40 protein-coding genes, 1 tRNA gene and 1 pseudogene are annotated in these 47,293 nt (G+C 58.2%); 16 read left to right on the forward strand and 26 right to left on the reverse strand.

The annotated features are described in order from the left end of the window. Window positions 1-88 precede the first annotated feature (88 nt). Complete coding sequence (locus tag BY454_RS13265) at window positions 89-4,048, reverse strand: hypothetical protein (RefSeq protein ID WP_104417026.1); 3,960 nt, start codon at window positions 4,046-4,048, stop codon at window positions 89-91. Between the two features lie 349 nt (window positions 4,049-4,397). Here BY454_RS13265 and BY454_RS13270 point away from each other — a divergent pair, with 349 nt between their 5' ends. After that, on the forward strand, window positions 4,398-6,002 hold the full coding sequence (locus BY454_RS13270) for a methyl-accepting chemotaxis protein (RefSeq protein ID WP_104417027.1): 1,605 nt from the start codon (window positions 4,398-4,400) through the stop codon (window positions 6,000-6,002). Window positions 6,003-6,118: 116 nt separating this feature from the next. Further along, window positions 6,119-6,195: transfer RNA gene (locus BY454_RS13275), tRNA-Met, on the forward strand. A 73-nt stretch (window positions 6,196-6,268) separates the two neighbouring features. Here BY454_RS13275 and BY454_RS13280 read toward each other — a convergent pair. Then, window positions 6,269-6,829, reverse strand: a complete 561-nt coding sequence (locus tag BY454_RS13280; protein WP_258075658.1) for an acyl-CoA thioesterase — start codon at window positions 6,827-6,829, stop codon at window positions 6,269-6,271. Between the two features lie 185 nt (window positions 6,830-7,014). On the opposite strand from BY454_RS13280, the gene msrA reads away from it, so the two are divergent. The 4 genes from msrA to BY454_RS13300 are packed head-to-tail and all read left to right on the forward strand — an operon-like array spanning window position 7,015 to window position 12,281. Further along, a complete protein-coding gene (msrA, locus tag BY454_RS13285) occupies window positions 7,015-8,229 on the forward strand; it encodes a peptide-methionine (S)-S-oxide reductase MsrA (RefSeq protein WP_104417028.1) in 1,215 nt (404 codons plus the stop codon). Window position 8,230: 1 nt separating this feature from the next. Then, complete coding sequence (locus BY454_RS13290; RefSeq protein ID WP_104417029.1) at window positions 8,231-8,908, forward strand: ABC transporter ATP-binding protein; 678 nt, start codon at window positions 8,231-8,233, stop codon at window positions 8,906-8,908. Between the two features lie 5 nt (window positions 8,909-8,913). After that, window positions 8,914-11,193, forward strand: a complete 2,280-nt coding sequence (locus BY454_RS13295) for an FtsX-like permease family protein (RefSeq protein WP_104417030.1) — start codon at window positions 8,914-8,916, stop codon at window positions 11,191-11,193. Beyond that, window positions 11,190-12,281, forward strand: coding sequence for a lipocalin-like domain-containing protein (locus tag BY454_RS13300; RefSeq protein ID WP_104417031.1), 1,092 nt, complete (start codon window positions 11,190-11,192; stop codon window positions 12,279-12,281). Before BY454_RS13295 ends, BY454_RS13300 begins: the two co-directional genes overlap by 4 nt. Window positions 12,282-12,292: 11 nt before the next feature. On the opposite strand, the gene ilvD is transcribed toward BY454_RS13300, so the two are convergent. The 16 genes from ilvD to rpsB all read right to left on the reverse strand — a co-directional run bounded on the left by ilvD (window position 12,293) and on the right by rpsB (window position 28,517). After that, window positions 12,293-13,969 carry a dihydroxy-acid dehydratase gene (gene ilvD / locus BY454_RS13305; RefSeq protein ID WP_104417032.1) on the reverse strand — a complete coding sequence of 559 codons (1,677 nt, stop codon included), beginning with the start codon at window positions 13,967-13,969 and terminating at the stop codon, window positions 12,293-12,295. Between the two features lie 29 nt (window positions 13,970-13,998). Beyond that, complete coding sequence (gene rnhB / locus BY454_RS13310; RefSeq protein ID WP_104417033.1) at window positions 13,999-14,673, reverse strand: ribonuclease HII; 675 nt, start codon at window positions 14,671-14,673, stop codon at window positions 13,999-14,001. Next, entirely contained in the window at window positions 14,673-15,854 is a 1,182-nt protein-coding gene (lpxB, locus tag BY454_RS13315; RefSeq protein WP_258075659.1) for a lipid-A-disaccharide synthase, read from the reverse strand. Before lpxB ends, rnhB begins: the two co-directional genes overlap by 1 nt. Window positions 15,855-15,872: 18 nt before the next feature. Then, on the reverse strand, window positions 15,873-16,664 hold the full coding sequence (gene lpxA / locus BY454_RS13320) for an acyl-ACP--UDP-N-acetylglucosamine O-acyltransferase (RefSeq protein WP_104417034.1): 792 nt from the start codon (window positions 16,662-16,664) through the stop codon (window positions 15,873-15,875). After that, entirely contained in the window at window positions 16,664-17,101 is a 438-nt protein-coding gene (gene fabZ / locus BY454_RS13325) for a 3-hydroxyacyl-ACP dehydratase FabZ (protein ID WP_104417035.1), read from the reverse strand. The genes lpxA and fabZ overlap by 1 nt, the downstream gene beginning before the upstream one ends. Window positions 17,102-17,112: 11 nt before the next feature. Continuing rightward, window positions 17,113-18,138, reverse strand: coding sequence for a UDP-3-O-(3-hydroxymyristoyl)glucosamine N-acyltransferase (lpxD, locus tag BY454_RS13330; protein WP_104417036.1), 1,026 nt, complete (start codon window positions 18,136-18,138; stop codon window positions 17,113-17,115). Between the two features lie 40 nt (window positions 18,139-18,178). Beyond that, window positions 18,179-18,679, reverse strand: coding sequence for an OmpH family outer membrane protein (locus BY454_RS13335; RefSeq protein WP_104417037.1), 501 nt, complete (start codon window positions 18,677-18,679; stop codon window positions 18,179-18,181). A gap of 44 nt (window positions 18,680-18,723) precedes the next feature. Further along, the gene (gene bamA, locus BY454_RS13340) at window positions 18,724-21,039 is read right to left on the reverse strand and encodes an outer membrane protein assembly factor BamA (protein ID WP_104417038.1); all 2,316 of its coding nucleotides are present in this window, start codon (window positions 21,037-21,039) and stop codon (window positions 18,724-18,726) included. A 43-nt stretch (window positions 21,040-21,082) separates the two neighbouring features. Next, window positions 21,083-22,432 carry an RIP metalloprotease RseP gene (rseP, locus tag BY454_RS13345; protein ID WP_104417039.1) on the reverse strand — a complete coding sequence of 450 codons (1,350 nt, stop codon included), beginning with the start codon at window positions 22,430-22,432 and terminating at the stop codon, window positions 21,083-21,085. Between the two features lie 23 nt (window positions 22,433-22,455). Then, window positions 22,456-23,634, reverse strand: coding sequence for a 1-deoxy-D-xylulose-5-phosphate reductoisomerase (gene ispC / locus BY454_RS13350; RefSeq protein ID WP_104417040.1), 1,179 nt, complete (start codon window positions 23,632-23,634; stop codon window positions 22,456-22,458). After that, a complete protein-coding gene (locus tag BY454_RS13355) occupies window positions 23,631-24,467 on the reverse strand; it encodes a phosphatidate cytidylyltransferase (RefSeq protein WP_104417041.1) in 837 nt (278 codons plus the stop codon). The genes ispC and BY454_RS13355 overlap by 4 nt, the downstream gene beginning before the upstream one ends. Window positions 24,468-24,488: 21 nt before the next feature. Beyond that, window positions 24,489-25,259, reverse strand: a complete 771-nt coding sequence (locus BY454_RS13360; RefSeq protein WP_104417042.1) for an isoprenyl transferase — start codon at window positions 25,257-25,259, stop codon at window positions 24,489-24,491. A 62-nt stretch (window positions 25,260-25,321) separates the two neighbouring features. Then, entirely contained in the window at window positions 25,322-25,879 is a 558-nt protein-coding gene (gene frr / locus BY454_RS13365) for a ribosome recycling factor (RefSeq protein ID WP_104417043.1), read from the reverse strand. 19 nt (window positions 25,880-25,898) lie between these two features. Then, window positions 25,899-26,627, reverse strand: a complete 729-nt coding sequence (gene pyrH / locus BY454_RS13370) for a UMP kinase (RefSeq protein ID WP_104417044.1) — start codon at window positions 26,625-26,627, stop codon at window positions 25,899-25,901. Between the two features lie 177 nt (window positions 26,628-26,804). After that, window positions 26,805-27,674 (reverse strand): translation elongation factor Ts, encoded by an 870-nt coding sequence (gene tsf, locus BY454_RS13375; RefSeq protein ID WP_104417045.1) that lies wholly within the window; start codon window positions 27,672-27,674, stop codon window positions 26,805-26,807. Between the two features lie 90 nt (window positions 27,675-27,764). Beyond that, window positions 27,765-28,517 (reverse strand): 30S ribosomal protein S2, encoded by a 753-nt coding sequence (gene rpsB / locus BY454_RS13380; RefSeq protein WP_104417046.1) that lies wholly within the window; start codon window positions 28,515-28,517, stop codon window positions 27,765-27,767. A gap of 265 nt (window positions 28,518-28,782) precedes the next feature. Between rpsB and map the strand changes: the two genes are divergently transcribed. From map to dapE, 6 genes are all read left to right on the forward strand, one after another. Continuing rightward, window positions 28,783-29,553, forward strand: coding sequence for a type I methionyl aminopeptidase (gene map / locus BY454_RS13385; protein ID WP_104417047.1), 771 nt, complete (start codon window positions 28,783-28,785; stop codon window positions 29,551-29,553). Further along, on the forward strand, window positions 29,554-32,205 hold the full coding sequence (locus tag BY454_RS13390; protein ID WP_104417048.1) for a [protein-PII] uridylyltransferase: 2,652 nt from the start codon (window positions 29,554-29,556) through the stop codon (window positions 32,203-32,205). Next, window positions 32,202-33,404 (forward strand): succinyldiaminopimelate transaminase, encoded by a 1,203-nt coding sequence (gene dapC / locus BY454_RS13395; protein WP_104425565.1) that lies wholly within the window; start codon window positions 32,202-32,204, stop codon window positions 33,402-33,404. Before BY454_RS13390 ends, dapC begins: the two co-directional genes overlap by 4 nt. After that, window positions 33,401-33,742 carry an ArsC family reductase gene (locus BY454_RS13400; RefSeq protein ID WP_104417050.1) on the forward strand — a complete coding sequence of 114 codons (342 nt, stop codon included), beginning with the start codon at window positions 33,401-33,403 and terminating at the stop codon, window positions 33,740-33,742. The genes dapC and BY454_RS13400 overlap by 4 nt, the downstream gene beginning before the upstream one ends. A 233-nt stretch (window positions 33,743-33,975) precedes the next feature. Next, window positions 33,976-35,004: a 2,3,4,5-tetrahydropyridine-2,6-dicarboxylate N-succinyltransferase gene (dapD, locus tag BY454_RS13405; RefSeq protein WP_104417051.1), complete on the forward strand. Its 1,029-nt coding sequence runs from the start codon at window positions 33,976-33,978 to the stop codon at window positions 35,002-35,004. Window positions 35,005-35,285: 281 nt separating this feature from the next. Then, window positions 35,286-36,416: a succinyl-diaminopimelate desuccinylase gene (dapE, locus tag BY454_RS13410; protein ID WP_104417052.1), complete on the forward strand. Its 1,131-nt coding sequence runs from the start codon at window positions 35,286-35,288 to the stop codon at window positions 36,414-36,416. 15 nt (window positions 36,417-36,431) lie between these two features. Here the strand turns inward: dapE and BY454_RS13415 are convergent, their stop codons facing one another. After that, complete coding sequence (locus BY454_RS13415; RefSeq protein WP_104417053.1) at window positions 36,432-36,650, reverse strand: SlyX family protein; 219 nt, start codon at window positions 36,648-36,650, stop codon at window positions 36,432-36,434. Window positions 36,651-36,770: 120 nt separating this feature from the next. Here BY454_RS13415 and BY454_RS17145 point away from each other — a divergent pair, with 120 nt between their 5' ends. After that, on the forward strand, window positions 36,771-37,307 hold the full coding sequence (locus BY454_RS17145) for a cold-shock protein (RefSeq protein WP_104417054.1): 537 nt from the start codon (window positions 36,771-36,773) through the stop codon (window positions 37,305-37,307). Between the two features lie 94 nt (window positions 37,308-37,401). On the opposite strand, the gene BY454_RS13425 is transcribed toward BY454_RS17145, so the two are convergent. Then, the gene (locus tag BY454_RS13425) at window positions 37,402-37,776 is read right to left on the reverse strand and encodes a hypothetical protein (RefSeq protein ID WP_104417055.1); all 375 of its coding nucleotides are present in this window, start codon (window positions 37,774-37,776) and stop codon (window positions 37,402-37,404) included. Continuing rightward, window positions 37,748-39,151, reverse strand: a complete 1,404-nt coding sequence (locus tag BY454_RS13430; RefSeq protein WP_104417056.1) for a hypothetical protein — start codon at window positions 39,149-39,151, stop codon at window positions 37,748-37,750. The genes BY454_RS13425 and BY454_RS13430 overlap by 29 nt, the downstream gene beginning before the upstream one ends. 199 nt (window positions 39,152-39,350) lie before the next feature. On the opposite strand from BY454_RS13430, the gene hipB reads away from it, so the two are divergent. Continuing rightward, a complete protein-coding gene (gene hipB, locus BY454_RS13435; protein WP_104417057.1) occupies window positions 39,351-39,599 on the forward strand; it encodes a type II toxin-antitoxin system antitoxin HipB in 249 nt (82 codons plus the stop codon). Window positions 39,600-39,602: 3 nt separating this feature from the next. Further along, window positions 39,603-40,922: a type II toxin-antitoxin system HipA family toxin gene (locus BY454_RS13440; protein WP_104417058.1), complete on the forward strand. Its 1,320-nt coding sequence runs from the start codon at window positions 39,603-39,605 to the stop codon at window positions 40,920-40,922. A gap of 22 nt (window positions 40,923-40,944) precedes the next feature. Here BY454_RS13440 and BY454_RS13445 read toward each other — a convergent pair whose 3' ends face one another. The 5 genes from BY454_RS13445 to BY454_RS13465 are packed head-to-tail and all read right to left on the reverse strand — an operon-like array spanning window position 40,945 to window position 46,133. Then, on the reverse strand, window positions 40,945-41,385 hold the full coding sequence (locus BY454_RS13445) for a VOC family protein (RefSeq protein WP_104417059.1): 441 nt from the start codon (window positions 41,383-41,385) through the stop codon (window positions 40,945-40,947). Between the two features lie 57 nt (window positions 41,386-41,442). Beyond that, complete coding sequence (locus BY454_RS13450; protein WP_104417060.1) at window positions 41,443-43,173, reverse strand: sugar phosphorylase; 1,731 nt, start codon at window positions 43,171-43,173, stop codon at window positions 41,443-41,445. Beyond that, window positions 43,170-44,393: a glycosyl transferase gene (locus BY454_RS13455; RefSeq protein ID WP_104417061.1), complete on the reverse strand. Its 1,224-nt coding sequence runs from the start codon at window positions 44,391-44,393 to the stop codon at window positions 43,170-43,172. Before BY454_RS13455 ends, BY454_RS13450 begins: the two co-directional genes overlap by 4 nt. 13 nt (window positions 44,394-44,406) lie before the next feature. Further along, window positions 44,407-45,210, reverse strand: coding sequence for an HAD-IIB family hydrolase (locus BY454_RS13460; RefSeq protein WP_104417062.1), 804 nt, complete (start codon window positions 45,208-45,210; stop codon window positions 44,407-44,409). Continuing rightward, the gene (locus BY454_RS13465; protein WP_104417063.1) at window positions 45,192-46,133 is read right to left on the reverse strand and encodes a hypothetical protein; all 942 of its coding nucleotides are present in this window, start codon (window positions 46,131-46,133) and stop codon (window positions 45,192-45,194) included. Before BY454_RS13465 ends, BY454_RS13460 begins: the two co-directional genes overlap by 19 nt. Window positions 46,134-46,218: 85 nt before the next feature. On the opposite strand from BY454_RS13465, the pseudogene BY454_RS13470 reads away from it, so the two are divergent. Beyond that, window positions 46,219-47,205 (forward strand): annotated as a pseudogene (locus BY454_RS13470) (protein adenylyltransferase SelO); the annotation flags it as partial. Between the last annotated feature and the right edge of the window lie 88 nt (window positions 47,206-47,293).

A 47,293-nucleotide genomic window follows, 5' to 3' on the forward strand; every position in this document is an offset into this window, starting at 1 on the left:
CCCCGCGTCGCTACGCTCCGATGGGTGGCAGCCTTGCTCCGGTCCGGGTGGCAGGCTTCACGTGGAATGGGTGGCAACCTTCAGCGGTTTACGCAATTAACCGCTGGTCCAAACTCAGCCCCGAATCGTCGGCAATACAGGATTGAGTGGCTCGATAGTCGTCCAGGCTAATGAGGCCTGGACTCACAGTCCGCTCTTCAATATCAATATCCAGCTCGGACCAATCGGGATTCATCACCCCAAAACGCTGAGCCCACCGGAAGAAGTGAACAAGCCTTTCGCCAAAATAGCGGTTGTTCCGTGACGACTCTCGTTTGTACTCCAGCATACCGGCACACAATTCGGTGAGTTCGTCGCTATCCAGTGCGACAAAATCGACCGAATACGCCAACTCCGCAAAAGGGCCGGATAGCGCAGACCAGTAATCCTTTAGGGAGGATTGAGCATAGGGTTTAAAGACCTGACCCTTTTTCCCTTTGCCTCCGCGAGTAAGGTCTACAATCCAATAACCAATCAGCAGCATGGCTGAAGATAATGCATTCCTATTTTCGTGACACTGCTTTTCGATCGTCCGCGCGGTCTGCTCAGCTTTGCGCTTGGTCGGCTCGTATGCTTTCAGACATTCATAAATGCTGTCTTTGAAAGATGCCGCTTGCTTTTGCAGCCGACATTTATCCCGCTCAAACCTCATGCCAGGCTTGATACTAGCGTCCACATTCTCAGCCATTACATGCGACTTATCGTCATCAGGTCTCTTAACAAACTTTCGCTCAGTCAGTCGCAACCCGTCGCTCCATGAAAAACTGGTGGGCGGCACTCGTCCGCTCAGAGCTCCAGCAACCATTCCTGGGAGCTGCACCAAATTGCACTGATCAATAATGCCGCTTACCCAATGGAGGATTTCCGAAACACTTGTGATGGCACTCCCGTGATGCTCTTGGTGAAGTTCAAGAAGAGCAGCCACTTCCTTAACGTCGTCCAGCGATGACTCAGCAACGTGACGAGCTAACTCCAATCCATAGGCCAGTAGCGATCCCGTCTTATAGCTGACTTTATGACGTTGGACGGGTGCTTGAAAATCTGACGGGATCAGCGTTTCGCTGTATTCAAGATAAATCTGTTTACCATGTTGCACGATCCGGCAGTGCCGGCCTTGTGAAATGTCCTGCAGAAGGCGCCTATAACCAATGCGCTTTTCCACAGCAAACAGTAAACAACCCACGACTAGCGCTTTGCTCTTAGTCAGATCAGACTTCTGAACACGACTGCGGACTTCATCCGCCCATCGCTGCATAGCTGGAAATAAAGCGAGAGACTGAGCAACTGTCTCAGACAGGTGTGTTTGTTCTTGCTGGAGCCGAGTGAGGCGTTTAGTGAACTTACTGCCAGGCTCCAGTGATGACCGGTTAACGATTTTTGCAAGGACTCGATACCGCAATGATGCTTGAGGATGAGGCATCTGATCCGACCGGGACAACATTTGATTGATCAATTGCCTCAGCTCATCCGCTTGCAACTCGTCGATGCCTCTATTATCCAGGAAAAGATCAATCTCATCCCTAGCCTCCCGAATCGCTTTTTGTACCCGGATTTTACGGCGTCGTGCGCGATACTTGAGACCAAACACGGTCGGCTCTCTGTATCGGCTTTCGTTGGCTGCCAGAGATAGTAGTGGAGGGGTTTCCCCGCCACTATTGGGCGGTATTTGAAATCCTAACTTTTCAAAAATGGCATTTAAGGTATCCAAACTCTCAGCTGCATCCGCACTCCAGCATCTGGCCGAGAAATCGCCGTATGTCCCTACCCCTCTCTCAGAGTGCCCCATCCAACCCTCGATCAACTCAGCGTTGATGCCGGCACTTGAGAGTTGCTGTGCATACCGATGCCGAAATAGGTTATCGGGCAGCGCCCATTCGAACAGCGCCCCTTCCAGTTGGTCGGCATCTGCCATGGAATGCCATTTAACTTGTCGATCAAGCAAAAAGAAAAAAGGCATCTTGGCAGCTTTGCCACTGGCCATTGCGTCCAGACTGTCCGCCAACTCCGAACGGTGTTTTCTGATGCTTGCCGACAAAGCCAGTAGATGCTCTCGATACTCCCTGACTATAACCCTCGCCTTTTCTGGAAGGGGCACGAGCCGCCCTGCGTGCAACTCGTCGTCCGTTTTATCATTTATATATACGCAGCCTACTTCTAAGTTAAAAAAGGCCGATGACTCGAATGGGTCTCTTAGTGGTCGTGCTCCCGTAGCTGCGTAGAGAGCCATCACTACATATTGGGCCAAGGCATTGTGATAGGCCGAGAAATTTTTCTCGCGGGCAAGATTGAGTTTTCTGGTGGCACTATGAACCTCCTCGACCAGCAAGGATTCAAAAGGAACTAACCGACTGCCGATGAAATTCAGATTCGAAGCTCGATTTTCCCGATCATGAATGGTCAGCCCCAAACCTTTCTCTATCGCCTTTACATCCCAGGAATCATAGCTACAAGCACCTGGTAACGCTGATTTGGGGTGAGAGGTTAAAAGACGGGCAAAGCGGCTGTCTGCGGTATCATTAAAGACCCGCTGAGGGGTTCTATTAGCCAGCATTCCGCTTTTTATGCGACCCAATAGCTTGTCGTCACAGCGATTAAACCACTGTTCACTCGATATTTCCTGGTAGTTAGCCCATAACTGTCCCAGTGTTGAAGGGAACGTTTCGGAACTCTTTGATGCCCTCAGTAACACCGACTGAATAAACGTCGGGACTTCAAATTCTAGGACCTCATCCACCGGGTGAACCAAATGCTGGGTTTGTTCATCTGGCCGCCAACCGCTGTGTCGTCGAGGAGCCGCCCTCTTCAACAGCTTAAAATCTTCAACCAAGCTCCATTCATCGATATGGTTGTCGCCAATCGTTATCCGCTCAACAAATGCCAGAGTGCGTGACAGTGTTAGAGCAATCCAAACGTAGGCACCTGCCAACTTATCGGTGAGTTCAGGAGCCTCGAGTTGCTTGGCAATCCACTCATCAATTCCCGCTATTTCGGGTGGCAGCAGCCGGCTCCATGACCAAGGCAGATAATGGGCGAGCTCTATATTCTGAATCAGAACACTTTTTGAACTTAAAGTTTGCTCGCCGGCGGTGTCGGTGGGATCCACTTCAACGAGTAGGCTGTCGCCACTATCCTCATCGCCCTCTGAAGGAGCAACAAGAATCTCAAAACGGGCATCATCTAACTCAAAGGTCACATCTGACGTTCTTGGAGCGTAGTGCTGCCGGAGATATTGAAGGTCCGGCACACTACCCGTTTTTAAGCCCACGGGTTTGTTGTGACCCTCAGCAATTGCCTGAATGCAGTTTAAAAAATGACTGGATCTGCCCTTGGCTTCCGATCGAACACGTTGAGTCGCATTCTTGACGGCGCTCGTAAACTGAAGATAGTTTCCAGATCGATTTTGAAGTTGGCTATCGGCAATACTCAGAAAACGATCAATCAGAGCCCACTTCTGGTCTCTTTCATCCAAAATTAAAAAGGAAGCCGCTCCCGCAATATTAGAATCGGCAACATTCTGGTAGCGCACCACCCGTTCAACCGCCTGCAAGACCAACCAGAGCCTGATTGCCCGCCTCAAACGAAAAGCCCGCCCCTCTTCGCATCTCGAGAGCGGATGAATCAGCATCGTCAGAAGATAGATGTTATTGGACTTTGGCCCGTATCGCCGAACGGTTCGTTTGGCGGAACCTTGATGACTTAAAGGTTGGTATTGCTTACTGAGCTCATCGTTAGAGTGAAAAGCTCTTGAGAGCTCCAAAAGATCCCTGGCAAATTGATTATCAGACCACTGCTGTAAAATCTGAATGGACTCAGGAAACGACGCCTCTTCTATGAGGTTAGGAATCCCAACTATTTTAGGGTTGAGGTTGAGGGTGTAATAACAGAGCTCGACAGGGTATTCTAAGCTCTCGTTGATTGCCCACCGGCAGAGGTACTCAAACCTCTCGCCGAGCCTTACGGTCATTTCTGTGGCGAGGTCTTGGTGTTCTCTGTGCCCATCCTGAATCACGTCATTAGTTCCTAATTGTTCCTACGTCCATTTGTAGGATAGCTCAGAATCCTCCCTATATGATGATTTCAGGCATTTTTTCGCAAATTAGGGACAATTAACCAATATCTCATCTGTCATTCTCATAACCTTGGTTCGAATCCAGCCCCCGCTACCAATTGAAATAAGGCCGGCTAATGCCGGCCTTATTGCGTTCTGCGGGGGGCTTTTCTGTTCCCACCTATCTACCCACACTTCTATCGAAATTAACGACACTCTTGATCTGGGCCAATAGGGCTGTACCACCGCCTGTGCAACAATCCTTCCTAATAATAGAAATTATATACATCATTTATGGAAGGAAGACAGCATGCGTCCACGAGCCCTTGTATCCCATACCATTCAGCTCGTCCTGCGTTCCATCGGCGTGCGCAAACTTGATCATCAATTCTTTCTTTCCTACACGCTGATCTTCCTCTGCGCCCTGGGTTCGGCATCGTTCCTGTATTTCAGTACAGACCCGGGCGAGGCCCGGTCATTGAATGTGGCCGGCGCACAACGCATGCTCAGTCAGCGGGTCGCCAAGGAAGTCCAGATGGTGGCTGCCGGCGTGGAAGAGCCCGCCCAGGCCCAAAAAACCATTGAGCAATGGGAGCGTGCCCATGGCTGGTTGCTGAACGGCAGTGAAGAGGCTGGCGTTCCGGCCGTAAAGGACCCAGAGATCCGCGCCCAACTGGAGAGCGTGTTCGCGCTCTGGCAAGAGTACCGGCCTGCTCTGGTTGATTACATGAATGCCCCGGACACCCAAACGCTCAAACAACTACAAGAGATGTCACCACGTGTCCTGTCGGAGATGAACGAGGCGGTTGGCATGATGTCCACGCTTGCCGACCGCAATACCCAGTTCAATCAGATCATGTCCATTTCCATGGTCCTGGCCATTCTGATGCTGGTCATCCTGGGCCGGATGTTCGGCCTCACCTACCTGATGGATCAGATACACATGCTGCAGAACCGGCTCCTTGCCCTGGCCAATGGCGACTTCCGTCAGACCATGGAGCACGAATTCAAGGACAATGAGATTGCCGAAATCGTCGAAGCCTACAACACCATGAGACGCCAGATCGGCGAACTGGTTGGCGGTGTCCGGGACGCCGCCAGGCAGATTGATGACAGCACGGCGCAGGCTGCCGACATCATCGAGCAGTCACGACAGGGAGTCGACCACCAGCGTTCTGACACCGACCAGGTGGCCACCGCTGTCAACGAAATGAGCGCCACGGTTCAGGAGGTCGCCCGAAACACCAGTGACGCAGCCGAGGCCACCGTTCGGGCAGAACAGCAGACGGATGCCGGACAGCGTACAGTCTCCAGCGCCGCGCAAAGGGTGCATGCCCTCTCTGCCCGCATGGCTGAACTCAAGGAACTCACCACCCGCCTGCAAGATGAAAGCCGGGAAGTGGGAACCGTATTGTCAGTGATCACAGACATTGCGGATCAGACCAACCTGCTGGCCCTGAACGCGGCGATTGAAGCCGCCCGGGCCGGCGAAGCCGGGCGGGGGTTCGCGGTTGTGGCCGATGAGGTTCGTGGACTGGCCCGTAGAACCCAGGAATCCATTGGCAAAATCGATGACATCGTAGGCCGCTTCCAGGCCGGCACCGGTGAAGTCGCCGAAGCCATGCAAAAAGGCCAGGAAGAGGCCCATCAAGGCGCGGACGCCATGAGTGAAGCCGAGGCCGCCTTGCGGGAAATCGCCGACACGGTCACCACCATCCGTTCCATGGCTGACCAGATTGCCACAGCAACTGAAGAGCAGAGCCAGGTGGCGGACGAAATCGACCAGCGGGTGATCAAGATTGCCGAAGTGGCCGACCAGAACACTGCGGGCATGACAGAGACCGTGACCGCCACCGGTACCATTCAGGCGCAGGTCCGGCGACTGCGAGGATTGGTCGAAAACCTGAAAGTCTAAGCTCGCAGGGCCCCGGCCTGCCTGAAATTGTTTGCGGGAATAGTTGACAGTCACACACTGCCTCTGTACTATTCGCACCACGTTGATCGGCGCACACCGGTTAACAACCAGTTTGATGCGGGGTGGAGCAGTCTGGTAGCTCGTCGGGCTCATAACCCGAAGGTCGTTGGTTCGAATCCAGCCCCCGCTACCAATTGAAATAAGGCCGGCTAATGCCGGCCTTATTTGTTTCCACAGATCTAAGTCCGATAGCGTTCGAACTCCCCCTATTTCGCCACCTTGCAGTTCTCCCCGGCCAACGAATCATCGTCGACTTCATAGTCGATTTCCTGCCTCGCCCGGTCCAGGTCATGGCGCTGTAATTTGCGCACTTTGCGTCTCAGCCGCCCTTCCAGAAACCGCCGGACTTCTTCATCGCTTTCCAGTAACAGGCCGGGAATCGATTCCGGAGTTTTGGTTTCCGGATTGAGTGCAACCATGGTGAAATAGGAGGTATTGGTGTGCCGGATGGCCCCGGTTTTGAAGTTTTCGGAAACAACCCGGATACCGATTTCCATCGAGGACTTGCCGGTATAGTTCACTGACGAATACAGCGTCAGAATTTCTCCGACCTCGACCGGGTTCAGGAAATCCACCTTATCCACTGACGCGGTCACACAGTAACATTTGGAGTGAGACGCCGCGCAGGCATAGGCGATTTTGTCCATCAGAGACAGCACCACACCGCCATGGACTTTTCCGCCAAAATTCTCATAGGAAGGAACCATCAGTTCCCTCAGGACAATTTGCGATGATTTTACCGGGTAGAATTCATCACTTTTTCTCACGTGAGGTCCCCTGTCCGCTTTTTGTTGTGCCCGGAGAATAACATGCACGGAAACCCAACAAGGTTATTGAGTCGTACAACTACGGACACCCGATGACCCTGCGGGCTTTTGAGGAATTATCTTTCATTCCTCAGGTCAGAACAGGTAAGTCACCTTCGACGATCCAGATAATTCGGGATGGTTTTATGAAACGTGTACCACTTCCTTTGCAACTGTTGTTCGCCGCCACCCTGGCTCTTCTGGCTGGCTGCCAGGCCGGTGCCAGCGATGCCAAATCCGGGGACACTTCCTTTGCGCCAGACGATCCTTCTCTGGCCGTCGCCACTTTTGCCGGCGGCTGCTTCTGGTGTGTGGAACAGGCTTATGAAGAACGGGTCCCCGGCGTTGTTGAAGCCGTGTCAGGGTATAGCGGTGGAAGCGAAAAGAACCCGACCTATGAGCAGGTCTCGAGTGGGCAGACCGGCCATACAGAGTCTGTTCAGGTTTACTACGACCCAGACGTGATCACCTATGAGGGCCTGCTGCAGGCGCTCTGGCGGACCATGGACCCCACCGATCCCAATGGTCAGTTCGTCGACCGGGGCCAGCAGTACCGCCCGGCCATTTTTTACCACAACGCTGAACAGAAACGCATCGCGGAAGCTTCGAAGCAGGCACTGGCCGAATCCGGCCGATACGACGATCCGGTGATTATCGACATCGTGCCCTTTGAAGCCTTCTACGAAGCGGAAAAATACCATCAGGATTACTACCGCAAGAATCCGGTGCGCTACAAGATCTACACCTACAATTCCGGCCGCTACCAGTTCATCGAGGACGTATGGGGAGACGACCAGGAAGTGGATTACAGCCAGTATCGCCCTGAGCAAACCAGCAGCGACGAGAATGGCAACAGCAACGCCGCCATGGAGGCAAACAGCAACGGCTTTGATGCCAGCAGCTTTGAAAAACCGTCCGATAAAGTGCTGAAAGAACGCCTGACGCCGATGCAATACGAGGTCACCCAGCTGGACGGCACCGAACCGGCGTTCCAGAATGAGTATTACGATGAGAAACGGGCGGGCCTGTATGTCGATATTGTCTCTGGTGAACCCCTGTTCTCTTCCAGTGACAAGTATAAGTCCAACACCGGCTGGCCCAGCTTTGTCCGGCCCATCGAACCGGGTGTTGTGGTCGAGAAAGAAGACCGTTCCTGGTTTGGCGTGCGCACGGAAATCCGAAGCAAAGTGGCCGACTCTCACCTTGGCCACGTGTTCACCGATGGTCCGCCGCCAACCGGGCTTCGCTACTGCATGAACTCTGCCGCTCTGCGCTTTATCCCCAAGGAAGACATGGCGGCCGAGGGCTACGGCCAGTACCTGGATCAGGTTGGACCAACCATGGACGTTGAAACCAAATGACATGACGGACGCGCTGCTAACCGCCTGCAACCTCACAAAACAGTTCCGCAGCGGCACCCAGCGCGTGCCGGTCCTTGATGACATCTCCCTCGAACTATCCCGGGGTGGATCGCTCGCGCTGACCGGACGCTCCGGCTCCGGCAAGAGTACACTGCTGAACATTCTCTGCGGTCTTGAAGCACCGGACGCAGGCAGTGTGCGCGTGCTCGGTCAACAGTTCGAAGGCACAGCCAGCAACGCTCGGATTGAAAGCCGATGGGCGACTCTGCGGCGACAACAGATCGGCGTGGTCTTCCAGGAAGCCAACCTGATGCCCGCCCTGTCCCTGCTGGATAACGTACGCCTGCGAGCCCGCTTGGCCGGACAGGACCAGGAAAACAGCCAGGACTGGCTGGCACGACTGGATATCGGCGAACTCGCGCACCGCTACCCGGACCAGGTCTCCGGCGGCCAGCGCCAGCGTGCCGCGTTGGCCATGGCCTTTGCCATGAAACCGTCTCTGATCCTGGCCGACGAACCCACCGGCAGCCTGGACCGCCACACCGCCGAGGCGGTCATCGAACAACTCTTTGAACTCCAGTCGAGGTACGGTTGCGGCCTGGTTCTGGCGACGCACGACAGCGAACTGGCCGCCCGATGTGGCCAGCGCCTGGACCTTGGTCACCTCTCCCGGGACTGACACCCATGACGCTTCCGGCCGCACTGCTCAGCCATTATCGCCGTCACCCGCTCCAGCTTCTCGCACTGGCGATCATGATTATCCTGGCGACCATGCTCTGGACCGGCGTGCATCACCTGACCAGCCAGGCCCGGGGCAGTCTCGAGCAAAGCGAATCAGCCGTTGCCGAGCGCCAGCAGGTAGTGCGGGCGGACGGCCAGCCGATGACGGTGGCCGACTTCGTAGAACTCCGTCGCCAGGGATTCTGTGTCATGCCCTGGCTGGAAGTCTCCCGGCCGGCCGACGGTCGTATTGTGGGCATCGATCCCCTGGCGGCGGCCTGTTTTGGCAGCCAGGCTGATGGCGCCCCTGAGCCGGGAAACAGACTCGATGGCAAGCCATTTGTGGACATCAGCAAGGCGGCCGAATTGGCAGCCGACCACCGCCACGAACTGACGTTGTTGATTGTGCCAGCGACGACCAACCACTCCCTCCCCGCAGGCTATGAACACGCCGCCTTCCAGGTTGGACCGGATACCGGCGAGCTGGGTGAAAGCTTCCTGCTGAACCTGGACGCGCTTGGGGTGCTGGTTCTGCTGATCACCGCCTTGCTGGTGCGCAGCGTCTATCTGCTGGGCCTGGCCCAACGAAGGGACAGCTTTGCACTGCTGCACCGTTACGGGGTACCCCAGCGCCAAATCAGCCAATGGTTGGTCGTCGAGCTGCTGGTTCTGGCCCTGATTTGTATTTTCCCGGGCGTCTGGCTGGGTCGCTGGCTGGCATCGGCTTTGGGCAATGGTTTCGGTCAGGCGCTTGAAAGCCTGTTCGACACGCCGCTGTATGCGGGAGACAGCGGAGGCTGGACAGCGCCTGTGCTCACCATGGTGGCGGTAGTGCTGACGGCTTGCCTGGCGGATGGACTTCGCCCCTGGCTCCGGCGCCTGTTACGGTCGTTCGGTCCACGCCACCAGCATTGGTGGCCGCTGCTTTTGATTCTGCTGCTCGGCCTGGTGCTGGTGATCTGGACACACACCCTGTTCTGGCTGTTTACCGCAGTCGCCATCGTCTTTGTGGCGTTTGGGGTGCTGGCTCCCCGGGTCCTCTCCGGGCTTGCGGATTGGCGGGCAAGCCGGGCAGGCGACCCCATGGTACGCTGGCGCCACCGGGAACTCTCGGTGCTCGCCCGGCGGCTGGCGCTGCCACTGGTGGCCCTGCAATTCGCCATGACCCTGGTTCTGGCGGTCCAGGCGCTGGTAACCACTTTTGAAAACACGTTTGATCAATGGCTGGCACAGCGCCTGGAAGCCCCTTTTTACATTGAAGTACCAGCTGGCGCCGATGCCTCGCTGGCGACCCACTGGCTCAACAACGCATCTGAAGAGCACGGCCTTGGTCCCTGGCACCGGGTGATTCGCGGGCGGGCAACAGTGGCAAAAGGCCCCGAGAATACTGGCCAAGCCGTGGATGTCTTTGGCCTGGGCCCCATCGGCCCGCTGGTGGAAAACTGGCGGCTCCTGGATTCCGTGCCGGCCCCTTGGCAGCGCCTGCATGAAAACGCCGGCGTGATGGTCAATGAACAGCTGGCACGCCGGCAAGGCATTCAGATCAACGACACCCTGAAGGTCTCCCTGGGCGGTGACACCATGACCCTGCCCGTGCTGGCGGTGTATCCGGACTACGGCCGGCCCGCGGGCGAAATCCTGGTGCCTGCCACGTTACTGCCAGAAACGTTCGATATCCGCTTCCAGAGCCTGTCCATCACACCGGGCCAGCTCACCATGGAAGCTATTACCGGTGCGCTTGAACAGCTCTGGGGCCGGGAGCAGCTCACGGTGCGCAACAACCGGACCATCCAGGCCCTGGCTTCCAACATCTTCGATCAGACGTTCCTGCTTACCCGGGCCATGACGGTGCTGACCCTGATACTGTCGGGCACCGCCCTGCTCCTGATGGGCTGGGTGTTCTTTTCCACCCGTGCCTGGTATTTCCGCCTGCTGCTGGTCTGGGGCCTTCAACGCCGGGAAGCGACCCTGCAACTGATGCGTTTATCGCTGTCACTGACCGGCGCCATCACCCTCCTGGCCCTGCCATTGGGCATCTGGCTGACCTGGGTGCTGGTACATCGCATCAACCCCCTGGCCTTCGGCTGGTCGCTGCCCATGGCGGTCTACCCGGCGTTCTGGTTACAGTTGGGCGCCATGAGTCTCCTGATCGGCCTGAGCATTACCCTGCTTATGCGATACCAGCTGAAAAACAGCGCTTCCACGCCAGTCAGTGCCAATGCACTGGCCGGGGGTGAGCGATGAGACGGGCCCTTCTCCTGATGTTCCTGTTGGTTCTGGCTGGCTGCTCCCGGGAGCCGGAGCCCGCCGGTTTCGCAGGCCTTGCCGGCGTGGGTGACACCAACGCCGAGGTACCCTTCCTGCAACCCGGCCCGCGTGACAGCCTGTCGTACCCAAAGGATTTCGGGCCGCATCCGCAACATCGTATTGAGTGGTGGTACCTGACGGCCAACCTGGAAACCCCGGATGGCCAGCCTCTGGGCCTGCAGTGGACCCAGTTCCGGCAGGCCATCGTCCCCAGGCCCATGGATGCAACGCCCCCGGCAGCGAACAACTGGCCCCTGCAGGCCGCCTGGATGACCCACGCAGCAGTGAGCTTTGATAACCAGCATTACTTTTCTGAAAAACTGGCCCGGGGCGACATTGGCCATGCTGGCGCCCGGGCAGAGCCTTTCTCGGTCTGGCTGGACGACTGGCAGCTCCAAGCCACCGGCGACCCAGACCGCTGGCACCTGCAGGTAACTGCCGATCAGTGGTCCTACGACCTGACACTGGAACTACGGGGCGAGCCCGTCGCCCATGGCAATCAGGGCTTCAGCGCCAAATCGGCCACGGGCGAGGGATCGATGTACTTCAGCCTGGTGGATATCCACATTGAAGGCACAGTGACCCTGAACGGGAACTCGCATCGGGTATCCGGCAAAGGCTGGTTTGACCGGGAGTGGAGCAGCCAGTTTCTGAAAACCGGCCAACAGGGCTGGGACTGGTTTGCCCTGCACCTGGACTCGGGTGACAAGCTGATGGCGTTCCAGTTAAGGGAGAAGGAAGGTACCTATCGTTCCGGCACCTGGATTCCGGCACAGGGCGAGCCGGTGGCACTGAAGCCCGGCCAATTGGCGTTGGCGCCGCGCACCGGACACAAAGGGCATCCGCGCCAATGGCGTATAACGGTGCCGGATTACGGTCTGGACCTGCAACTGACGGCACCGCCGGGCGATTACCGGAACAACGGGCTCTACCCGTATTGGGAAAGCCCGGTCACGGTGTCGGGCAGCCATACCGGTGAGGGTTACATGGAGCTGACCGGCTACGGCAGCTCAAGCACCGACTAACTCGCGCTCGCTCAAGGCAAGTCGGTCACCGCCCCGGTGGACGCGGAACTGACGGTGCGGGCGTATTTGGCAAGCACGCCACGAGCAACCCGGGGTGCCGGTTCCGCCCAGGCCTGGCGGCGCTTCTCCAACTCCTCTTCAGAAATCTCCAGGGAGATGGAGTTGTTCACCGCGTCAATGGTGATGGTGTCGCCGTCCTCAACCAGGGCGATCGGCCCACCCACGGCGGCTTCCGGGGTGATGTGCCCCACCACGAAGCCGTGGCTGCCGCCCGAGAACCGGCCATCGGTAATCAGGGCCACGTCGCTGCCCAGGCCCTTGCCCATGATGGCGGAGGTGGGGCTGAGCATCTCCCGCATGCCGGGACCGCCCTTCGGCCCCTCGTAGCGAATGACCAGCACGTCTCCGGCCACCACGGTGTCATCCAGGATACGGGCCTGGGCCTCTTCCTCGGAATGGAACACCCGGGCCCGCCCGGAGAAGTGGGTGCCTTCCTTGCCGGTAATCTTGGCCACCGAGCCTTCGGGGGCCAGGTTGCCATACAGGATGCGCAGGTGACTGTCCGGCTTGATGGGGTTCTCGAAGGCATGAATGATCTGCTGGTCTTCCGGGTACGGCGCCACGCCGGCCAGGTTCTCGGCCAGGGTGTTGCCGGTGACCGTCAGGCAGTCCCCGTGCAGCAGGCCCCGGTCCAGCAGCATTTTCATCAGTGGCTGGATGCCGCCAATGGCCACCAGCTCGGACATCATGTAGTGCCCCGACGGCCGAAGGTCCGCCAGCACCGGCACCTGCTTGCCAATGCGGACAAAATCATCCAGCGATAACGGTACCCCGATCGTGCTGGCCATCCCCAGCAGGTGCAGCACCGCGTTGGTCGATCCACCCAGGGCGATCACCACGGTAATGGCGTTCTCGAAGGCTTCCCGGGTCATGATGTCGGAGGGTTTGATGTCCCGTTCCAGCAGTTCCAGAACGGCGGCGCCAGCGGCTTCGCAGTCCGCCACCTTGGTGTCCGATACCGCGTTCTGCGCCGAACTGCCGGGCAGGCTCATGCCCATGGCCTCAATGGCGGAGGCCATGGTGTTGGCCGTATACATGCCTCCGCAGGAACCGGGGCCGGGAATGGCCGTTTCCTCGATCTGCTTCACTTCGATCAGGTCCATGTTGCCACGGGCGTGAGCGCCCACCGCTTCAAACACGGAGATAATGTCGGTGTGATTCTCACCGGGCTGGATGGTGCCGCCATAGACAAACACCGCCGGACGGTTCAGCCGCGCCAGGCCCATCATGCAGCCGGGCATGTTTTTGTCGCAGCCGCCAATGGCCACCAGGCCGTCAAAGCCTTCGCAGCCGGCCACGGTCTCGATGGAATCGGCGATCACCTCCCGGGATACCAGGGAATACTTCATGCCCTCGGTGCCGTTGGCGATGCCGTCCGAGATGGTGATGGTGTTGAAAATAAGACTCTTGCCGCCGGCCTCGTCGGCACCACGGGCCGCTTCCCGGGCCAGGCCGTCAATGTGCATGTTGCAGGGAGTGAGGTTACTCCAGGTGGAGGCAATGCCGATCTGGGGTTTGCGGAAGTCCTCGTCCTGAAAGCCAACGGCTCTGAGCATGGCCCGACTGGCGGATTTGTTGATGCCATCCACCACCGGGGCGGAGTAGCGGCGCCGTTTATCAGTCGTCATGGACTTGCCTCCCGTGAAGTTATCCTGAGTTAGTCAACATCCTCGAACAGATCCGCTGGATACTGGAGCTCTTCCGCCACATGGTATATACCCCCGCGCTCGATGGCCTCGGCCACCGGCCGGAACGAACGCCGGTGATGGGGCGTCGCGCCCAGACGGTTGAGGGCTTCAAGGTGCACCGGCGTAGGGTAACCCTTGTGTTGCGCCAGACCAAAGCCGGGGAACTCTTCATCCAGAGCCGCCATCTCCCGGTCCCGGGTCACTTTTGCCAGTATAGAAGCCGCGCTGATGGCCGCCACCCGGCTATCTCCCTTGACCACGGGCTCGGACGCCCAGTGCCACTTCGGGCATCGGTTGCCATCCACCAGCACGTATTCCGGTGGGATCGCCAGACCATCCACGGCGCGTTGCATGGCCACCATGGTGGCCTGGTAGATGTTCAACTGGTCGATTTCGTGGGCCTCACAGCGCCCCAGGCTCCAGCAGGCCGCTTTTTCCAGGATTTCGTCGTACAGCGCCAGGCGGCGTTTTTCCGTCAACTTCTTGGAGTCGGCCAGGCCGTCTATGGGGCGCTCCGGGTCCAGGATCACCGCAGCGGTGACCACCGCGCCGATTAAAGGGCCGCGCCCCACTTCGTCCACACCGGCCAGGCGCCAGCCCTGGTAAGAACACTCAAATGGCGGCAAGGGACCGGATTTGGCCATTACGAACGAGCCTCCAGAAGCTGGGTAATGGCCTGCGCGGCTTTTTCATCGGCACCCTGGCGCAGAGTCTCGTGCAGCTCGGTGAAGGCCCGCTTCAGGCGCTCTCTTTCCTGCTCGTTGTCCAGGCGCTCCAGAACCGCCGCCCCCAGCGCTTCGGGGGTGGCATCGTCCTGCAGCAATTCCGGCACCAGACTCTTCCGGGCCAAGAGGTTGGGCAGTGCCACCCAGGGCACTTTCACCAGTTTCGAGAGCAGTTTGTAACTCAAGTTGCTCAACCGGTACCCCACCACCATGGGCTTTTTCAGCAACATGGCCTCCAGGGTGGCGGTGCCGGAGGCCAGCAGCACCACATCACTGGCCGCCATCACCTCCCGGGAGCGGCCGCGCACCAGGGTTACCGGCAGTTTTACGTCCAACGCATCCACCAGCGCTTGCACCTGTTTTTCCCGCTCCCGGTTTACACAGGGAATGACGAGCTGCAGGTCCGGCTTGCGGCTTTGCAGCCAGAGCGAGGTTTGAAGGAACAGGGTGCCCAGGCGCTCCACTTCGCCACCCCGGCTGCCGGGCAGCACTGCCAGCACCGGCTTGTCCGGCGCCAATCCCAGGTCTTTCCGGGCAGCCAGGGTGTCCGGTTCCATGGCAATACGGTCTGCCAGCGGATGGCCGACAAACGCCACCGGCACGTGGTGCTCTTCGTAAAAGCGGGCTTCAAAGGGAAACAGGGTGAGCATCAGATCCACCGATTTGGCGATCTTGAAGATGCGCTTTTGCCGCCAGGCCCAGACGGAGGGGCTCACGTAATGAACGGAAGGAATGCCGGCCTCGCGGCACCGGCGCTCAATGGCCAGGGTAAAATCCGGGGAGTCGATACCAATCACCACGTCCGGGCGATTGGCGAAGAAATACTCGTACAGCCGGCCACGAATCCGGAACAGCTCGCGGATGCGCCCCAGCACTTCCACCAGACCCATGACCGACAATCGTTCCATGGGCACCAGCGAATGAAAACCTTCGGCGATCATCTCATCGCCGCCGATACCGATAAAACGGGCATTGGGGTAGCGTTTGCGGAGGGAGCGGATCAGCCCGGCACCGAGGATATCCCCCGATGCCTCACCGGCAATAATGGCAATTAGCGGCTGAGTGGACGGCCTGGAAGGCAAGGTATTGGCCTGGGTCAACGACACCCTCCCGCCGGATCAGCGGATGATGCCGCGACCGGTTCCTTCAAGAGAATCAATCAGTGGCTGGACTTCCGGCACATCGGCAAACTGCTCCTTGAGCTCGCTGAGCGCCTGACCGGTAGTCAGACCCTGGCGATAGATCACCTTGTAGGCGCGACGCAGAGCAGACAGGACTTCCTTACTGTAACCACGACGCTTGAGCCCTTCCACGTTCATGCCGTGGGGCTGGGCGGATTGGCCGCTGGCCATCACATAGGCGGGGATGTCTTTGAGCACGATACTGCCACCGGCTGCCATGCTGTGGGCGCCGATCTTACAGAACTGGTGCACCATGGTGCCGCCACCCAGGATGGCGTAATCACCGACGGTGACATGTCCGGCCAGAGTAGCGCAATTGGCCAGGATGGTTTCATTGCCCACCACACAGTCGTGCGCCACGTGAACGTACGCCATCAGCAGGTTGCCGCTGCCAATACGGGTCTCACCACGGTCCTGCACCGTACCACGGTGAATGGTGCAGTTTTCACGGATGATATTGTTATCACCGATGATCAGGGTGGTCGGCTCGCCGGCGTACTTCTTGTCCTGGCACTCTTCGCCGATGCTGGAGAACTGGAAAATCCGGTTATTGCGGCCAATTACGGCTGGCCCTTTGACAACAACATGGGACAGGATCTCGGTACCTTCACCAATCTCAACACCCGGGCCGATGTAGCTCCACGGGCCCACGGTCACGTTGTCCGCCAGCTTTGCCGACGGATCAATGATCGCCTGAGGATGAATACCCGACCAGTCGGTTGCTGCCATTAAACTTCTCTCTCAGCGGTCAGAATTTCGGCCACACAAACCACTTCGCCGTCCACCAGGGCCCGACAGTTGAAGCGCCAGATACCGCGTTTGGCCGAGACAAACTCGGTTTCCATGTCCAGGCGGTCACCTGGAAATACAGGGCGCTTGAAGCGCACTTTGCTGGAACCAGCCAGATATTGTATCAAACCGTCTGCCGGCTTGCGGCCAACAGTGACAAAACCGAGAACTCCGGAAAGCTGGGCCATGGCTTCAATAATCAACACACCCGGCATAATCGGGTTGTTGGGAAAATGCCCGGTAAAGAACGGCTCGTTAAACGAGATGTTCTTGTAGCCCTTAGCCGAGACACCACTCTCGACCTCGGTTACCCGGTCCACCAGCAAGAACGGGTAACGGTGTGGCAGGTATTCCAGAATTTCATCGATATACATCATGTTCTTTGGCCTCAGCCCTTTGATTTCTTTTCAAGTTCTCGCACACGCCGTGCCAGAGCATCCAGTTGCCGGAAACGCACGGCGTTTTTACGCCAATTCCGGTTGGTATCCGCACTGGTGCCAGAAGAATACACTCCCGGTTCACGGATATCACCCGTTACCAGCGTCATTCCGGTTAAATGTACCTGATCGGCAATGTCCAGGTGGCCAGCCACGCCGGAAGCGCCCCCAAAGACACAGTGCCGGCCAATGCGGCTGCTGCCGGCAATACCCACCATGGCCGCCATGGCACTGTGATCACCGATCTGCACGTTATGGGCGATCTGGATCAGGTTATCCAGCTTCACCCCATTACCAATCACGGTGTTCTCCAGGGCCCCCCGATCAATGGTGGTATTGGCGCCCACCTCAACATCGTCGCCCAGTTCAACACCGCCCAGCTGGGCAATCCGGTGCCAGGCACCCTGTTCATTCGCAAACCCGAAACCATCAGACCCGATAACCGCACCACTGAGAATATGGCATCGCTGACCAACGGAGACATCGTGGGCCAGGGTTGCCCGGGGGCGAATAACGGTGTGATCACCAATGCGTGAGCGGGCACCAATAATCGTGCCTGCACCGACTGCCACGTGAGCACCAACGCGGACATCGGCCTCGATCACGACGTGAGGGCCGACACTGGCGGTTTCATCAATGTAAGCGGACTCATCCACCACTGCGGTGGGGTGAATGCCGGGTGGCGCAACGGGCGCGGGGTCAAACCAATGGCTGAGGCGAGCATAGCCCATGTAGGGGTTATCGAGTAACAGGACATTGGTCGGAGAATTCTCGGCCTGATCCGGCGAGACAATGACAGCAGACGCACGGGTCTCTTTCAGGTATTTCCCATACGCGGCATTGGCCAGGAAACTGATCTGACCAGGCCCGGCAGCCTGCAAGGTGGCCAGACCGGTAATCAGGGTGTCGGGATCTCCCCGGAGACTGGCTCCCAGTGCATCGGCTATTTCCTGCAGCCGATAGGACGTCTGTGTCATGGCTTTCTCCAGATACCGGGGCCGGGGAGCCCCGCAATCATCACTCGTTCAGCTTGTTCAGCAGCGCTTCGGTCAGGTTCATGTCCGGCTTGGCATAGACCACGGCTTCGCTCGGCAGGATCAAATCCAGATTGTTCTCTTCCAGCAATTCCTTGATCGCTGCGTCCACTTCCGGGCGAGCGTTTTCAACAAACTGCTGTTTGCGCTGGTTGACGGTGGCGTCCAGGCGCTGTTTGAGCTGATTGAATTCCTGCACCTTGCGCTGGAACTGGCCGGAGAGTTCCTTGCGCTCAGCCTCGTTCATCATGGCGCCGTCTTTCTGCAGGCGCTCCTGAAGCTTTTGTGCTTCCTGTTGCACCTGGCGCACCTTAGCTTCCTCATTCCCAAAATCCTTCTCCAACTGCTGGGAAAAACTCTGGGCGTCGTCCGAGGAAAAGAGTGCCTGGCGCAGATCAACCACACCGATCCGTGTCTCGGCGCTTGCCTGAACCGAGCAGGCCAGCAATAACGCTGCGCCAACCAATGTGAATAAACGAGTCATGATCAATCTCCTTACGGTTGCTCTTTATTGTTCAGTCAGCAATGTCAGAAACTCTGGCCCAGTGAGAACTGGAACACCTGGGTATCGTCACCCTCCTGATCATTCAATGGCTTGGCCAGACTAAATGCCAGCGGCCCCACGGCGGTGATCCATTGGAAGCTGATACCGGCCGCCGAGCGGAGTTCACCGAACTCCTCCTCTGGCGCGCCACCACGGGAGGTATCGAATACCTGGCCGGCATCCAGGAAGAACGAGGTTCGCATGGTGCGCGTATCGCCCGCGAACGGCGTTGGCACGATGAACTCCAGGCCGGCCTCTGTCAGCAGGTTACCGCCGAAAGGTACGTCATCGCCATCGTTATCAATGACACGCGGCCCCAGGGAGTTACCCTCGTAACCACGAACCGACCCATAACCACCGGCATAATAGTGCTCATAGAACGGCATCTGGGAGCGGTCACCGTAGCCATCACCGTAACCAATGCCACCCCGGGCGCGCACCACCCACCGGTTGTTGTCGGTCAGCGGGAAGTAGTAGTTGGTCTTGTAACTGGCCTTGTAGAACGTCAGGTCACTGCCGGGAACGGCCACGTCCAGTGACAGTGAGTGGCTGTGGCCATCGGTGGGCAAAAGCCCCCGGTTCAGAGTGCTCTTACGCCAGCTGCCGAACACAAAATAGTTCAGGAAGGAGTCCCCTTCGGTTCTGGCAAAGTCTTCCACCAAGCGGTTGGTATCGTCCCAGTTCTTGATATCCGACTGCGTGAGCCCAACCCCGAAATTCAACCGGGTGAAGGTGCCCGTGGGGTAGCCGAAGGTCACGCGGGCCCCGTATTCGTCCAACAGGTAAGAAGACACGTCCTCGTCTTCGTAGTCCGTCTGGCGCCCGAACACACTGAATCCACGGCTCACACCATCAACCGTGTAATACGGGTCCATGTAGGAAATATTCGCACTCTTCACCGAATCGCTGACGTTCACACCAAACGACGCCCGCTTACCGGTACCAAAGAAGTTATTTTCGGACACAGACGCCCCCAGAATCACACCGGAACTCTGGGAGAAACCCACCGAGGCGGAAAGACTGCCGGTAGGCTGTTCTTCAACCGCATAGTTCACGTCCACCAGGTCATCGGTACCGGGCACCGGCACGGTATCCACGTTCACGGTTTTGAAAAAGCCCAGACGCTCAAGCTGGGATTTGGAGAACTCGATGCGGTCGGTGGAGGCCACACCGCCTTCCATCTGGGTCATTTCCTGGCGTAACACCTCGTCCTTGGTGGAGACATTGCCTTCGAAATTGATGCGCCGTACGTAGGCGCGCTTGCCTGGCTCCACATAGAAGGTAATATTAGCCGTGTTGTCCCCTGCGGGCTCGGGCATCGCGTTTACGCTGGCAAAGGCATAGCCCTCGCGGCCAAGGCGGTAAGAAAGGGACTCGGAAATGGCAGTCATTTTGGAACGAGAGACCACATCACCCTCTTCCAGTGAAATGAGCTTGCGCAGCTCCTCTTCACCGACGATGAGATCCCCTCGCAGATGAATATCGCCCACGGTGTACTGCGGCCCTTCATTCAGAGCGATGGCGATAAACACCTGCTGCTTGTCTGGCGAAATGGATACCTGGCTGGACTCAACCGTGAAGTCCAGATAGCCGCGGTCCAGATAAAATGAGCGCAGGGATTCGAGATCACCACTCAAACGCTCACGGGCATACTTGTCTTTGTTGGTCAGCGAATTCCACCAGCTGCTGGTGCGCAGTTCGAATAGCTCAATCAGCTCTTCATCGCTGAAATCCTGGTTGCCCACAATGTTGAGGTGCTGGATCGCGGCAACCGAGCCTTCGTTGATGTCCAGGCGCACAGCGACACGATTCTGGGGCAACTCCTCCGCAGTGGCGGTAACACGGGCGTTATAACGGCCCTGGCCAATGTAGGAGCGCAGAATCTCCAGCTCCAAGCGCTCAAGCGTGGCACGCTGAAACACTTGCCCCTCTTCCAGGCCGGCGCCGGCAAGGGCATCCTTCAAAATCTCGGTTTCGATGTTTTTATTGCCTTCGATATCAATCGAAGAGATCGAGGGGCGCTCCTTAACCGTGAGAATCAGTACGCCGCCTTCCCGACTGGCCTCAATATCGGTAAACAATCCAGTTCGGAACAATTCCTTGATGGCACCGGCCAGCTCGGTTTCATCAAGCTGCTCACCGATGTTGACCGGGAATGCCGAGAAAACAGAACCTGCCGATACTCGCTGGAGGCCTTCCACCTCGATATCCGCCACCGTGAATTCGTCTGCCAGTGCCGAATCAATACCGGTTGTGCCAAGTGCAAGGCCAACGGCTACAGCTAGAAGGGAACGTCTCATTCAGTTTTCGCCTGGTTAATGTACGGTAAGGAGCCCGCAATTCTCACAACCGCATCAGGTCGTTGTAAAGAGCAAACGCCATTAAAGTCAGGATCAAAGCCATACCAATTCGTAATCCAAGTGCCTGAGCCTGCTCGGATACCGGCTTTCGGCGTATGGCTTCGATCACGTAATAAACAATGTGGCCACCATCGAGCACCGGCACTGGCAACAGGTTCAGCACACCTAGACTGACGCTCAAATAAGCCAGAAACCGTACGAAATCTTCAAATCCGGAACTCACACTCGCCTCGGCGACGCGCGCGATGGTAATCGGACCGCTCAGGTTGGTCGGTGACAGTAGCCCTGTAAGCATCTTTTTGATGGCCACGAGTGTCAGGCGGGTATCCGCCCAGGTCTCCGAGACGGCGTTCGGAATCGCTTCCAGAGGCCCGTAGCGAACTTCCCGCAACAACTCATCCGGCCAGGAAATGGAGGCAACACCCGCGCCCACAAAACCAATGTCCTCGCCGTTTTCGGTGGTTTTCAAAGCCGGCCGAACCGTCAGTTGCCGAGTCTGGCCGTTGCGCTCAATGGTCAGATCCAGAGGCTGCTCCGGAGACGTACGCACATGTTCCACCAACGCAAACCAATCCTGAAGAGGTTCGCCATTGACGGCCACAACGCGGTCACCCGGCTTTAACCCGGCCGCTTTGGCGCGACCGTCCTCGGAAACCTGGCCAATCACGGCCGGCACTTCCGGGCGCCAGGGTGCAATTCCGAATGAATTCAGGGGATCAGGGGTGTCTTCATTCAAGCGCCAGCCACCCAGGCTGCCGGTAACCGTACCCCGGGAGCCATCCCGGGAAACGTCCAGGGCAATCTGACCCTGCTCACCGGCGCGCTCCAACAGACGCATGCTGACATCCCGCCATGAGGTCACCTGATGACCATCCACCGCATGGATCTCCATGCCCTCTTCCAGGCCAACACGCTGCGCCACGCTCTCAGGCGCCACCTCGCCCACCACGGGCGCCACGGTAGTCACACCGACGACACTGATCAACCAATAAGCGGCAATGGCAAACAGGAAGTTGGCAATGGGCCCTGCGGCTGCAATGGCAATGCGCCGGGACGGCGGTTTGGCATTGAACGCCTGGTCCCGGAGTTCTTCGGGAACCGGCCCTTCCCGTTCATCCAGCATTTTCACATAGCCGCCCAACGGGATCGCCGCTATAGCGTACTCGGTACCCTGCCGGTCGTGCCAGGATATCAGCGGCTTACCAAAGCCCACCGAAAAGCGAAGCACTTTTACTCCGCATCGCCGGGCCACCCAGAAATGTCCGAATTCGTGCAGGGTGACCAGGATTCCCAGGGTCAGTGCCAGTGCCAGAACGGTTTGGATAATCTGCATAACGTGTCCGCGTGGTGCCCCGGTCAGAGTGAGCGCAGCAATGCCTGGGCGTACTCCCGGGCTTCAGCGTCCTTGGCGAAGATGATTTCAAAGCTGTCGGCGGGCATCACCGCCACAGCCGACAGGGTTTTCTCTATGATAACGGGGATGTCTGCAAAGCACAGCTGCCCCTCCAGAAACGCCGCCACCGCCACTTCATTGGCCGCATTCAGCACGGCGGGCGCGGTGCCCCCGGCGGCGAACGCCTCTGCGGCCAGCCGCAGGCATGGAAAACGTTCAAGGTCCGGCCGCTCAAAGTGAAACCGGCCAATAGCAAACAGGTCCAGTGGCGCCACACCCGCATCAATCCGCTCGGGCCAGGCCAGGCCGTTGGCAATGGGGGTGCGCATGTCGGGGCTGCCCATCTGCGCCAGCACCGAGCCATCGGCGTACTCCACCATGGAGTGAATGATGCTTTCCGGATGCACGTGCACTTCAACCAACTCGGGTGTGGTATTGAACAGCCAGCAAGCCTCGATCAGTTCCAGGCCCTTGTTCATCAGGGTGGCCGAATCCACGGAAATCTTTTGCCCCATGGACCAGTTCGGGTGATCACAAGCCTCGGCTGGCGTCACCGAACGCAGCTCTTCGGCCAGCAGCGTCCGGAAGGGCCCGCCCGAGGCGGTCAACAGAATTCGGGTAATGCCGGCGGCGGCCGGGTTCCGCACCTTGTCGGCGGGCACACACTGGAAGATGGCATTATGCTCGGAATCGATCGGCAGCAGTTCAGCGCCGGATTTTTCGACGGCATCCATGAACAACTGCCCAGACATGACCAACGCTTCTTTATTGGCCAGCAGTACGCGTTTTCCTGCTCGAACCGCCGCCAGCGTTGGTGCCAGTCCGGCGGCTCCGACAATGGCGGCCATAACCGTGTCACAGGCCGCATCGGCAGCCACGCTGGCCAATCCGTCCTCACCGCTGAGTACTTCGATATCGGGGCGATCCGACAACAAATCAGCCAAATGCCTGGCAGCCTGAACATCGGCCATGACCGCAAATGCCGGCGAAAATTCGCGACACAGCTCGGCCAACTCCCGCGCACGCGTACCTGCCGTCAGCGCATGTACGCTAAAGCGGTCCGGGTGCCGCCGAACCACATCAAGGGTGCTCAAGCCAATGGAGCCCGTGGCTCCGAGTACCGTCAGGCAGCGTTTGGTCATGGCGTAACCACCAGCCAGCCCATAAGGGTAATCAGCAGGGCAAAGACCGGAATCGCGGCCGTCAGGCTATCAACCCGGTCCATAATACCGCCGTGCCCCGGCAACAATTGACTGCTGTCCTTAATACCCCGGAAACGCTTCATCATGCTTTCCAGCAGATCTCCCAGAACCGAGACCAGACCGGTGACGACGCTGGCCAGCACCAGCAGCAGTGTCTGTGAGACATTGGCTGAGGCCAGCAGGCTGGTGACAACGGCCAACACCACAACGGCCGCCAGGCCGCCCCAGACACCGGCCCAGGATTTTCCCGGACTGACACGAGGCGCCAACTTGGCTTTGCCGAAGGCCCGGCCGGCAAAATAGGCACCGATATCGGCCACCCACACCACAAATAATACGTACAGAATCGCCAGCAGACTGTTGCTGGCCTCCCCAAACTGCAGCTCGGCGGTACGCAGGTGGTTCAGCCCCGTCCAGGCCGGCACCAGCACAAACACACCCATGACGGCCCTTAGCCAGGACGAGCCCCAGCGGTCGGCGCCTGCCGGGTACCGGCAAACCAGTGCGAAGCACACCAGCCACCAGAAAACTGACAGCCACAGCACTTCCATGGCCGGCAGGTGCCTTAAACCATAGAGCAGCGCCGCAAAAGCCAGTGCATAGGCAACGCGCCCTGGCTGGCCTTCAATACCGGACATATTGGCCCATTCCCAGGCGCCCAGCGTGATCACTGCCCCGGTAAACAGGGCAAACCCCAGAGGCGGCAGGAAGAAAATACCGCCAATGGCGATGGGAGCTAGGATCAGGGCAGTAATAATTCGGGTTTTCAGCACGGCATTGGTCGCTTTTTCGCGTTATTCTTTTGGCGAGCTGGCAGCAATCTGATCATCAGTCTGCCCAAAACGGCGCTTGCGCCCGGCATACACCTTCAGGGCCTCGCGCATTTGCTCGGCCTTGAAGTCGGGCCAGAAGACATGGGGAAAATAGAACTCGGTGTAAGCCAGGTGCCAGAGCAGGAAGTTGCTGATGCGCTGCTCGCCGGCGGTGCGGATCAAAAGATCCGGCATGGGCAGGTCACCGATGCTCAGGTGCTGCTGGATCAGATCCTCGGTAATGTCCGACGGGCGCAGTTCGCCGGCCGCTACCTTTTCCGCCAGCTTCTGATTCGCCTGGGCAATGTCCCAACGCCCGCCGTAGTTGGCGGCAATCACCAGCGTCAGCCCGGTATTTTCTGCAGTGAGCTCTTCGGCTTTTTCCATGTGCTTCTGGATAGCCGAGCTGAACGCGGACCGGTCACCGATCATCCGCAGCCGGATGTTGTTGCGGTGCAGCTTGCGCACCTCCCGTTCCAGTGCAAACAGGAACAGGTGCATGAGCGCCGACACCTCATCTTTCGGCCGCCGCCAGTTCTCGCTGGAGAAGGCAAACAGGGTCAGAACTTCCACCCCTTCGCGGGCGCAGGTCTCGACCGTTGCCCTGACGGCATCCACCCCCGCCTTATGACCGGCAACGCCTTTCAGCCGATGCTCTTTGGCCCACCGGTTGTTGCCATCCATGATGATGGCAACGTGGCGTGGCGTTTTTCCGGCTGTTAACGGAATATCGGCAGTTACTGATTCGGTCATGCAATCCTCTGCACGGCAGGCAGACGCCTGCCGTTATGTGTACCTTAAAGGTCAATGGCAGCTTAGACCGCCATCAGATCCTCTTCCTTGGACTTCAGAAGCTTATCGACTTCAGCGGTAAACTTGTCAGTCAGCTTCTGGATCTCGTCCTCGGCACGACGCTCTTCGTCCTCGGTAATCTCTTTTTCCTTCAACAGATCTTTGACCATGCTGTTGGCATCGCGACGGGCGTTACGGATAGACACACGAGCGTGCTCGGCATCCGCCTTGGCCTGCTTGACCATTTCACGACGGGTTTCCTCGGTCAGCATCGGCATCGGAACACGGATAACATCGCCACTCGTTGTCGGGTTCAGGCCCAGGTCAGAGCTCATGATGGCCTTCTCAATGGTCGGCACCAGGTTCTTTTCCCAGGGTGACACCGCCAGCGTACGGTTGTCCTCAACGGTCACGCCGGCCACCTGTTTCAGAGGGGTCGGCTGGCCATAATAGCTCACCATGACACTGTCCAGAATGGACGGGTGGGCACGGCCGGTACGAATCTTGTTGAAAGCCGAATGCAAAGACTCGATGCCTTTGTTCATTTTCTTTTCGGCTTCTTTTTTAATGTCTTCAATCACGTCAGCGTCCTCAATAAGGTTATTCGATCAGTGTACCTTCTTTCTCACCGGTCACAATGCGGGTCAATACACCGGGGCGGTTCATATCAAACACACGCAGTGGCATGCCGTGGTCCCGAGCCAGACAGATGGCAGTCAGGTCCATCACGCCCAGCTTCTTGTCCAGGACTTCATCGTAGGTGAGGTAGTCGTATTTTTCTGCGGAAGGGTCCAGGTTGGGGTCTGCCGAGTAAACGCCATCCACCTTGGTGGCCTTGAGCACGGCATCCGCCTCAATCTCGATACCACGCAGGCAGGCTGCGGAATCGGTGGTGAAGAACGGGTTACCAGTACCCGCTGAGAAAATCACCACATCCCCTTCTTTCAGATCCCGCACCGCTCGGCGGCGGTCATAGTGCTCAACGATCCCGCTCATGGGAATGGCGGACATGACCCGGGTGCGGATATTGGAACGTTCCAGGGCATCACGCATGGCAAGGCCGTTCATCACGGTGGCCAGCATGCCCATGTGGTCACCGGTGACGCGGTCCAGGCCAGCGGCATTGAGAGCCGCTCCACGGAACAGGTTACCGCCGCCAATAACCAGGGCCACCTGAACACCGATGCCGATGAGGGCACCGATTTCCAGAGCCATGCGGTCCAGAACCTTGGGATCAATACCGAATTCGTGTTCCCCAATCAGCGCTTCGCCACTCAGTTTAAGCAGAACACGTTTGTACCTGGGCTGGTTTTTGGAAGATGTCGGCATGATGATCCCCTTCTCGTCTTTTGGCTTCAAACCCGTTGCAGGCTTGTATCTGACATACTCCTCGTTCGAAAAAGGGGTATCTCAGATACAAGCCCGCCACGAAAGCCGGGAAATCCCGACTGACGTGGCAGACTAAGGTGATGCCGCCGATCGCTCAGCGACATCTGAAAAGCGGAATCAGGCCTTGCCTGTGCCGGCAGCCGCAGCCACCTCGGCAGCGAAATCCACTTCTTCTTTCTCGATGCCTTCGCCCACTTCCAGGCGAACAAAGCCAACCAGCTCACCGCCGGCGGATTTGATCAGCTCACCCACAGTCTGGTCCGGGTTCTTGACGAACGACTGCTCAACCAGGCTGTTTTCCTTCAGGAACTTCTTGATCCGGCCGCCCATCATCTTCTCGACGATTTCAGCAGGCTTGCCTTCCATATCCGGCTGGGCCTTGATCACTTCCTTCTCTTTTTCCAGCTCTTCCTGCGGCATGTCTTCCGGCTTGCCAACACGCGGGTTTACAGCAGCGGCGTGCATGGCAACGTCACGGGCAATTTCAGAGTCGCCAGCGGAAATGGCAACAACACAGGCAATTTTGTTGTTGCTGTGAACGTAGCCACCCACAACCGGGCCTTCAACCTTCACGATGCGACGAACGGTGATGTTTTCACCGATCTTCTGAACCAGCTCTTCGCGCTTGGCTTCCAGGTCACCTTCCATGAGCTTGGCCACGTCGGTTTCGCCCTTCTCAAACGCCACTTCCAGTACGTTGTTGGCGAAGTTGATGAGGTTGTCATCACGAGCCACGAAGTCGGTTTCAGAGTTCACTTCCAGGATGTAGCCAACGGTGTTGTCGTCGGAGATCTTAACCAGGGCAACACCTTCGGCGGCGGTACGGCCCGCTTTCTTGGCAGCCTTAAGGCCAGAAGACTTGCGCAGCTCTTCGATTGCAGCGTCAACACTGCCATCAGCTTCTACCAGAGCCTTCTTACATTCCATCATGCCCAGGCCAGTGCGCTCACGCAGCTCCTTGACCATTGCAGCGGTAATTGCAGCCATGTTCAATCCTCTTAACTTGTCGAAATTCGGGACAGGAAGACGAGCCGACCTGCTGGTGGCTCGCCTCTCGTATTGGACTCGCGCCCGGCCTTACTCGCTGGCCGGAGCTGCGCCTTCGGCGTCTTCGCTGACTTCAACAAACTCGTCAGAACCGCCACCGGCGGCCTGGCTCGCTTCAACGCACGCGTCAGCAGCAGCTTTCACGTAAATCTGGATGGCGCGGATGGCGTCATCGTTACCCGGAATCACGTAATCAACGCCGTCCGGATCACTGTTGGTATCGACAACACCGATCACCGGAATGCCCAGCTTGTTGGCTTCCTTGATGGCGATCCGCTCGTGATCAACGTCTATCACGAACATGGCGTCCGGCAGGCCGCCCATGTCTTTGATACCACCGATGGAGCGCTCCAGGCGTTCCATTTCACGAGTGCGATCCAGGGCTTCTTTCTTGGTCAGCTTGTCGAAAGTACCGTCTTTGCTCTGGGTTTCCAGATCACGGTAGCGACGGATGGACTGACGGATGGTCTTGTAGTTGGTCAGCATACCGCCCAACCAGCGATGGTTGACGTACGGCTGACCGGCGCGCAGCGCTTCTTCCTTGATGATCTTGGCGGCGGAGCGCTTGGTGCCTACGAACAGAATCTTGTTCTTGTTCTCGGCCAGGCCCTGAATCACGTTCAGAGCTTCCTGCATAGCCGGAACGGTCTGCTCGAGGTTGATGATATGAATCTTGTTGCGGGCACCGAAAATGTACTTGGACATCTTCGGGTTCCAGTAGCGAGTCTGGTGACCAAAGTGAGCACCTGCCTTCAGCAGGTCACGCATATTTACCTGAGCCATGATAGTTACCTTTTTAGCTTCGGGTTAGACCTCCACGCGTCCGATTGCCCCAACCAGTTCCCTGCTTCTGCGCAGGTCCGGCACCCTGGGACAACGTGCTGACACGTGTGTGAATTTGCCGGATTCGTTTCCGGCGGCGCGTTTATACCACAAACCATGACCGGAACGCCATTACTTTTCCGCCAGACACTGACACCATCCTTCCTTGTACCCGAACCGCCCCAGCCTTAAAATGGAGGTTTGATGCAAATCAACAGGAAGCCCGATGCAGGTAACGATCAAGACTCCCGAAGAAATTGAAAAGATGCGCGTAGCCGGCCGGCTGGCTGCCGAAGTTCTGGAAATGCTGGACGAACACGTCAAACCCGGCGTGACCACCGAGGAACTCGATCGACTCGCCCACGACTACATCGTCAATGAGCAGAAGGCCATCCCGGCGCCGCTCAATTACAAGGGGTTTCCGAAATCCATCTGCACCTCCGTCAATCATGTGGTGTGCCACGGCATCCCCACTGAAAAGAAGGTGCTGAAAGATGGCGACATCATCAACATCGATGTCACCGTCATCAAGGATGGCTACCACGGCGATACCAGCAAGATGTGGATCGTTGGCAAACCCAAGCCCGGCACCGAACGCCTGATCCGTATCACTCAGGAATGCCTTTATAAAGGCATCGAACTGGTCAAGCCGGGCACCCGCCTTGGCGACATTGGCCATGCCATCCAGCAGCACGCCGAACGCCACCGCTATTCGGTCGTCCGCGACTTCTGCGGCCACGGCATTGGCAAGGTATTCCACGAAGAACCGCAGGTTATGCACTATGGCAAGCCCGGCACCGGCTTTGAACTGAAAGAGGGAATGACCTTCACCATTGAGCCGATGATCAACCAGGGGAAGTACCAGACCAAGGTTCTGGCCGATGGCTGGACGGCGGTCACCAAGGACCACAAGCTGTCCGCCCAGTGGGAGCACACCCTGTTGGTGACTGCGGACGGGTGCGAGGTGCTCACCAAACGCGCGGAAGAGTCGTTTTAAGTGGCCAGGGGCGAGCTGGAACACCATATCAGCCACGATACCTCGCCGGTCGGCGCGGCGCGGCAGTTACTCCGGGAAAGTTACGATGCCGATGCCGAAGCCTTCCGACAAGGCGCTGATGTCCGGGCACTCGTCCATTCCCGCGCCAACACCGTCGATCGGGTCCTGCGCCTGATCTGGGACCGCTACCCCTTCTCCCACTCGCCCGATATTGCCCTGATTGCCGTGGGCGGCTACGGCCGGGGCGAGCTGCATCCGCATTCCGACATCGACCTGCTCATCCTCACCCGGCATAACATTGAGCCTGAATGGCAGGAAGACTTAAGCGCTTTCGTGACCCTGCTCTGGGATCTCAAGCTGGACATTGGCCACAGCGTGCGCAGCATGGACGAATCCATCGCCTCGGCCCGGGATGACATCACCATTCTGACCAACCTGCTGGAGACCCGCACCATTGCCGGCCCGGACAGCCTGCGTGCCGAGCTTAGCGAGAAGGTCTACTCGGACGACGTCAGCACAGACCGCGAATATTTCCTGGCCAAACGGGCAGAGCAGAAACATCGCCACAAGAAGTACGGCGATACCGAATACAACCTGGAGCCCAACGTCAAAGGCTCCCCGGGCGCCCTGCGGGACATCCAGACCATTGGCTGGATTACCAAGCGCCACTTTGGCCTGCAGAACATTGCCGATCTCACCCATTTCAGCATCCTCACCACCGAAGAGCACGACATCCTCTACCGGGGTGAAACGTTCCTCTGGCGCCTGAGATACGGGCTGCAGTTAATCGCCGATCGCAACGAGAACCGGCTGCTGTTTGACCACCAGCGCGCCCTGGCGGAAATGCTGGGTTACCACGATGAAGGCAAACGCCTGGGCGTGGAACTGATGATGCAGCAGTACTACCGTACAGTGCTGGCTCTGGCCGAGCTGGCGGATGTGATCCTGCAGTACTACGACGAAGCCATCCTGGCCGGCGATGGTGAAGACGACATCCGCCCACTGAACAAACGCTTCCAGGTCCGAAACCGCTATATTGAAGCAATCAACAGCCAGGTCTTCGCCTACGCGCCCTACGCGATCATGGAAATATTCGTGCTGATGGCCCAGCACCCCGAGATCAAAGGCATTCGCGCGACCACCATTCGTTCGCTGCGGGCCCACCGACACCTGATCGATGACGCGTTCCGCTCCGACCTGGCCGTGACCACCCTGTTCATGGAGCTTCTACGCACACCGCACGCCCTGGACAAGACCCTGTCGGCCATGAAGAAATACAATGTGCTGGGCCGTTATTTGCCCGAATTTGGCCAGATCATTGGCCAGATGCAGCACGATCTGTTTCATATTTTTACGGTCGACACCCACACCATGCGGGTCATCCGCAACATGTCGCGACTGGCCAGTGGTGAAGCCGGGGCGGACGATTTCCCGTTGGCAAAGAGGTTGATTACTCGCCTGCCCAAACTGGAAACGCTCTACATCGCCGGCCTCTACCACGATGTGGCCAAGGGCCGGGGCGGAGACCACTCCGAGCTGGGCGCCGTGGATGCCGCCGAGTTCTGCAAACGCCATCACCTGAGTGAACGCGATACCCAACTGGTGTCCTGGCTGGTGGAAAACCACCTGCTGATGTCCATGACTGCCCAGCGCAAGGACATCTCCGACCCGGACATCATCCAGGCCTTCGCACGGGCCATGCCCAGCCAGGCGCACCTGGACTACCTGTACATCCTGACCGTGTGCGACATCAGCGCCACCAACCCCAAGCTATGGAACACCTGGCGCGCCTCACTGCTGCGCCAGCTTTATGTGGAAGCCAAGCGCGCTCTTCGCCGGGGCACCGACAACCCGGTGAACCGCCAGGACTGGATTCGGGCCACCCGGGAAGAAGCACGGCAGATCCTCCATGCCCAGAACATCACCGACGAACAGATCGACCAGGTCTGGAAAACGGTGGATGAGGACTATTTTCTGCAGGATTCCACCGTCGATATTGCCTGGCAGACCGCGGCCATTGTCAGCCATGGCGACGATCCCGATCCGCTGGTGCTGATTCGCGATACCCGGGGCGGCCCCACCGACGGCTATTCCCAGATCATCATTTACGTGAAAGACCGGGTGGCCCTGTTCGCTGCCACCACGGCGGTGCTGGAGCAACTGAACCTGAACATCGTTGATGCCCGCATCAACTCCACCGACGACGGCCCCTACTCCATCAGTTCCTACGTGGTACTGGATGAACAGGGCCAGCCGCTGGGCATCGACCCCGCCCGTAAAGAACGAGTGCGCACGCGGCTGATCGAAGAGCTGGACGACCCCGAAGACTACCCGGACATCATCCACCGGCGCACGCCCCGACAACTCAAGCACTTCGCGTTCCCGACCGAAGTGACCCTGTCGAACGACACCATCAACCAACGCACCGTAATGGAAGTGATCACGCCGGACCGCCCCGGCCTGCTGGCTCGCATTGGCCAGGTCTTGCTGGAGCACCGGGTACGCCTGACCAACGCCAAGATTGCCACTCTCGGTGAGCGGGTGGAAGACGTCTTTTTCATCACTGACGAACACGGTGCGCCTCTGCGGGACGTAGAGGTTTGCCAGGCCCTGCAACGGGACCTCTCGAAAATGCTGGACGATATTCAATGAATTCAAATCTTGACCGATTGCACCCCTACCCCTTTGAAAAACTGGCCAAATTGAAGGCCGGCATTGCCATTCCCGAGCACCTTTCCCCGATTTCCCTGGGGATTGGCGAGCCGAAGCACCCAGCGCCCGCGTTCGTAAAGCAGATAATTGCCGACAATCTGGATAAGCTGGCCAACTATCCCACCACCAAGGGTACGGATGAGTTGCGCGAGGCCATGGCCAGCTGGGCCACCCGTCGCTTCCAGTTGGCAGAAGGCACACTGGACCCCGCAGCCAACATTGTGCCGGTGAACGGTACCCGCGAGGGCATTTTCTCCCTGGTGCAGGCGCTGATCGACAACAGCAAGCCGGCCACCGTGGTCAGCCCCAATCCCTTCTACCAGATCTACGAAGGCGCGGCCTTCCTGGCGGGCGCGGACCCGGTATACCTGGCCTGCGACGCCAACAACGGTTTCATCCCGGATTTCGAGGCGGTGCCGGACAGCGTCTGGCAGGACTGCCAGCTGCTGTTCCTGTGCTCCCCGGGCAATCCCAGCGGGGCGGTAATGCCGCGCGAAACGCTGGTGAAGGTGATCGAACTGGCCGACAAACACGACTTCGTGATTGCCTCCGACGAATGCTACTCGGAGCTTTACCCGGACGAAGCCAACGCCCCCGAAGGTCTGCTGCAGACCTGCGCGGCCATTGGCCGGAATGATTTCAAACGCTGCATTGTTTTCCACAGCCTGTCCAAGCGCAGCAACCTGCCGGGCCTGCGCTCCGGCTTCGTGGCCGGCGATGCCGACGTGCTGACCGGGTACCTGAAGTACCGGACCTACCACGGCTGCGCCATGCCCATCCACAACCAACTGGCCAGCATTGCCGCCTGGAACGATGAGGATCACGTGCGGGAAAACCGCGCCGCCTACCGCGCCAAGTTCGAGGCCGTGGTACCCATCCTGCGGGAAGTCATGAACGTGGACTACCCGGACGCCGGCTTCTACCTCTGGCCGGAAACGCCCATGAGCGATGAAACCTTCGCCCGTGAACTGTCCGCGCAGCAGAACGTACATGTACTACCCGGCCGCTACCTCTCCCGCACCGTGGATGGCCATAATCCCGGCGAGAACCGCGTCAGGATGGCACTGGTGGCCCCGCTGGAGGAGTGCGTTGAAGCGGCGAGGCGGATTGTGGACTTTGTAAAAGGTTTTGAAAAATGAAGCTCTACGGCATCAGGAATTGCGACACCGTGAAAAAAGCCCGCAAGTGGCTGAATGAAAACGGCATCGCCCATGACTTCCACGATTTCAAGAAAGACGGCCTCACCAGCGAAAAGCTGAGCGAGTGGGAACAGGCCGTCGGCTGGGAAGCACTGATCAACAAGCGCGGCACCACCTGGCGCAAACTTCCCGAAGAGGTTCGTGATACCATTGCCGCCCAAAGTGCCCACGAGATCATGCTGGAGAATCCCTCCATCATTAAACGCCCGGTTGTGGAACGTGAGGGCGACATAACCGTGGGCTTCAACGCGGACCAGTGGGCTGCGTGGGCTGACTGATTTTCAGCCACGGAATCCACGGAAGAACACGGGAATAAAAGATGAAAGGGTTTTTTAGCCACTAAATCCACGAAAGAACACGAAATTTAAAAAACGACAAGCCTTTGTCTTTAATCATTTTTTAGTGTTCTTTCGTGGGTTTCGTGGCCAAACCGTCTTTGTCTTTTATTGTTCCGTGTTCTTCCGTGGATTCCGTGGCAAAACTTTCTTCATTTTTTAGAGGAGCACATCAGATGAGTTTTGCATTCGGCATTGGCATCGGCACCCAGAACAAACAAGGCGAATGGCTGGAGGTTTTCTACCAGCAGCCGAGCCTGACCCCGGACAGAGACCTGATTGATGTGGTCGAATCCGCACTGGGCTACCAGGGTGGTAACCAGGCCATCAGCGTCACCGCCGAGCAACTGACCAAGCTGGCCGAATCCCTGCGCCAGATCGGCCAGACCGAACAGGCAAAACTGGCTGAGACGGCCGCCAGCAGCAAGCGCCCGGTTGTGGTGACTGTTCTGGCTACCGACGACACCGCCTCCAGCACCCCCGAGGTGTACCTGAAGCTGCACCTGATTTCCCATCGCCTGAAGAAGCCCCACGGTGTGAAACTGGACGGCATCTTCGCCCTGCTGCCCAACCTGGCCTGGACCAACGAAGGCGCGGTGGATCTGAACGAACTGCCGGAGCGCCAGTTGCAGGCCCGCATGGAAGGCCGTGTTCTGGAAGTAAAATCCGTCGATAAATTCCCGCAGATGACCGACTACGTGGTTCCGGGTGGCGTGCGCATCGCCGACACCGCCCGCGTTCGCCTGGGCGCCTACGTGGGCGAAGGCACCACCGTAATGCACGAAGGGTTCATCAACTTCAACGCCGGTACCGAAGGCACTTCCATGATCGAAGGCCGCATCTCCGCTGGCGTTATCATCGGCAAGGGCTCCGACCTGGGCGGCGGCTGCTCCACCATGGGCACCCTCTCTGGCGGCGGCAACATCATCATCTCCGTGGGCGAAAACTGCCTGATCGGCGCCAACGCCGGCATCGGCATCCCGCTGGGCGACCGCTGCACCGTCGAAGCCGGCCTGTACATCACCTCCGGCTCCAAGATCGCCCTGCTGGACGACAACAACGAGCTGGTGGAACTGGTCAAGGCCCGTGACCTGGCCAACAAGAGCGACCTGCTGTTCCGTCGTAACAGCCAGACCGGCGCGGTTGAGTGCAAAACCAACAAAACCGCCATCGAGCTGAACGAAGAACTGCACGCCAATAACTAAGGCGTGATTTCGCCAGGGAACGGCGAAATGGTATTGATTGGCCACGGAATCCACGGAAGAACACGGAATGAAAAAGATGAAAAGATTTTTTAGCCACTAAATCCACGAAAGAACACGAAAAGAAAGGACAAAAAGCTTTCATCTTTTTCAGTGAATCTTTGTTCGTGTTCTTTCGTGGGTTTCGTGGCAGATAACGTCTTTTGTCTTTTAATTTTTCCGTGTTCTTCCGTGGATTCCGTGGCAAAAACACTTTTTTAGCCCAAGAACACAAAGGCCGCCAAATGTCACTGTCCCCCACTCTGGAACTCGCCAAAGACCTCATCAGCCGCCGCTCGGTCACGCCCGATGACGCGGGCTGTCAGGAGCTGCTGATGTCGCGCCTGGCGCCCCTGGGCTTCAACGGCGAGAACCTGCGGTTTGGTAAGGTGGACAATCTCTGGGCGCGCAAGGGCAGCGACGGCCCGGTGCTGGCCTTTGCCGGTCACACCGATGTGGTGCCCACCGGCCCCGAGCAGAACTGGGCGCACGCCCCGTTCGAACCGGTGATCAAGGACGGCTACCTGTATGGCCGTGGCGCCGCCGACATGAAAGGCAGCCTGGCCGCCTTCATCACCGCCTGCGAACGGTTTGTGGCCAACTGCCCGGAACACCGGGGCTCCATCGCCCTGCTGATCACCAGCGACGAGGAAGGCCCGGCCAAAGATGGCACGGTGAAAGTGGTGGAAACCCTTGAGGCCCGCAACGAGAAGATCGACTGGTGCCTGATTGGCGAGCCGTCCAGCACCCATCAGGTGGGCGATGTCATCAAGAACGGTCGTCGTGGATCTTTGCACGGCTACCTGACGGTGCACGGGGTACAAGGCCATGTGGCCTACCCTCACCTGGCGGAAAACCCGGTGCATGCCGTTGCCCCGGCGCTGGATGCCCTGGCCAATGAATTCTGGGACAACGGCAACGATTTCTTCCCGCCCACCACCTTCCAGATCACCCGGATCGAATCCGGCACTGGCAGCAACGTGATTCCGGGCGAATGCCTGGTGCACTTCAACTTCCGCTACTGCACGGAAAACAGCGCCGAAAGCCTGGAAGAGCGGGTAGTGGCCATTCTGGATCGGCACAAGCTGAAGTACGACCTGCAGTGGCATCTCAGCGGCCGGCCGTTCCTGACCGACAAGGGTGCCCTGGTCACCGCCAGCCAGGAAGCCATTCGCACGGTCACCGGCCGTGAAACCGAATTGTCCACGTCCGGGGGCACGTCCGATGGCCGCTTCATCGCGCCCACCGGTGCCCAGGTACTGGAACTCGGCCCCCTGAACGCCACCATCCATAAGATCGACGAATGCGTGAAAGCGGACGACCTGGACACGCTTTCAGAGATTTACGAGCGGATTCTGGTGGATTTGCTGGGGTAAAACCCCCAGCAAATCTCAATAATGCGGAGGCGGTGTTTCGTCTTCTTCCTTTTTAATGTTGGAAGGCGAAATATCCTTCAGCTGCTTATGTAACATCTGCTTGGCATCCCACAGCTCCCGGATATCCAGCTCCTGCTTCGCCACCTGCTCACTCAAGGTGTTAATCACATCGTCCTGGAACGCCAAACGCATCTCCAGTTCCGCAATTCGTTGTTCCAACGCATTTTCACTCATCAGGTTTGGTCAGCCCTTTCTGTAATCTGGTATCATGCCGCCTTTTACGGCCAGGCATGCCATGTTACCCGATGTCCGGCTTTTTATCGTTAGCGTCAACCCATGGAGAATATTCAGCCAATGCGTAATCCAGCCAAAGCGATCCTTGTTTCCGTCCTGATCGCAATTCCGGCACCTTTTATCCTCGGCCTGCTTCTGACCAGCACCCCGGAACCACTTAAATTGCTGGCCCTTGGTGAAGGTCTTGAAGCCCTCGGCAGCACCGGCGGCCTGGCAGCCTACCTTATTGCCTTTGTTATCTTTGCCATTGCGGGCTTCATCGCCATTGCGCTTTCCGCAAAGCAGCAGGCAGCCGCACCCGCCCAGCAGCGCAAACAGGCACCGCAGCAGTCCAACCGTAACACTTCCTACGAGGAAGACGAGGATTATGACGACACCGCGCCAGAAGGCGACGAAGAAGGCACCGTTAAGTGGTTTAACGTGAAGAAAGGCTTCGGCTTTATCGTACGTGACGGCGGTGATGAGATCTTCGTGCATTTCCGCGCCATTCGTGGCCGTGGCCGTCGCGTTCTGCGCCAGGGCCAACTGGTGCGCTTCAACGTGGTGGAAGCCGAGAAAGGCCTGCAGGCGGACAACGTGTCCATCCTGAGTGACTGAGCACCGTCACTTGTCCTGATTCCAGGGCTTCTCAATGCAAAAAGGCAGCTCCGGTGAGCTGCCTTTTTTGTATCTCAAGTGATGCAAAAAAACGTCAGTTCCAAACCACCTTCTGCTCGCCCCGGTCATCCAGACGCCACCACTTCTCCTCTTCCACCGGATCACCCTCTTTCCAGTCGCCCGGACTGCAACGAATCTCTGTATCCATGGACCGCCACGCACTGCGGGCACAATCCAGGTCACTGTTCCAGGGCAGCACCTCTCCCTCCAGCAACAGGCAGGTAAAGCGCTTGCCGAAAGCGCCCGGATAAAGCGTAATGCGAAGACGCTCGCCACGGTAATACGCGATGCCTTTCACAACGTGGGACACATCACTGTCATCCAGAGTCAGTTGATCCAGCTGCCCTTTCAGCCAGCCGGAGACAGCTTCCGGCTCAAGGTCACGAATGTAAATTTCCAGGTCCTGCACCCGTGGACTCTCCCTGCGGTTGTTCATGGTGGCCCACATAGTGAACCGGGCTGGTCGGTTCTGCAAGCGACAGTTGGGGCCATTCAGCCAGTAAATCCGACGTTTGCAGGCAGCGCAGGGTACCCGCCTGGTAACGTCTTTCCCACACCCTGTCCACTTTCGCCAGGCTAGCCTCCAGGCCTTTGATGCCCGGCTCCACTGGCGGCCAGTCGCCCTCCCGCGCCATGGCCAGTAACGACTGGCTTTGCAGCGACTTTTGCTGTGCGCTCAAGGCCAGGCCTTCCACGGAACCCCGGCGGGCAAACAGGTCCAGGCGCGCCGCGGCGCGCTTCAGCCATTGCAGCAGAGAGCCGGGTGTTAAACCATGTCGGGCCGCCCCGGCCACGGCTTCCTCCAGGGCTTCCGCGCTTAAATGAATGCCCCAACGCTTTTCAATGGCCGGTTGATGCGCGAGAACAATAGCGAAGTGTTGAGCGGTGCTGACCGACGGTGCCGGGTAATCCTGGACATCCCGACCCAGCAAGCGGGCGATGCGACGTAGCGCACGGCGATCGGTGGCCTGCTCCCGGCTTGCCAACAACACAGGGCCACGCCATTGCACCAACAGGTCGGCGAGAGCGGACCCGGTCCGTACCAGCAACACCAACAGGTCCGAAGGCGAAGTGTGGTCCAGAATCAGGGTCGGCCAGCTCTGTTGTGATGCAGCCCCCTGGCAAATCAACAGCCGATCCTGGCAGGCCCGAATATCGTTTTCACTCCGGGCATTGACCATGACTGCCTCCAGGCCCGGTGTATTGGTCAATAACTGGAGCCAGGACGTCTTGCCAAGACCCGCCGGTCCATGTACCCAGGCCAACACGTTGGGCGAAGTCGCCAGCATAACGGATACATCCTCTGCCAACTGTTGCCAGGGCAAATCGGTCATGATGGGGCGAACGGATTCGGCATCTGCCGGTACAGCGGGAATCGGCTCGTTGGGCCAGCGCTGCACCAACTCCAGGACCGCCACATAGGCCCTATCCTGCAGTCGCTCGCAATCCCGGGCCAGGACTTTCAGCAATTGCGGCCACTCCAGCCAGGCCGCTGGCGTTACTTCCCGGGCCCGGGAGAGCCAATAGACCAGCTGTGAGGATAACTGGCCGTCGTTATGCACTTCCGCGACAACGGGCTGTTCACCCTGAATAGTACGCACCAGCTCGTCAAGATCAACACCCTGACGCACCAGAAACGGCGTAATGGCGGGAATGGCGTCCAGCAACGCCAGTAGAAAATCTTCGGCGGTAATCACATAACCGCCGTGGCGGGCGACGGTGTCGCGGGCAAGCAACAGCGCCGTCTGGCATTCCGGTGCCAGACATTGTTGCCAGTCTTCCATGGCATGGCTCCTTCCGTGGTTTGGCTGCATCGTCCTGATGATTGAAGGGAGTTTATGACGATTCCGGGCAAGCTCACAAGTAATCACCGTATAACTCAAGGAATGCTACTCACTTGAGCCCTTTATCCGGAAAAGGGGATAATTTTGAATTATACCCTTAAAGGTATAGAATTAAATTATCCCCAGAACAGGATAAACCATGAAGATCACCTCTCCCGAAGCATTGGCCTCAACCCTGAGGAATGCCCGAAAACAGCGATCTCTCACCCAGCAAACGCTGGCAGAGCAAATTGGAACCAAACAAGCCACCATCTCCACCTTTGAGAACCATCCCGAAAATTGCCGGATTGAAACGCTTTTCAAGTTGCTGGCCGCTCTTGACCTGGAGTTGCAAATCACTGAGCGAGGCCAACCCGAGTCACAAACCGGCTGGGATCAGGAGTGGTAGCCTATGGCCAAACTGATCGTTGCCATGAATGGCATCCAGGTAGGGATACTGGCCAAAGACAATCGTGGCGGTATGGATTTCCAGTACCTACCGACATGGCTATCCCGACCCGGTGCCAGGACGATTTCCCTCTCGCTACCGTTAACCAGCGAAGTTTACCGAGGGGAGCGGGTCTATAACTTCTTCGACAATCTACTGCCGGATTCAGATACTCTGCGAAACCGGATGCAATCACGATTTCAGGTTCCAACCAGTCATCCGTTCGACCTGCTGGCCAGTGTCGGGAGAGATTGCATTGGGGCCATACAGCTTTATCCCGAAGGTAGCAGCCTGCCAGCTATTGGCCGGATTACCGCCACTCCCCTAAACGATTCACAGATAGCCGGACTGCTGGCCGGTTACCAAAGCGCCCCTCTGGGCATGACAGAAAACGAGGACTTTCGAATTTCCCTGGCCGGCGCTCAGGAAAAAACCGCACTGCTCTGGCATCGTAACCAGTGGCAGAAACCGACAGGAAGCACTCCGACCAGTCATATCTTCAAGATGCCAATTGGTTTTCTGGAACACAGCAACATCGATCTGCGAGAAAGTAGCGAAAACGAATGGCTTTGCCTGAAGATACTTGCGGCCTTTGGTTTGCCCGTGGCTAACGCCAAACTGGCCACATTCGGACATCAGACCATCCTGATTGTTGAACGTTTTGACCGGCGCTGGGCCAGTGATCGCTCCTGGTTAATGCGCCTGCCCCAGGAAGACTTCTGCCAAGCACTGGGGATAGCGCCCGCTATCAAATACGAGAACGATGGCGGCCCAGGCATTCACCAGTCCATGAAGTTGCTCCAGGGCTCCCAACAGGCCCAAGAGGACCGTGAACGGTTCTTCAAGAGCCAGATACTCTTCTGGTTACTCGCGGCAATTGACGGCCATGCCAAGAATTTCAGCCTCTTCATAGAGCCCGCATCGGCTTTCCGGATGACTCCTTTGTACGATGTCATCTCTGCTTTGCCATTATTTGCTCAGGGTAGCCTGCCCGCCGAACGCGCGAAAATGGCCATGTCTGTGAAAGGGAAAAACCGTCACTACCACTGGGCAAGAATTGCCCCCCGACATTTTCTGACAACCGCGCGCAGTGCCGGGTTTTCTCAGGAACGGGCAAGACGCCTGATGAAAGATATTGCGGCACAAACCGACCCTGTTATCGAACAGGTGGCAACCATGCTCCCAGAAAATTTTCCGGAACATATCAGTCGCCCTGTCTTCGAAGGCATGAGAAAACAGGCAGCCAAGCTTGAACAATTTCTCTCAGCAGGAGGGACAAGCTAGAGCCGCCTGGCTCTCTCACAACTCACCAGGTACCGGTATTCTCCATGCTCGCCCACGGCTCCTTGGGCGGCAGTGCGTCGCCTTTCTGCAGCAGCTCAATGGAGATATTATCCGGGGTGCGGACGAACGCCATGTGGCCATCCCGCGGCGGACGATTGATGGTGACCCCATTGGCCTGCAGCTTCTCGCACAGGGCGTAGATGTCATCCACCCGATAGGCCAGGTGCCCGAAATTTCGGCCACCGGAGTATTCTTCCGGGTCCCAGTTATAGGTCAGCTCGATCATGGGCGCCTTGTCTTCCCGCGCCCGGGCTTCATCCTCAGGTGCCGCCAGGAACACCAGGGTAAACCGGCCTTTCTCGTTGCTTTTCCGGTTGATCTCCACCATTCCCAACAAATCGCAGAAAAAGTGCAGCGTGTCGTCCAGGTTGCTCACCCGGATCATGGTATGTAGATATTGCATAAACCGTCCTCCTCTTTAGGCCCAGTATAAAGCCCCTACCCCGGGTCGCGTACAGGGTCAGGCGCGGTTTGAGAGCCAGAGGCGTTGATACGGCTTGAGGGTAAGCGTCGCGGTCAGGTCGGTGATGGCCTGGCCAGACAGCAGGTCAACCCATTCATCTGTCCCAATCAGGTTAATATCCCCCAGGGCAACTGTTTGTGTCTCGCTGCTGATGTTGTGAATGCAGAACAGGGACTGGTCCCGACGCATGCTCTGGCGCCAGAAACCAAATAACTGCAAGCCCAGGTGCAAGGTAAACTGGGTGGCGTTGGGGTGAAACGCCGGTTGTTTGCGGCGAATGGCGATCAGGCGCTTGAGCTCGTGGAACACCTGGCCATGGTGGTTATGCTCATCGGACAAAGCCTGTTCCAGCTCATCCAGCTGGCACTGACTGCGATTGATGGAGCGAAAACGCCCGGTGTGCTCCACCCGGGAGTGATCATTCTCGGTTGCTAACAGGCTGTGGATGTAAAACGCGGGAATGCCTTCCAGCGCCAGCATGATGGTATGGGCACACAGGTACCGCTGCAGTTGCCAGTGGTCCGCCCCACCCTCGGCCGTGCCACTGAGCGCGTTCCAAAGGGCAATGTTCATCTCGTAGGGCTGATCACGACCGTCCGGCGTGCGCCGGTAGGAGACCTTGCCCCCAAAGGATTCCATGGTATTCACCAGCCGCTGGCGTTCCTCATCGTCCAGCAGGCCGTCGGTGGGGCGAAGACCGATGCCATCGTGGGAGGCGATGAAGTTCAGATAGGTGGTGCCCATCTGGGCGGGAGGCATGCTCATCAGCCAGGTTTTCAGGTGTCGGCAGTTGCCGATGATCAGGGTGTTGATCAACAGCGGCGGCAGGGAAAAGTTGTAGATGGCGTGCGCCTCGTTGGCGTTGCCGAAGTAGGTGAGATTTTCCCGGTTGGGCACATTGGTTTCGGTGATCACCACGGCATCCGGCGTGTGATGTTCGATCAGCAGCCGCAGGATCTTGATCAGCTCGTGGGTCTGCTGCAGGTGAATACACGGTGTGCCCGGCTCCTTCCACAGGAACGCCACGGCATCCAGCCGGAAAATCCGCACGCCGTGCTCCAGGTACTGGCGAATGATAGCCACAAACTCCATCAGGACTTGAGGGTTGGCAAAATTCAGGTCCACCTGGTCTTCGCTGAAAGTGCACCAAACATGGCGCTCACCATCCTCGGTCTGCACCGCATTCAACAGCGGCGACGTTCGGGGCCGCACCACCTGGCTCAGGTCGTCACCGGGCCGGCCTTCGAAGAAATAGTCCCTGCCCGGGTCCACCCGTTTTCGGAAATTCTCAAACCAACGGCTGCGGGCCGACATGTGATTGATCACCAGATCCGCCATCAGCCGGTAATCATCGGCAATGGCTTCCACATCCCGCCAGCTCCCATGAGCCTCGTTCACCACCAGGTAGTCCATCACCGCAAAGCCGTCGTCGGAGCTGTAGGGAAAGAACGGCAGTATGTGCACCGCATTGATCGAATCGCGCAGGCAGTCGTCCAAAAAGTGCTTCAGGGTCACCAGGGGCTTCTCGCCGTCCCGCTGAACCGTGTCGGCATAGGTAATGAGCAGAATGTCTCGCTCATCCCATTGATTCTGGTGGGCCGGGGGCGAAGGTGCGTCAGGCGCTAGGACCATGGCACCGAGCAGGTCTTTGGCCAGTGCCGCGCAGTCCAGTGTCGGATAAACCGCCTGCAGCATGCCTTCCAGGCGACTCGTCAGGGGCTGGGTCATGGCCGGAATTCCTGGTTATCCAGTTCCACGGCTTCCAGCAGCTGCTCCTGAATATCGGGAATGGCGCTGCCGACCCGGTTCCAGCTGGGAATAAACGGCGTATCCATGGGGTTGTCCAGGAAATAGTGGCCCGCGTCCATCACATTCCGGGCAAACAGTTCCACGGCTTTCTCTTCCTTGTGGCGGTCAAAGCTCAGGCCGTTGATGATGGCATCGTTCTGGTAGGTCTCGACAAAATCCAGAGCAATGCGGAAATAGGTGGCCTTGATGGTCCGGATTTTCTCCGAGGAGAACACCTCTCCGTTGGTCGCCAGCTTGCGGAACAGCGCCTTGGCAATGTCCAGGCTCATCTTGGACAGCCCTTTGCTGGCATCCTCCGGCGAAAGGTCCTGATGCTTGTGATCGTACACATCAGCAATGTCCACCTGGCACAAGCGATTGGTGGCGTGGTTGCGCTTCATTTCCGACAACACGCCGATCTCCAGGCCCCAGTCGCTGGGAATCCGCAGATCAGTGATCACATCCGTGCGGAACGAAAACTCGCCGGCCAGCGGATAACGGAAGCTGTCCAGGTAATCCAGAATCTCGTTACTGCCACACACCTTTTTCAGGGCACGCAGCAGCGGCGTGACCAGCAAACGGCTGACCCGCCCGTTCATCTTGCTGTCCGCCACCCGGGCGTAATAACCCTTGCAGAACATGTAATTGAAGCCGGGATTGGCGACCGGATAAATCAGCCGGGCCAGCAGGTCCCGGGAATAGGTGAGAATATCGCAGTCGTGCAGCGCCACGGATTTACTGACCCCGGAGGCCAGCACATACCCAAAGCAGTACCACACATTTCGTCCCTTGCCCATTTCAGTGGGCGCCAGGTTCTGCTCCTGCAGTCTGGCATCCAGGGCTCTTAACCGGGGACCGTCGTTCCAGAGCACCCGGAACGGTTGCGGCAATTCGGAAAAGTACTCGAGCGCATGGCGATACTGCTGTTCGTCCGCCCTATCCAGCCCAATGACGATTTCACTGAGGTAGGGAACGCGGGTCAATTCCTTAACAATGTTTTTGAGGGCGGGCCCTTCCAGCTCTGAATACAGCGAGGGCAACACCAACGACATGGGCCGCGCCCGACTGAATTTCGTAAGGTCTGCCTCAATGTCCTCCACCGGCCGGCGCACCAGGTTGTGCAGGGTGGTTACAATGCCGTTCTGATAAAAATCGCCCATGGCGCATTCCTCGTCAGTAGCCGTACTCGAACAACAGGTTCAGCACGCAATCGTTCCAGCCCGCCGGGCCGGGCTTGAGGGAGCGCATGGCATGGCGGCGTGCCGACAGGACCACCTGGTCACTGTTCACGCCCCGCACCACCACTGCGATGTCAGCCGATTCCAGCATGCGCTGGTCATTGGGGCTGTCGCCCAGGGCGATCGACACCAGTTGTTTCTTGCCACAACGCTCACGGTATTTACCGAGCAAGAACCGGGCCCCATCGGCTTTATCAAACTGGCCCATCACGTGATAAAAGCGCCCGCCCGCCACCAGCCGCAGGTTTTCCTCGCCCAGGGCGGCCTCAAAAGATCTGAGTTCCGCCTTGGTACCCAGCCACAACACCGGCTCGGTTCCATGGCGCTGACGGGCCCGCACGGCGGCCTCTTCACTCAGCCCCGTGTACTCCACCAACTGCTTGACCGACATATCGGCAAAACCCTGGAATTTCGCACCGTCCTCGCGCAAGCGTTTCAGCACCGACAACAACACCTCCCTGGATGCACCAAAATTAACCACACGATCCGTTTTGGCGCCCAACCATGAGGCAGGCAGCACCACCGCCGCACCATTTTCGACAATGTAAGGATCATGGTTATCCAGCTCCAGGCGCAGTGCCTGGATCTCGGCGGCGGTCTTGCTGGAACTGAGAATCACGGGAATGTTGGCGGCCTTGAGACGGTCCAGTGCCGGTTTGGCCGGCTGCCAGGAATAGGTGTTGTGATCCAGAAGGGTGCCATCCAGGTCGGTAAAAATAATCAGCTGCGATTGTTCCATATCGGAGTCTCCATAAAGTGGTCCGCGCCCACGGGGATCAGTACATCCGCCCGCTTCGGCAGGACTCGCAAACAATGCTCGGTGACCCGCTGATAATGCATGATGAAACGTTGCACTTCGTGGTCAGACATTATGCGCAGCTCTGGTGAACCGCCGGCGCGATTGCCCTCCTTCGCGGCCCGGGCATGCCGCTGTGCCAGCTTCTGCTCCTGCAACCGCCGCCACTGCAGCACACAGTCCATCGAAGGCGCCTCCAGCATCACCAGCCAGTCCAGCCGACCAAAGAACTCCCGATAGCCGGTTTTCAGGCACTGGTTGACGTATTCACGCCACTGGCCCTGGGCATCCTCCTCCGCCTCCAGTTTATTGACCGGACGGGCCAACGCCGATTCCGGCTGCGGCGTGGCCCCGACACACCAGCCCTCCAGAAGGATAACTTTCGCTGGGCCCTCGAATACCGGCCACTGCGCCTCGGGAACCCGGTCGTCCACCGCCTTGTCGAAGGCTGGTAAGGGCGTACTGTCGCCGGGGCTGGCGGACAACAACTGGTCCAGCACGCGATTGCCCAACGTCAGGTCGTGGGTGCCGGGCACACCCCGGGTTTTAAAAAGCGGATGCACCTGATCGGCCAGTGACTGACGCTCAGCTCTGGTAAGGTAGAGATCATCAATCGACAGGCTGGCTGTCGGGCATTGCCAGTGGCGCTGCAGGAGTTCACGCAGGAACAGGGTCAGCGTGGATTTGCCGGTGCCCTGGGCGCCGTGGATACCGATGATCACGGACCGACGGTGCCGTTTCTGGAGGGCTACAATGGCTTCCACCAGCGGTACGATGATGGAGGCGACTGTGTTTCCATAACCCGGCGGAAGCCCTTCCCTGGCCATTAGGGTGTCGATGGTTTTCTGAAACTCGCAGTTGGCCATAACAGGGCTCTTCCAAGGGGATGTGTCCATCCAACAGACAGCAGAATTCGTACCAGCCGAGAATTCATCAAAGTATAGGCGCTTTATGAGTAACCAGAGCTTTCGTGTTGAACACCGCTACCTGGAGCTGCCAGACAATTTCTATACCCGGGTGCAACCGGCGCCCCTGAGCAATCCGAAAATGGTGTGTTTCAATCACGACCTGGCGCACCAGATGGGGTTCCGCACCGATAACGAAGGCGACTGGACAGGCGTGGGTGCCGGGGCGGAACTGCTGCAGGGCATGGACCCGGTGGCCATGAAATACACCGGCCACCAGTTCGGCATGTACAACCCCGAGCTGGGCGACGGCCGGGGCCTGCTGCTATGGGAAACCGTCGGCCCCGATGACACCCGCTGGGACTGGCACCTGAAAGGTGCTGGCACCACTCCCTACTCCCGCTTTGGCGATGGCCGCGCCGTGCTGCGCTCCACGATTCGCGAATACCTCTGTTCGGAGGCCATGCACGGGCTGAGCATTCCCACCACCCGGGCATTGTTCATGATAAGTGCCAAGGACCCAGTGCGCCGGGAATCCATCGAAACCGCCGCGGCCCTGATGCGGGTGGCCCGAAGCCACATCCGTTTCGGGCACTTCGAGTTTGCCGCCTACCATGAAGGCCCGGAGGCACTTGGCACACTGGTCGAGCACGTAATCTCCCTGCATTTCCCACACCTGATCGAGTTGCCGGAAGACCAGCGCCACACCCGCTGGTTCGAAGAAGTGGTGGAACGCACTGCCCGGCTGATTGCCGACTGGCAGGCGGTCGGCTTCTGTCACGGGGTGATGAACAGCGACAACATGTCGATCATTGGCGACACCTTCGACTACGGCCCCTACGCGTTTCTTGACGATTTCGACGCCGGGTATGTATGCAATCACTCCGACCACGAGGGCCGGTATGCCTACAATCGCCAGCCGCAGGTGGGCTTCACCAATTGCCAGATGCTTGCCAACGCCCTGCTACCGGTCATGGACGAAGACGCCGTTCGCGCTGGCCTGGAGCATTACGAGTCCGCTTACAACGTAAGCGTCCATTCCACGACGTTCTGCCGCCCTGCTGAAATTCGCCCTACAGTAACCTCACATTTCCCAGCATGAGGTTACCCCTATGAGAAAG

The organism is Marinobacter persicus, assembly GCF_002934325.1.
GTDB classification, from domain to species: Bacteria; Pseudomonadota; Gammaproteobacteria; order Pseudomonadales; family Oleiphilaceae; genus Marinobacter; species Marinobacter persicus_A.

Bases quoted from the DNA above. Each gene is read 5' to 3' on its own strand.
- BY454_RS13430 (WP_104417056.1), bottom strand. From the start codon at position 39,151: ATGGAAGACTGGCAACAATGTCTGGCACCGGAATGCCAGACGGCGCTG.
- ispC (WP_104417040.1), bottom strand. From the start codon at position 23,634: ATGACCAAACGCTGCCTGACGGTACTCGGAGCCACGGGCTCCATTGGC.
- rseP (WP_104417039.1), bottom strand. From the start codon at position 22,432: ATGCAGATTATCCAAACCGTTCTGGCACTGGCACTGACCCTGGGAATC.
- BY454_RS13295 (WP_104417030.1), top strand. From the start codon at position 8,914: ATGACGCTTCCGGCCGCACTGCTCAGCCATTATCGCCGTCACCCGCTC.
- dapC (WP_104425565.1), top strand. From the start codon at position 32,202: ATGAATTCAAATCTTGACCGATTGCACCCCTACCCCTTTGAAAAACTG.
- fabZ (WP_104417035.1), bottom strand. From the start codon at position 17,101: ATGATGTATATCGATGAAATTCTGGAATACCTGCCACACCGTTACCCG.
- pyrH (WP_104417044.1), bottom strand. From the start codon at position 26,627: ATGCCGACATCTTCCAAAAACCAGCCCAGGTACAAACGTGTTCTGCTT.
- BY454_RS13360 (WP_104417042.1), bottom strand. From the start codon at position 25,259: ATGACCGAATCAGTAACTGCCGATATTCCGTTAACAGCCGGAAAAACG.
- bamA (WP_104417038.1), bottom strand. From the start codon at position 21,039: ATGAGACGTTCCCTTCTAGCTGTAGCCGTTGGCCTTGCACTTGGCACA.
- BY454_RS13465 (WP_104417063.1), bottom strand. From the start codon at position 46,133: ATGGCCAACTGCGAGTTTCAGAAAACCATCGACACCCTAATGGCCAGG.
- rnhB (WP_104417033.1), bottom strand. From the start codon at position 14,673: ATGGCCAAATCCGGTCCCTTGCCGCCATTTGAGTGTTCTTACCAGGGC.
- msrA (WP_104417028.1), top strand. From the start codon at position 7,015: ATGAAACGTGTACCACTTCCTTTGCAACTGTTGTTCGCCGCCACCCTG.
- BY454_RS13300 (WP_104417031.1), top strand. From the start codon at position 11,190: ATGAGACGGGCCCTTCTCCTGATGTTCCTGTTGGTTCTGGCTGGCTGC.
- BY454_RS13460 (WP_104417062.1), bottom strand. From the start codon at position 45,210: ATGGAACAATCGCAGCTGATTATTTTTACCGACCTGGATGGCACCCTT.
- BY454_RS13400 (WP_104417050.1), top strand. From the start codon at position 33,401: ATGAAGCTCTACGGCATCAGGAATTGCGACACCGTGAAAAAAGCCCGC.
- BY454_RS17145 (WP_104417054.1), top strand. From the start codon at position 36,771: ATGCGTAATCCAGCCAAAGCGATCCTTGTTTCCGTCCTGATCGCAATT.
- BY454_RS13335 (WP_104417037.1), bottom strand. From the start codon at position 18,679: ATGACTCGTTTATTCACATTGGTTGGCGCAGCGTTATTGCTGGCCTGC.
- BY454_RS13415 (WP_104417053.1), bottom strand. From the start codon at position 36,650: ATGAGTGAAAATGCGTTGGAACAACGAATTGCGGAACTGGAGATGCGT.
- dapE (WP_104417052.1), top strand. From the start codon at position 35,286: ATGTCACTGTCCCCCACTCTGGAACTCGCCAAAGACCTCATCAGCCGC.
- BY454_RS13445 (WP_104417059.1), bottom strand. From the start codon at position 41,385: ATGCAATATCTACATACCATGATCCGGGTGAGCAACCTGGACGACACG.
- map (WP_104417047.1), top strand. From the start codon at position 28,783: ATGCAGGTAACGATCAAGACTCCCGAAGAAATTGAAAAGATGCGCGTA.
- rpsB (WP_104417046.1), bottom strand. From the start codon at position 28,517: ATGGCTCAGGTAAATATGCGTGACCTGCTGAAGGCAGGTGCTCACTTT.
- BY454_RS13440 (WP_104417058.1), top strand. From the start codon at position 39,603: ATGGCCAAACTGATCGTTGCCATGAATGGCATCCAGGTAGGGATACTG.
- ilvD (WP_104417032.1), bottom strand. From the start codon at position 13,969: ATGACGACTGATAAACGGCGCCGCTACTCCGCCCCGGTGGTGGATGGC.
- BY454_RS13450 (WP_104417060.1), bottom strand. From the start codon at position 43,173: ATGACCCAGCCCCTGACGAGTCGCCTGGAAGGCATGCTGCAGGCGGTT.
- BY454_RS13290 (WP_104417029.1), top strand. From the start codon at position 8,231: ATGACGGACGCGCTGCTAACCGCCTGCAACCTCACAAAACAGTTCCGC.
- lpxA (WP_104417034.1), bottom strand. From the start codon at position 16,664: ATGGCAGCAACCGACTGGTCGGGTATTCATCCTCAGGCGATCATTGAT.
- BY454_RS13270 (WP_104417027.1), top strand. From the start codon at position 4,398: ATGCGTCCACGAGCCCTTGTATCCCATACCATTCAGCTCGTCCTGCGT.
- hipB (WP_104417057.1), top strand. From the start codon at position 39,351: ATGAAGATCACCTCTCCCGAAGCATTGGCCTCAACCCTGAGGAATGCC.
- dapD (WP_104417051.1), top strand. From the start codon at position 33,976: ATGAGTTTTGCATTCGGCATTGGCATCGGCACCCAGAACAAACAAGGC.
- BY454_RS13455 (WP_104417061.1), bottom strand. From the start codon at position 44,393: ATGGGCGATTTTTATCAGAACGGCATTGTAACCACCCTGCACAACCTG.
- lpxD (WP_104417036.1), bottom strand. From the start codon at position 18,138: ATGACACAGACGTCCTATCGGCTGCAGGAAATAGCCGATGCACTGGGA.
- tsf (WP_104417045.1), bottom strand. From the start codon at position 27,674: ATGGCTGCAATTACCGCTGCAATGGTCAAGGAGCTGCGTGAGCGCACT.